This window comes from Corallococcus sp. bb12-1 (assembly GCF_026626765.1).
Classification (GTDB): Bacteria; Myxococcota; Myxococcia; order Myxococcales; family Myxococcaceae; genus Corallococcus; species Corallococcus terminator.
This window is the reverse complement of record NZ_JAPNJZ010000007.1, coordinates 1-54,377: the sequence shown is the minus strand read 5'-3', so window position 1 is coordinate 54,377 and position 54,377 is coordinate 1. Positions and strand designations below refer to the sequence as shown.

The following is a 54,377-nucleotide window of genomic DNA, read 5'->3' as shown; positions in this document are numbered from 1 at the left end:
GCGAACCCGACCACGGATGCGCGGACCGCGCGGACCAGCGAAGCCTTCGTAGTTGCGACTGATGAGGTGACCCTCGATCTGCTGCACCGTGTCCAGCGCCACGCCCACCACGATGAGAAGGGCCGTGCCACCGAACGTGAACTGAACACCCAACACGCTGCTGATGACGGTCGGAATCACGCAGATGATGGCCAGGTAGATCGCGCCACCGAACGTGAGCCGGTTGAGCACGCGCTCGATGAACTCCGCCGTCTGGCGACCCGGGCGGATGCCGGGGATGTATCCACCCTGCTTCTTGATGTTGTCCGCGACATCATCCGGCCGGAACGTGAGCGCCGTATAGAAGTAGGAGAAGAACACCACCATCAGCACGAACAGGCCGTTGTAGACCCAGAGGTTGCCTTCAATGCTGCGCTGGAAGCCCTGCAGGAAGGGGAACCAGGCCCCCAGCGTCGCTGGGAACGACAGCACCGCGCCGGCGAAGATGGGGGGAATCACACCCGAGGCATTCACCTTCATGGGGAAGTACGTCGCCTGCCCCGCGAACATCCGCCGCCCGGCCATGCGCTTGGCGTACTGGATGGGCACCCGCCGCATGCCGCGCTCCACGTACACCACCACGCCGATGATGATCAGCATGAAGAACAACAGGCCCAGCACCGCCGCGATGTTGACCACTTCCTGAGTCGTCAGGTCCAGCAGCTGCTTCGCGCCAGGGAGCACTCGGGCCACGATGCCCGCGAAGATGATGAGCGAGATGCCGTTGCCGATTCCGCGCTCGGTGATGCGCTCGCCCAACCACATGATGAAGGCCGTGCCCGCCGTGAGGCTGACGACCGTCATGAAGGTGAACCAGAGGTTGTCGTTGGGCACCACCACCTGGTTGAAGCCGCTCTGCCCCGAGTCAGAGCGCCCCAGCGAGGCCAGCCACCGCGAAATGCCCACGCCCTGCACGATGGACAGCACGATGGTTCCGTAGCGCGTGTACTGATTGATCTTCTGCCGGCCCGCGGCGCCTTCCTTCTGGAGCCGCTCCAGGCTGGGCACGACCACCGCCAGCAGCTGGATGATGATGGAGGCGCTGACGTACGGCATGATGCCCAGACCGAAGATGGACATCTGCTCCAGCGCGCCGCCGGAGAAGAGATTGAACAGCGACACCAGGCCGCCCTGTTGCTTCTGGGCGTCCATGAACGCGTTCATCGCAGAGCGGTCCACGCCCGGCGTGTTGATGAAGATGCCGATGCGATAGACGGACAGCAGCACGAGCGTGTACGCAAGCCGGCTGCGCAGCTCCGCGATGCGGAAGACATTGGCGAAGGCGTTCAGGGCCACGGGAAAGCCATCCTCTTCAAGAGGTTCTGCCAGCAACAACAAACGCCCCTCTCCGGTTCCGGAAAGGGGCGCGGAAGCCTACACAAGGCTGAAGGCGCGCACCACATCACTGTGATGCGCGCCGGTCACGCCTACGCCCGGGGCTGGCGAGGGGCCTTGACGCCCTTGCCAGAGTGGGCCTTGGCGGCCGACTCAGGCTTGTGCGCCACCAGCGGCAGCTCTTCCACGGAGCCACCGGCCTTCTCGATGTTCTCGCGAGCCGCCGCGGACACCTTGTTCACGCGCACGGTGAGCTTCTTGGCGAGCTCCCCGTGGGCCAGAACCTTCACGCCATCATAACGGCCCTTGACCAAGCCCGCCTGCTTCAGCGCGGCCTCGTCCACCGTCGTGCCAGCGTCGAACACGTGCTCCAGGTCACCCAGGTTCACCACCGCGTACACGGTGCGATTGGGCGGGTTGAAGCCGAACTTCGGAAGGCGACGCTGCAGCGGGCTCTGACCGCCTTCGAAGCCTTCGAACCGCATGTTGCCGGAGCGGGCCTTCTGGCCCTTGCCACCGCGGCCTGCCGTCTTGCCAAGGCCGCTACCCTGGCCGCGACCGACGCGCTTCTTGCGGTGCCAGGAGCCCTCGGGACGCTTCAGGTTTGTCAGGATGCTCATGATTGGATCCTCGTTCCTCAGGCCTTGGCCTTGGCGGCCAGGTGCTCCAGGGCGCGGTCCCGGGCGACAATCTTCCGGGGCTTGCGGCGCTTGGGCGCCGGGGCCTCCTGGCTGACCGTCTCCAGGGAGACCAGATGCTTCACCTTGAACACCATGCCGCGAACCGCCGGGGTGTCCTTCAACAGCCGCTCGTCACCGAACTTCTTCAGACCGAGGCCCTTGATGGTGGCCAGCATGTCCTCGGAAGAACCCGAGAAGCTCTTCGTCAGCTTAACCTTGAGCGCCATGACTAGCCCCTCGCCTCGCCCGCGAGCTTCTGGGTTTCGACGTCCTTGCCACGCAGCCGCGCGACCTGCTCCGCGCTGCGCAGCAGCTTCAGGCCCGCCACGGTGGCCTTCAGCACGTTGTGCGGATTCCGCGAACCCTGGCTCTTCGTCAGGATGTTGCGGATGCCCGCCGCCTCGAGGACCGCACGCACCGCGCCACCGGCGATGACGCCCGTACCTTCGCTGGCCGGCTTCAAGAGCACCCAGCCGGCACCGAAGTGCCCCAGGATCTCGTGCGGAATGGTGTGACCCATGCGCGGAACGCGGAACAGATTCTTCTTCGCGTTCTCGCCGCCCTTGCGGATGGCTTCGGGGACTTCGTTGGCCTTGCCCAGGCCGACGCCCACGTGTCCGTTGCCATCGCCCACCACGACGAGCGCGGCGAACGAGAAACGACGGCCACCCTTCACCACCTTGGCCACGCGGTTGATGTTCACCACGCGGTCGGTCAGGTCCAGATCGTTCGGATTGATCGGAGTTGCCACTTGAGGAATTCCTTTCTGGTACCTAGAACTTCAGGCCGGCTTCGCGCGCGGCGTCGGCCACGGCAGCGATGCGCCCATGGTAGGGGAAGCCGTTGCGGTCGAAAACCACCGCGTCGACGTTGGCGGCCTTGCACTTCTCCGCGATGAGGGAACCCACCCGCTTGGCGTCGGACTTCTTGTCGCCCTCGTCCTTGCCCTTCAGCTCCTTGGACAGGGACGAAGCATACGCCAGCGTGCGGCCGGTGGAGTCATCAACCACCTGCGCGTAGATGTGCTTGAGGCTCTTGTACACCGTAAGCCGCGGGCGCTCGGTGGTACCCGAGAGCTTCTTGCGGATGCGGTTCTTCCTCTTGAGACGCTGATCGACCTTGGACATGGCTGCTTCCTTTTCCGTCCGGCGGCGATGCGGCCTTCCGCCGCCGGATGATTCCGCCTGGCCCCAGGGCCCGGCAGGGTTGAACTATTGGCGAAGACGGCGCGACGACTACGTCGTACCGGTCTTGCCCTCCTTGCGACGGATGCGCTCCTCGGAGTACTTGATGCCCTTGCCCTTGTAGGGCTCTGGCGGACGCAGCGAGCGGATGTTGACCGCCGTGGCGCCCAGGGCTTCCTTGTCCGCCGAGCGGAGCGTCAGCCCCACCGTGGGAAGACTGTCCTCGGTACGCGAAGCCTTGTCGACTTCAGCCGTCACACCTTCCGGCAGGTTGAAGACCACCGGGTGCGAATAGCCGAGCGAGAAGTGGATGGCCTTGCCCTTCACTTCCGCGCGGAAACCGACGCCACGGATGTCCAGGCGCCTCTCAAAGCCCGTCGACACACCCTTCGCCGCATTGGCGAGGATGGTGCGCGTCAGACCGTGAAGGCTGCGGGCCTCGCGAGAATCATCCTCGCGCTGCACCGTCACCTGGCCGTCCTTCACCTCCACCTTCACCTTGGCGGGGAGCTTGACGGACAGCTTGCCCTTGGGGCCTTCGAAGTTGACCTGCTGGTTGGCGACATTGACCTTCGTCTTGTCGCCAAGCTTGATCGCCAGTTTTCCAATCCGACTCATGATTGCCTCGTGCTGGGGTCGCCTGGGGCGCGCTCCTCGCGGGGCGCTACACCCAGACTCCTGGCTAGTAGACCTTGCAGAGCAACTCGCCGCCGACCTTCTGCTTCCGGGCCTCGGTGTCCACCAGGATGCCGCGCGACGTGGAGAGGATGGAAATGCCCATGCCTCCCAGCACCTGCGGGATCTCGCGGACCGCCACGTAACGGCGCAGACCGGGCTTCGACACGCGGTGGATGCCGGTGATGGCCGGGCTGCGGTCCGGGCCGTACTTCAGCTGGACGGAGATCTCGCTCTGCGGCGCGAGCTCGTGGATGGTGAAATCACCGATGTAGCCCTCGTCCTTGAGGACCTTGATGACTTCGACCTTGAGCTTCGAGTGGGGGATGACGACCTTGTCGTGCCGCGCGCGCGAAGCATTGCGCAGGCGGGTCAGCATGTCGCCAACGGGATCATTGACCGGCATGAAACACCTTCCGAAGCGGTGTCCCCTTCAGGGCGACTCCGCGATCGCAACCACCACGCCTGCCGGGCCCATCCCGGGGGTTCGCGATGACTGCCACTGCTCTTCTGCTTCAGCGGTGCGCCACCCTACCCTCTTCAGGGCAGGGTTTGCACCACGGGTCCAGCGCCTACCAGGACGACTTGGTGACGCCGGTGATCTCGCCGCGCAGCGCACGGTGGCGCAGGCAGATACGGCACATCTTGAACTTGCGCAGGAAGGCGCGAGGACGACCGCAGAGACCACAGCGGTTGTACTGACGCACGGGGAACTTCAGCTTGCGCTTCGCCTGGGCAATCTTGGAGAGCTTGGCCATGATCGATGGGAGTCCTGAACTCGGTCCTACTGACGGAACGGCATGCCGAAGTGACGCATCAGCGCCAGTCCCTGCTCGTCGTTCGGGGCGGTGGTGACGAAGCTGATGTTGAGCCCCTTCACCTTCTCGATCTGATCGTAGTTGATTTCCGGGAAGATGATCTGCTCGCGCACTCCGAGCGTGTAGTTGCCCTTCCCGTCGAAGGCCTTCGGGGACACGCCCTTGAAGTCACGCACGCGCGGCAGCGCGACGGAGATCAAGCGGTCCATGAACTCGAACATACGGTCGCCACGCAGCGTAACCGCAGCACCGATGGCCTGGCCCTGGCGCAGCTTGAAGTTCGCGATGGACTTGCGCGCGCGCGTCACGACCGGCTTCTGACCGGTGATGGCGGCAAGCTGGTCCACCGCCGACTCCAGGATCTTGTTGTTGGCAAGCGCCTCGCCCAGACCCATGTTGACGACGATCTTCTCCAGCCGCGGCACTTCCATGGGGTTGTTGAGCCCCAGCTCCTTCATCAGCGACGGAACGCCTTCCTTGCGGAAGCGGTCCTTCAGACGCGCCGAGCGGGCCTTCAGACCCTCCTCGATGTTCGCGGCGAAGCCGACCTTCTTGGCTTCTTCCTTGCGTCCGCGCTTCTTTTCCTTCTTTTCCTTCGGTTCGGCCTTCTTCTCGTCAGCCATTTTTTAGTCCTCTGCTTCGGAACGCCGTTCTGTACCCAGCGCGCCCGATCAGTCCTTCTTCTGGAACTTGGAAACACCTGGAGGGCTCGACAATTTCAGCCCTCCAGACGTGCACGCCCGCCTGCCCCACCGAGAGGTGGGGCAAGGGGCGCGCATACATGCCCGAACACGGACCCCTAGTCAATCAGGGCGTCACACTGCTTGCAGAACCGCTTGGAGGCTTCTCCCTCCTTGCGGATGCCGACGCGGGTCGGCTTGTCACACTTGGCGCACACCACCTGGACGTTCGAGAGCGCGATGGTACCCGGCTTCTCGATGATGCCGCCCTCGGGGCTCTGCGGCGTCTTGCGCATGTGGCGCTTGACCAGGCGCAGGCCTTCGACCGTCACGCGGCCCGCCTCCCGGTCGACCTTCAGCACCTTGCCGCGCTTCGTCGCCGGCGTCTTCTCCGAGCGCTCGGACCCGGAGATGACCTGGATCGTGTCACCGACTTTCAGCTTCTGCATGGCTTCCTCACTCTGGCTGTTCGCCGTCCGGCCTGCGTCCTCTTAGAGGACCTCGGGCGCCAGCGAGATGATCTTCATGAACTTGCGGGCACGCAGCTCACGGGCGACCGGCCCAAAGATGCGCGTCCCGATGGGCTCCAGGTCCTTGTTGATGAGGACCGCCGAGTTGCCGTCGAACTTGATGTAGCTGCCATCCGCACGACCCACCTCGCGACGGGTGCGGACGATGACGGCCTTGGCCACGTCACCCTTCTTCACCTTGGAGTTGGGCAGCGCCTCACGGATCGACACGACAATCACGTCGCCGATGGAGGCGTACTTGCGCTTGGAGCCGCCGAGAACCTTGATGCAAAACACCTTCTTGGCGCCCGAATTGTCGGCCACATCGAGCACACTCTGCATCTGAATCATGTGAAGTCTCCTCTTGCTCGAACCAGGTCGCCCGCTTCATGGCGTGCGAACCCGGTGTGGCCTACCTAGACGTTCTTGCTCTTCTCCAACACCTCGACCACGCGCCAACGCTTGTCCTTCGAAGCGGGCTTGGTCTCGGCGATGCGCACCCGATCACCCTCGTTGATGGTGATCTTCTTCGGGTAGTCGTGATCCTCGACGTGCGCCTTGTACTTCTCGCGCAGGCTCATGATCTTCCCGTACTTCGGGTGGGGAGCGCGGCGCTGGACGGTGACGACCACCGTCTTCTGCATCTTGTTGGAGGTGACGATGCCCACGCGGGTCTTGGGACGACCCCGGGTGGAGGTCTCGGCAGCGGGCGTTTCGGTCGCTTCAGCCATGTTGGTTCTCACTGTCTGTCATGCACCCGGGCCCTCTGCCCGGATGGCCGCGGGCGTCCGGGTGAGCCCGGACGCCATCACGGATGCACTGCTACAACTACCCCGCCTTCGCGGCCCGGGCCTTCTCGCCCAGGACGGTGAGGATGCGGGCCAGATCCTTGCGATGCTGCACGCCCTCTGCAGGGCTGTCCAGCGAGCCGGTCCGGCGCTTCAGTCGATCCTGGACCAGCGTGTCGCGCAGCTCCTTCGCGCGATTCTGCAGGTCGTCCGTCGACAGGTCCTTCAATTCCTTCGCAGTCGCCATCTTGTCTCCTCGGCGCGATGCGGACGCCCTCTCTGTTACGAGGAGGGAACGCCCGCCGCGGTGCGTGACTACAGCGAGAGGTCCTTGCGCTGCACGATCTTGGTGAGCAGCGGCAGCTTCGCCTGCGCCAGCTTCAGCGCCCCTCTGGCGATCTCGTTCGTCATGCCCTCCATCTCATAGAGGACGCGACCCGGCTTGACCACCGCGACGTAGTACTCCACGCCACCCTTGCCGGTACCCATTCGGGTTTCGGCGGGCTTCTTCGTGATGGGCTTGTCCGGGAAGATCCGGATCCAGATCTTGCCGCCGCGCTTCACGTGGCGGGTCATCGCGATACGGGCCGCCTCGATCTGTCGCGAGGTGATCCAGCCCGGCTGGAGGCTCACCAGGCCGAACTCACCATACGTGAGGTCGCTGCCCCGGTGGGCCGCGCCGCCCATGCGGCCCTTCTGCATCTTTCGGTATTTGGTTCGAGCAGGCTGAAGCATCGTCGCTGTCCTTCGTGCCTCACGGGCAGGGCGGGTCTTTCAACCCGCCCCGCGGAGGGCGTCTTACCGGTTGGTGGGCAGGGGGGCCTGGCCGCCCTTACCCGGGAGGACCTCGCCCTTGCAGATCCAGACCTTGCAGCCAATCTTGCCGTAGGTCGTCTTGGCCTCGGCGAAGCCGAAGTCGATGTCCGCACGAAGGGTATGCAGGGGCACGCGGCCCTCGCGGTACCACTCGTAGCGCGCCATTTCGGCGCCACCCAGGCGACCCGAGCAGGCGATGCGGATGCCCTTGGCCCCGAACTTCATCGCCGTCTGCAACGCCTTCTTCATGGCGCGGCGGAAGGCAATGCGGCGCTCGAGCTGCGTGGCGATGTTCTCCGCCACCAGCTGCGCGTCCGTCTCGGCCTTGCGGACCTCGACGATGTTCAGGAAGACCTCGTTCTTGGTGAACTGCTGCAGGTCCTTCTTGACGGTCTCGATACCCGCACCGCGCTTGCCGATGACGATACCCGGCCGAGCGGTGTGGACGTTGACCTTCACCTTGTTGGCGGCGCGCTCAATCTCCACCTTGGAGACGCCCGCGTGATTCAGTGACTTCTTCACGAACTCGCGGATGCGAATGTCCTCGTGGAGCCACTGGGCGTAGTTCTTGTGCTCGAACCACTTGGAGTCCCAGGTCTTGATGACGCCGAGCCGGAACCCGATCGGATGTACTTTCTGTCCCAAACTGATTCTCCTTGGTGCGTCCGGGCAGGGCCCGACGGGTCCTACTTCTTGGCGTCTGCCAACACGACGTGGACGTGGGCGGACTTCTTCTGGATGGGCGTCGCGCGCCCCATGGCGCGCGGCATGAACCGGCGCTGGGTGGCGGCCTGATCCACGGAGATGGTCTTGACGTAGAGGGTATCCACGTCGACCTGCCCCTTGGACAGATCCGTCGCGTTAGCGACGGCGCTCTTGATGAGCTTCTCCACCGGCCGAGCAGCAGCGCGCGGGGTGAACTTCAGGATGTTCAGGGCAGCCTCAACAGGCTTGCCCCGGATGAGCGCCGCGACGAGGGACAGCTTGCGCGGGCTCATGCGCAGGTGACGCAGATGTGCAGTCGACTCCATGGTCATCTCCTCAGGCTCTCAGGCGAACGAACGGGCTACTTGCCCGGGGCCTTGGCGACCTTCTTCTCCGCCGAGTGGCCACCGAAGGTACGCGTCGGGGCGAACTCGCCGAGCTTGTGGCCCACCATGTTCTCCGTGACGAACACCGGAATGAACTTCTTGCCGTTGTGCACGGCGAAGGTGTGACCCACGAACTCAGGGAGAATCGTGGAGCGCCGGGACCAGGTCTTGACGACCGCCTTCTTGTTCGCCGCGATCATCCCCTCGATCTTCTTGAGGAGGTGATCATCAACGAACGGACCCTTCTTGATCGAACGAGCCATGTTTCAAATCCTCTTACTGGCTGCGCGCGCCCTGACGGCGGCCGCTCACGATGAATTTGTCGGTGCGCTTGTTGGTGCGCGTGGTGAGGCCCTTGGTCTTCTTGCCCCACGGAGACACCGGGTGCGGATTACCCTGGCCGGACTTGCCTTCGCCACCACCGTGCGGGTGGTCAACGGGGTTCATCGCCAGACCGCGGACGGTGGGACGGATGCCCAGCCAGCGGCTCTTACCCGCCTTGCCGATGCGAATGATTTCGTGCTCGATGTTGCCCACCTGGCCCACGGTGGCTCGGCACTCGATGAGTACCTTGCGCACTGCGCCCGACGGCATGCGGACCTGGGCGTAGCGCTCTTCCTTCGCCATCAACTGGCCGGAAGTGCCCGCGGAGCGGATGACCTGGGCGCCACGGCCCGGCTTCAGCTCCACGTTGTGGATGACCGTGCCCACCGGGATGTTCTGCAGCGGGAGGCTGTTGCCAGGCCGGATGTCGGAAGAGGCGCCGGCGAAGACGGTGTCGCCCACGCTCAGGCCGACGGGGGCCAGGATGTAGCGCTTCTCGCCGTCCGCGTAGTGCAGGAGGGCGATGTTCGCGGTGCGGTTCGGGTCGTATTCGACGGCGACGACCTTGGCCGGCACGCCGTCCTTGTCCCGACGCTTGAAGTCGATGGTGCGGTAACGACGCTTGTGACCGCCACCCTGGTGACGACGGGTGATGTGCCCGTGAACGTTGCGGCCACCCGAGCGCTTCAGCGGCTCGGTGAGGGCCTTCTCGGGCGAGTCCTTGGTGATGTCCGCGAAGTCGGACACCGTCATCAGACGGCGGGCGGCGCTGGTCGGCTTGTACTTCTTGATGCCCATGGTGTGTTCCTCGTCTCAGGCTGATCTGTCGCCAGTGGCGTCAGACCGCCCCCCCCTCGAAGAGTTCGATCTTGTCACCTTCCTTGAGGGTGACGACCGCCTTCTTGAAGTTGGGGCGCTGGCCGATGCTCTTGCCCACCCGCTTCGTCTTGCCGCGCACGATGTTGGTGTTGACACCCTCGACCGTGACCTTGAACAGGGCCTGCACCGCGCGGGACACGTCGTGCTTCGTGGCCTTGCGGTCCACGATGAACGAGTACTGGCGGAACTTCTCGCGGGCCTTGTCCAGCTTCTCCGTGATGAGCGGGCCCTTGATGACGTCGTTCAGATTCATGACAGGGACCCCTCAAGCGCCTTCGCGGCCGCAGAAGTCAGGACGAGGTGCGAGTGCTTGAGCACTGACTCGAGGTTGAGACCCTCGGGCGGCAGCACGTCGAACTTCGCCAGGTTACGCACGCTGCGGTGCAGGTTGGTGTTGCCGCGCTCGTCGATGACCAGCGCGTTCTGGAGCTTCAGACGGCGGGTGAGGACCTCGAAGGCCTGCTTGGACTTCGGGGCATCCAGCTTGAAGCCGTCCAGGATGATGAGCTGCTTCTCCTTGGCGCGCAGGGACAGGACGGCGCGCAGCGCCCCCCGACGAACCTTGCGCGGCGGACGGTAGAAGTAGTCACGCGCCTTGGGGGCCATCGCCTTGCCGCCGCCCACCCAGTGGGAAGCGCGGATGGAACCCTGACGGGCCCGGCCGGTGCCCTTCTGCTTCCAGGGCTTCTTGCCGCCGCCGCTGACGAGCGAGGTGTTCTTCACCCCGACCGTACCCCGGCGCCGGTTGATCTGCTGCATCTTCGCCACCTCGTAGAACAGGTGGGCGTTCTGCTCGGCACCGAAGATATCGTCGGAGAGTTCGATCTCCGAAACCTTCTTCAAATCCAGGTCGACTACGTCAAACTTCGCCATGGCACTTTCCTCGGGGGTCAGAGTGAAACCACTCCGACGCCATCCCGCTTCCTAGGACTTGATCTCGACGTCAACGCCGGCAGACAGATCCAGCTTCATCAGCGCATCCAGCGTCTGCTGGGTCGGCTCAAGGATATCGAGCAGGCGCTTGTGCGTGCGGATCTCGAACTGCTCGCGGCTCTTCTTGTCCACGTGCGGCGACCGCAGCACGGTGAACTTGTTGATGCGCGTCGGCAGGGGGATCGGACCGGCCACCTTGGCGCCCGTGCGCTTGGCCGTCTCGACGATCTCCCCAGCACTCTGGTCCAGGAGCTTCGAGTCGTACGCCTTCAACCGGATGCGGATCTTCTGTGTCGCCATTCGAAAGAACCTCTTTGAACGACCTCTGAACCGAGAGGCGGTACGCCCGTCAACGCCTGGATTTCAGAGAACCGTTTCTTCGGAACGAAGGGGCGCGGTGTGTACCACCACACCCCGTGGGTTGCAACTGGATTCCCACCTGCTCTCCGGGAGCGCCCTGCTGGGCCTTCCGGAGAGCCTGGTGGCCTGAGTGCTACGCGATGATTTCCGCCACGACGCCCGCGCCCACCGTGCGGCCGCCCTCACGAATGGCGAACCGCAGCTCCTTGTCCATCGCCACCGGGGTGATGAGCTCCACCTCGATCGCGATGTTGTCGCCCGGCATCACCATCTCGACGTTCTCCGGCAGCTTCACCGTGCCCGTCACGTCCGTGGTGCGGAAGTAGAACTGGGGGCGGTAACCCTTGAAGAACGGGGTGTGGCGCCCACCCTCTTCCTTCGACAGCACGTAGATCTGCGCCTTGAACTTGGTGTGCGGCGTGATGGAGCCCGGCTTCGCCAGCACCTGGCCACGCTCCATGTCCTCACGCTTGAGGCCGCGGACCAGCGCGCCGATGTTGTCGCCCGCGCGGCCCTCGTCCAGCAGCTTGCGGAACATCTCCACGCCCGTCACGACCGTCTTCTGCGTCGCGCGGAGGCCCACGACTTCGACTTCCTCGCCGACCTTGATGATGCCGCGCTCGACGCGACCCGTCGCCACCGTACCACGGCCGGCGATGGAAAACACGTCTTCCACCGGCATCAGGAAGGGCTTGTCCGTCGCGCGCACCGGCGTCGGGATGTAGCTGTCCACCGCCTCCATCAGCTTCAGGATGGCCGGCTCGCCAATCTCGCTCATGTCACCCTCGAGCGCCTTGACCGCCGAGCCGGGGACGATGGGGATGCTGTCGCCGGGGAACTCGTACTTCTTGAGCAGGTCCCGGACTTCCATCTCCACGAGCTCGCGCAGCTCGGGGTCGTCCAGCAGGTCCACCTTGTTCAGGAAGACGACGATGTAGGGCACGCCGACCTGGCGCGCCAGGAGGATGTGCTCACGCGTCTGCGGCATCGGGCCATCCGCCGCGGAGACCACCAGGATGGCGCCGTCCATCTGCGCCGCGCCCGTGATCATGTTCTTCACGTAGTCCGCGTGTCCCGGACAGTCGACGTGCGCGTAGTGGCGGTTCTTCGTCTTGTACTCCACGTGCGCCGTGGAGATGGTGATGCCGCGCTCCCGCTCTTCCGGCGCCTTGTCAATCTGGTCGTACGCCATGAACGTGGCGCCACCGGACTTGGCGAGCACCTTCGTGATGGCGGCCGTCAGCGACGTCTTGCCGTGGTCCACGTGCCCAATCGTTCCGATGTTCACGTGGGGCAGGCTGCGATCGAACTTTTCCTTGGACATGAACCACTCCTCACGACGGCACCGGTGCAACCCCGGCGGTCTGGAACTTTGGGAGAACTCCCGAGCGGTGCTGCGTGTGCTTCAAAGCCGCTGGAACGTCAATACAATTCGCCCGGCGGCTTCCCCAGCGGGCGGGGCATCAACGGTTGAGCGCTGACTTGGGCGCCGCCGCGTAGTGCTTGAACTGCATGCTGTACGTCGCCCTTCCCTGGCTCTTGCTGCGCAGGTCGGTCGAGTAGCCGAACATGGCCGCCAGGGGCACCTCCGCCTGGATGGCCTGCACTCCGCCGGGCCTGGGCGTCATCCCCAGGATCTTCCCGCGCCGGCCGTTCAGGTCGCCGATGACGTCGCCCATGGACGCCTCCGGGGTGAGGACCTCCGTGGCCATGATGGGCTCCAGCAACACCGGATGGGCCGCGCGGACCGCGTCCTTGAAGGCCAGGGAGCCGGCGATCTTGAACGCCATCTCCGATGAGTCCACGTCGTGCGTGGAGCCGTCGTAGGCCTCCACCTTCACGTCCACCATGGGGTAGCCCGCCACGGGGCCGTTCTGCATGGCCTCCCGGGCGCCGTCGCGCGCGGCGGCCACGAACTCCTTGGACACGGCGCCGCCGGTGATGCTGTTGATGAACTCGAAGCCCTTGCCGGGCTCGTTGGGGGACACGCGCAGCCAGATGTGGCCGTACTGCCCCTTGCCGCCCGCCTGGCGGATGTACTTGCCCTCCGCCGTCTGCGTCGTCGTCACGGTCTCGCGGTAGGCCACCTGGGGCTTGCCGATGTTCGCGTCGACCTTGAACTCGCGCAGGAGCCGGTCGACGATGATCTCCAGGTGCAACTCGCCCATGCCGGCGATGAGCGTCTGGCCCGTTTCCTCGTTGGTGCGCACGCGGAAGGACGGGTCCTCCATCGCCAGCCGCTGCAGGGACTGGATGATCTTGTCCTGGTCGGCGGTGGACTTCGGCTCGATGGCGATGTCGATGACCGGCTCGGGGAACTCCATCCGCTCCAGCACGATCTGCTGCTTGTCGTCGCAGAGCGTGTCGCCCGTCGTCGCGAGCTTCAGGCCGACCACGGCGCAGATGTCACCGGCGTAGCACTCGGTGAGTTCGTCCTTCTTGTCCGCGCGCATCTGCACGAGCCGGCTGACGCGCTCGCGCTTGCCCTTCACGGAGTTCCACACCGCGGTGCCCGCCTCCAGCTTCCCCGAGTAGACGCGCAGGAACGTCAGCGTCTGCGAGGAGAAGGACGGGTCGTTCATGATCTTGAACGCCAGCGCGCTGAAGGGCGCATCGTCGCGCGTCTCGCGCACCGCGTCCTCACCCTTGGGCGTCTTGCCCTGGATCGGTGGGACGTCCAGCGGGCTGGGCAGGTAGTCCACCACCGCGTCCAACAGCGGCTGCACGCCCTTGTGACGGAACGCCGAGCCGCAGAACACAGGGAACAGCTTCAGGCCCACGCAGCCCTTGCGGATGGCTCGGCGGACCTCCGCCTCGGTCAGCTCCTGGCCCTCGAGGAACTTCTCCGTGAGCGCGTCGTCCTGTTCCGCCGCGGCCTCCAGCAGCTCCGCGCGCGCGGCCTCCGCCGCAGCCTGGAATTCCTCGGGAATCTCCACGATGTCGATGTGGCTGCCCTGCTCCTGCTCCTGGAAGACGAGCGCCTTCATGCGCACAAGGTCGATGACGCCCTTGAGCTTGTCCTCGGCGCCCAGCGGCAGCTGCATGCGCACGGGACGCGCACCCAGCTTCTCGCGGATGGTGCCGACGGACATCTCGAAGTCCGCGCCCACGCGGTCCATCTTGTTGATGAAGCAGATGCGGGGGACCTTGTAGCGGTCCGCCTGACGCCACACCGTCTCCGACTGCGGCTCCACACCGTTCACCGCGTCGAACACCGCGATGGCGCCATCAAGCACGCGCAGCGAGCGCTCCACCTCGATGGTGAAGTCCACGTGCCCAGGCGTGTCGATGATGTTCACGCGGTAGTTGTGGCCCTCGCGCTCCCAGAAGGCGCTGATGGCCGCGGACGTGATGGTGATGCCACGCTCGCGCTCCTGCACCATCCAGTCCGTGGTCGTGGTGCCTTCATGCACCTCGCCCATCTTGTGGATGGCGCCTGTGTAGAACAGGATCCGCTCGGTGGTGGTCGTCTTGCCGGCATCAATGTGCGCCATGATGCCGATGTTGCGGTAGCGCTCGAGGGGGAACTCGCGGGCCATGAGTCAGTTCCTTCCAGGGAGGCGGGAGGAACCGGAAGCGGCCCTCTCCACCGACCGATCGGACATCTCAGAGAACGTGCCGTGCTGACAAACAAAACCGCCCGGACGCTGGCAGCGCATCCGGGCGGCGACCGCGAAGCCCCTGACGGGACCTACCAGCGGTAATGCGCGAAGGCCTTGTTCGCCTCCGCCATCTTGTGCGTGTCTTCACGCTTCTTCACCGCGTTGCCGCGGTTGTTGGCGGCGTCCAGGATCTCGCCGGCCAGCTTCTCCTGCATGGTCTTCTCACCACGCGCCTTGGCGTAGGAGATGATCCAGCGCATGCCCAGCGCGACGCGGCGATCCTGACGGACCTCCACGGGCACCTGGTACGTGGCGCCACCGACACGACGGCTCTTGACCTCAAGCACCGGCTTGACGTTGTCCAGGGCCTTCTTGAAGGTCTTGAGGGGGTCTTCCTTCGCGCGCTCCTCCATGAGGGCGAAGGCGCCGTAGCACACGCCCTCCGCGATGGACTTCTTACCCTTGCGCATCAGGTCGTTGACGAACTTGGTGACGAGCCGGTCCTGGAACTTCGGATCCGGGAGAATCTTCCGCTTGGCGACTACGCGACGACGAGGCATCTCTTCCCTTACGCCCCACTCCCCTCATTGAGGGAAGCCAGATGGGGCTTCAAGACTTGGACTTCCAGGGACACTCCCCAGGGTGTGGGGCCAGCGTCCAACACAGCTTCAAGGACAGCGAAGGTGTTCCGCGCCAACGACGCGCGGGGGACCGACTAGCTGGGACGCTTCGCGCCGTACTTCGAACGGCTCTGCTTGCGACCGGCAACGCCCACGGAGTCCAGCGTGCCGCGGATGATGTGGTAGCGAACGCCCGGGAGGTCCTTCACGCGGCCTCCGCGGATCATCACCACCGAGTGCTCCTGGAGGTTGTGACCCACGCCGGGGATGTACGAGGTGACCTCGATCCCGTTGGTCAGACGAACGCGGGCCACCTTGCGGAGCGCGGAGTTCGGCTTCTTCGGAGTCGTGGTGTAGACGCGGGTGCACACGCCGCGCTTCTGGGGGCACTCCTTCAGGGCAGGGCTCTTGCCCTTGATGTTGAGCTTCTCGCGGCCCTTGCGGACGAGCTGGCTGATGGTCGGCACTGAAACCTCTTCTTCGATGGGAACCGCTTCCGGATACACGAAAGCGGAGCATATCTACCTACAGGCTACAGAAAGGCCCGCGAGTATAGGGAGGGGCCCCCGGGTGTCAAGCATGGCTTGCCCCTGGGCCAGAAGCGGCCAGAGGACCCCGGGTTGATTCCACCAGACACCCGAAAAACCTGGGACTGCGACAACGGCCGGACGCTCTACTCCGCGCAACCCTAGAAGTCGAGGACCATCACGATCGCGTCCTCGCCCTCGTCCGCGTAGTAGTTCGGACGGATGCCGACCGCCCGGAAGCCCAGCGAGCGGTAGAGGTTGAGCGCGGACTCGTTGCCCCGGCGCACCTCCAGGGTGGCCAGGGAGCAGCGGCGGCCCACGCCCCGGCGCAGCACCTCCTCCATCACCGTGCGCGCCACACCCCGGCGCCGGTGGACGGGGGCGGTGGCCACGTTGAGCACGTGGACCTCGTCGTGGACGATCCAGAAGATGGCCAGCCCCAGCAACTCCACGCCGCCCTCGGGCAGGGGCTCCTCCACGAGGAGGATGGTGGACCAGTCATGCTGGAGCTCGCGCCCGAGCAGCTCGTGAGACCAGGGGTTCTTGAAGGACGCCTTCTCCAGCGCCATCACCGCCGGCATGTCCTCCACGGTCATCTGCCGGATCACGAAACCCTGCGCCTTTTCGGGAGTCCCGTCCTCCCGCAGCCGTCTCATCGCCGTGCCTCCCGCGCGAAGGGCGCCACCCGCCGCACCTGCGCCGACTTGCGTACTTCAGCCAGGGCCTGGGCCGCCAGCTCCCCGTAGCGCGCCCGCACCAGCTGTTCGCGGATGGCCGTGCGCGCCGCCTGGTCGAACTCGCCGGGGTACAGGTCCCGGTGTTCGTCGTAGTGGTGACGAACCTCCGCCTCGCTCACCTGTGCCTTCAACCGGACCCGGCTGTCCAGGATTCGCTCCGCCCGGAGCCCCCGTGCCAGCACGGCCACCAGGGCGTCCTGGTCCACGTCATGCCGGGCGAGGAAGCGCCGCAGCGCCTCCTCCCCTCCCAGCCTCGTGCGGAATGCGCCCAGCCGGGCCTCCACCTCCGAGGGCTCCGCCGGGAAGGCCTGGAGCCGGTCCGCGCTCAGGACCTGGATGCGCTGGTTGATGGACAGCTCCAGGGCCCCCTGGAGCGTCTGCTCGTCCAGCGGCACGGCGGCGACCTGCACGGCCCCTCGCTGGATCAGCGCCACCCGGGCCTCCATCTCCAGCTCGCTCTGGGTCAGGACCTGCCCTTCGATGACCGCGACGACACGGTCCACCACCCTGCCCTCCCGGGCGGGGGCGTCCGGCGGCGTGGCGTGGGCCGCCGTCCCGGGCCAGAGGGGGGTCCCCAGGAGCCAGCACGCCAGCCACAGGGGGACCATTCGACGCCCGCGTGGTGCTGGCATGGCCTTCCTCATCTTCCGGCGACTGTAACCATCCCGGCCCTGTCTCGACATCCCGTGCTGGCGCTCACCGACCCACTGGTTACGTTCTTGGCTGTCGGGTACTGCACGGCGAGAACTATGGCGGACGACTACTACCAGATTCTGGGCGTGCCACGGACGGCGTCCGCGGACGAGCTCAAGAAGGCCTTCCGGAAGCTGGCGCGCCAGCACCACCCGGATGTCAACCCCGGGGACAAGGCGGCGGAGGAAAAGTTCAAGCGCATCAACAGCGCCTTCGAGGTCCTCGGCGACCCGAAAAAGCGCGCGCTCTACGACGAGTTCGGCGAGGACGCGGAGAAGATCGGCTTCGACGAGAAGAAGGCCACGGCCTACCGGCAGTACCGGGCGGCCCAGGCGGCCGGGGGCAGCGGCGGCGGGGGCATTCCCTTCAGCACCGAGGGCGTGGACCTGGGCGACCTGTTCAACGACATCTTCGGGCGGTCAGGGAGCGGCGGGCACGGCGGCGGCTTCGATGTGGGCGACCTCTTCGGACGGGGCCGGGGTGGCAGCCGGGCCACGGCGGCCGAGCGCGGCGACGACCTGACGACCAAGGTCCAGATTTCGCTCGCCGAGGCCGTCTCCGGCACCGAGCGCACGCTGTCCCTCCAGCGCCCGGGCCGCTGTAGCAAGTGCCATGGCGAGGGGCACACCGGGAAGCTCGTCAGCTGCCCCACCTGCAACGGCACGGGCCGGGCGCGACGGGGCGGGGCCATGTTCGGCGGCTCGGGCGTGTGCCCTACCTGCCATGGCAGCGGCCGGGCCCCGGAGCCCTGCTCGCAGTGCGGGGGCAGCGGCATCAAGGAGGAGACGACCCGGCTGACGGTGAAGATTCCGGCGGGCGTCCTTACGGGCTCCAAGGTGCGGCTCGCCGGTCAGGGCGCGGCGGGCGTCCATGGAGGGGCTCCTGGCGACCTCTACATCGAGACCGAGGTGGCCGAGCATCCGCTGGTGCGCCGCGAGGGCGACGACCTGTCCATGGATCTGCCGGTGACAGTGGCCGAGGCGCTCTTGGGCGGTGAGGTGCGCGTGCCCACGTTCCAGGGTGAGGTGACGTTGCGGGTGCCCCCCGGTTCGCAGTCCGGTCGGAAGATGCGGCTCAAGGGGCGCGGCGTGCCGTCGCTCCGGGGCGGAACGCCTGGCGACATGTACCTGATCCTCCAGGTGAAGGTGCCCGAGGACGTCACCGATGAGGTCCGCGCCGCCGCGGAAACACTGGCGAAGGGCTACCGGGGCGACGTGCGCCGGGAGTTGAACCTGTAGTGTGGTTGCCGCGTGGTACCTCTTGTTGCCTCTTGTCCTGGAAGGCGCCCCGTCCTACATGGCGCCTCCACCTTCCGAATCCGGAGCGGGTACGTACCTATGGGTCTCTTCGATTTCCTCACGGGCGGCTCGGGCCCCGAAAAAGCCCTCAAGCTCAAATCCAAGGTGACCCAGAAGTACGGGGAGCCTTCCACGCGGCAGAAGGCCCTCCAGCAGTTGGGGGAGATGAAGTACCCCGAGGCCGTCACGGTGCTGCTCAGCCGGTTCACCATCACCGTGGACCCGCTCACCACCGACGCGGATGAGAAGGAGCACACCTTCGAGCTCATCAAGGGCTTCGGCCAGGACGCCGTCGCCCCGGTGAGCGCCTTCCTCAAGCAGAGCGACCACGCCACCTCCTGGGCGCTGCGCGTGCTGCAGGAGCTGCTGGCCGAGGACGCGTTGATGGGCGTCATCGTCGACACGCTCCAGCACCTGTCGTCCCGCTACACGCGCGACCCGGAGAAGAAGGTCGTCCTGCTCCACCACGTCGTGGGCAAGCAGGATCCGCGCGTGGCCGCCGCCGTCCTCCCCTTCCTGGAGGACATGTCCGATGACGTGAAGATCGCCGCCATCAACCTCCTGGGGCCCCTGAAGTACGAGCCGGCGCGCGAGCCCCTGCTCCAGCTGCTCACCAACGAGGACACCGCCCGGCGCGTGCAGACCGCCGCCCTGGCCGCCCTGGCGGAGAGCGGGTTTGGCGTGCAGGGCTACCAGGAGAAGGTGCAGTCGGCCCTCGTGGAGCCCTTCAGCCTGGACAAGGACGGCCGCATCCAGCGCCGGGCCTAGGGCAGGCGGCGAACCTCCGGGCTGTCGGGCACCTGACACGGCCCCCCTCCCCGGGGGCTGGCCGACACCACGGCGGTTCCCTCCCACGCGAGACATGAAGCAGGATTCACGCGTGCCCTCGAAGAAGAAGGATCCGCAGCTCGCAGAAGTGGTGCAGCTGCGTCCCGCCGCCACTCCCGCGAAGAAGGCCCCACCGAAGCGGGCGGCGAAGCCTCCGCCTCCCGTGGATACGGACTCCGCCGCCCAGGCGCTGCTGGAGATGGGCCGGCAGCTGACTGACAACGCGGGCCCCACCGAGGCCCTGCGCGCCCAGCTCCAGACCCTCCACACGCTGCTCAAGCCGAAGGTCTGCTACGTCGCGCGCCACTTCCCGTCGCGCAACCAGCTCCACGTCGAGCACGTGCGCGGCCGGTACGACGAGCGCGTCACCGCCGCCGTCCCGGGCGAGGGCGTGGTGGGCCGCTGCTTCACCGACAAGGTCCTGCTGCGCGAGGACGACACCGTCGCCGTGCCCCTGGAGGGTCCGCAGGGCGTGACGGGCGTGCTCGTGGTCCTGGGCGCTCGGCGCAAGGCGTCCGACATCCTGATGCAGTCTCTGGCATCCCAGCTCACCGCCGCCTACGAGGTGGCCCGGCTGCGCGACGACAGCGCCCGGCGCAACAAGGACCTGCAGACGGCCATCGCGGGCCTCAAGAGCCTGGAGCAGAACCGCGAGGAGCTGCTCGGCAATGTGTCCCATGATCTGAAGAACCCGCTCACCACCATCAAGGCCTACCTGGCCATGCTGGGCCGGGAGAAGCTGGGCACCCTGACGGACGGACAGCGCCGCGCGGTGCAGATCTGCGACCGGAACTCCGACCGGCTGCTCCAGCAGGTGAACGACCTGGTGCTGATGTCCCGGCTGTCCTCCGGGAAGATGCAGCTCAACCAGCGCCCCTTCGGCCTCAAGGCCGTGGCGGAAGAGGTGGTGCGGGGGCTGGGCGCTGTCGCCGAGCACAGCCGCGTGCGGGTGGTGATACCGCCCTGTCCGGAGGTGTTTGTCCGCGGCGACCGCGAGCGCATCTCCGAGGCCATCCACAACCTCATCGAGAACGGCATCCACCACAGCGAGACCGACGACGTCGTCGAGGTCCGCGTGGCGTCTGGCGAGGGCCTGGGCACCCTCACCGTGAAGGACTCCGGCCAGGGCATGTCCGCCGAGGCGCTGGAGCATGTCTTCGACTCGTTCTACCGCGCGCAGCCTGGCATGCCGCGTCCCCCGGGCGCGGGCCTGGGCCTGCCCCTGGTCGCGAAGATCGTCGCGCTGCACGGCGGCCGCGTGGACGCCACCAGCATCCTGGGCGAGGGCAGCACGTTCGAGATGGTCCTGCCCCTGTTCGCGAGCGCCGTCAGCGCCCCGGACCTGAACCAGGCCGCTCCCAAGGCGGGCGGCATCCTCCTGGTGGAGGACGACGTGGACTGCCGCGAGGTGCTGGAGCAGGTGCTGGAGCAGGAGGGCTACCGGGTGATGGCCACGTCCGGTGCCGCCGAGGCGCGCTCCATCCTGTCCCACATCCGGCCGGCCATGGTGCTGCTGGACCTGCGGCTGTCCGGGGAGGACGGGCGCTCCGTGCTGCACTTCATCCGCACCACCGAGTCGCTGGCGGACGTGGTCGTCTACATCATCTCCGGCGCGAGCGACGTCGCGTCCCTCACCTCGGGTGAAGGGCCGGATCGCATCGATGGGTTCTTCGAGAAGCCCCTGAAGCTGCCCAAGCTGCTGGACACCGTGGCCGCCGTGGTCCGCCCCAAGAATCGCGGCCCCGCAGTGCCCTGAACAACGCCCCGGGCGTCTTCCCCACAGAAGAGGTGGCAGGAAGACGCCCCGCCTTGGGTAGTATCCGCGCGGCCCATGAGCACATCCGTCTATTCCCGCTACCGCGCCGCGTTCGCCCAGGCTCTTGCCGGGGCCCTGGGCGTCCCCGCCGCCGACATCGAAGCACAGGTCAAGCCCGCGGATCCCGCGCACGGCGACCTGAGCTTCGCCACCTTCCCCCTCGCCAAGGCGCAGAAGAAGGCGCCGCCCGCCATCGCCGCGTCGCTCGCGCAGTCGCTCCAGGTCCCCGGCCTGGAGGTGAAGGCCGTGGGCCCATACGTCAACGCGCGCTTCCTTCCCCTGCCCTTCACCCAGGAGATCATCGACAGCGTGCGTCTGGCGGGCATCGCCTACGGCAGCGACGCCGAGGAGGGCAAGGGCAGGACGGTGGTCATCGACTACTCGTCGCCCAACATCGCCAAGCCCATTGGCTTCCACCACATCCGCACCACGTTCCTGGGCCACTGCATCGCGAACCTCTACCGGGCGCTCGGCTGGCGCGTGGAGGGCGTCAACTACCTGGGAGACTGGGGCAAGCAGTTCGGCCTCGTGGCCGTGGGCTTCCAGGAGTTCGGCAAGGAGGAGCTCCGGGAGGACATGGCACACCTGGTCCAGGTGTACGTCCAGGCCAACAAGCGCGCCGGTGAAGACCCCGCCTTCGACGAGAAGGCCCGCGAGTTCTTCCGCCGCATGGAGGCCAACGAGCCGGAGGCGATGAAGCTCTGGAACCAGTTCCGCGAGACGAGCCTCAAGGGCTTCAAGCGCATCTACAAGCGCATGGGCATCGACTTCGAGCACATCGAGGGCGAGAGCCGCTACCAGGACCGCATGGACGCCGTCATCGCGCAGATCGCGAAGAAGCCCGGCGTGAAGGAGTCCCAGGGCGCCATCATCGTGGACATGCCCTACGCGGAGAACGAGCCGCCCGTCCTCCTGAAGAAGAACGACGGCAGCACGCTGTACGCCACGCGCGACCTGGCCGCCGCCGAGGACCGTCACGCGCGGTTCAACTTCGACAAGTCGCTCTACGTCGTCGCGCAGGATCAGGCGCTGCACTTCCGCCAGGTGTTCCGCACCCTCACGGAGATGGGACAGCCGTGGGCGGACAAGTGCATCCACGTGCCGTTCGGCCGCATCCACGGCATGAGCACGCGCAAGGGCCAGGTGGTGGAGCTGGATCAGGTCCTGGACGAGTCCAAGGAGCGCGTGCTCAAGCTCGTGGAGGCGAACATCGCCTCGGGCAACCTCGTGACCGATGATCCCGATGGCCTCGCGGAGCAGATCGGCCTGGGCGCCATCGTCTTCGGCGATCTGAAGCACAACCGCGCCAGCGACTACACCTTCGACTGGGACGAGGTGACCAGCCCCGAGGGGCACACCGGTCCCTATCTCCAGTACGCGCACGCGCGCAGCGCGACCGTGCTGCGCAAGGGCGGCGGTGTTCCGGCGAGCCATGATCCGGCGCTCCTGACGCTCCCCGAGGAGCAGGCCCTGGTGCGCGAGCTCATGCGCCTGCCGGACACGGTGCGCGCGGCGGCGGAGCAGTACGAGCCGAGCCTCGTAGCGCGACTGCTGCTGGACGTGGCGGCGGCGTACAGCCGCTACTACACCGCCGGCAACAAGGATCGCGAGAAGCGCATCCTCGTCGAGGACAATGACGCGCTGCGCGCGGCGCGACTGGCCCTCACGGACGCGACGCGCATCACCCTGGCGGCGGGCCTGACGCTCTTGGGCATCCCGACGCCGGAAAACATGTAGCCTGGGGGGCTGCCGTGGAAACCGCGCTGGCGCAGACCGTGACGCAAGGAGAGGCCTTGAAGGAGGAATTCGGTCCCATGTCCCGGGTGCTCGGGGCACGGTACTTCGACGGGGTGCACTTCCCCCCCGAGGCCGAGAACGAACTGCGTGCGCTCAGCGCCCGGGGCTTCGTGGTGCACGTCATGCGCACCACGGCCTGGATCAACTTCCTCTACATCGCGTGGGCCATGGTCCGCCGGGCCATGCCGCCCATCCGCGCGGTGGTGAACCTGCGACCCTGGTTCACCCGGCCCTGGCGCCAGACGGCCCAGGGTGGCGCGGTGGAGGAGCGCTTCCGCTATGCCCTGCAGCAGGGCGGCAGCGGGCTCGTGTTCCTGCGGCGCACGGCGCTCCTGCACGCCTCCGGCAAGGAGACGCGCGAGGACCCCTTCCCCGCCCTGGTGCGGCTGGCGCGCGGCGCGGACCGGCCGGTGTTCCTGGTGCCGGAGCTGTTCGTCTGGGAGAAGCGCGCCGCCAAGCTGAAGCCGGGCTGGCGCGACGTGGTGTTCGGCAGTCCGGAAGCGCCGGGCTTCGTGCACTCGATGGTGGCGTTCTTCCGCAACTACAAGCGCGCGCAGTTCCGCGTGGGAGAGCCCATCGACCTGCGCCGCTTCATCGAGGAGAACCCCCAGGCGACCGACGAGGTGCTGGCGCGCAAGGTGCGCAGCACGCTGCACGTGTACCTGTCCCGGGAGACGCGCGCGGTGTTCGGCCCGCCGCAGAAGCCCACCGACCGGCTCATCGAGGAGACGCTGCGCGACCGTCACCTGCGCAAGGTGCTGGATGAGCACGCGGCCGCCACCGGCCGCAAGCCCGCGAGCGTGCAGCGCGAGGCCAAGCGCAACCTGGAGGCCATCGCGGCCAGGCCCAACCCGTCCGTGCTGGCCCTCATCGCGCCGCTGCTGGAGTGGGTCTTCAACCGCATCTACGACGGCATCGGCGTGGACGAGGCGGGCCTGCACCGCGCGCTCAAGGCCGCGGGGCGCGCGCCCGTGGTGCTCTGCCCCAGCCACAAGAGCCACGTGGACTACCTGGTGATGAGCTGGGTGCTGTGGAACCGCGGCTACACCGCGCCGCTGGTCGCCGCGGGCGCCAACCTGTCCTTCTGGCCGCTGGGCCCGCTGTTCCGCCGCTGCGGCGCGTTCTTCCTGCGCCGCTCGTTCAAGGGCGACAAGGTCTACGCCGCGTCCTTCAAGGCGTACATCAAGAAGCTGGTGCACGACGGCATCCACCAGGAGTTCTTCCCCGAGGGCGGCCGCTCGCGCACGGGCAAGCTGCTCACGCCCAAGCTGGGCATGCTCACGTGGCAGGTGGAGGCGGTGCTGGACGGCGCGCGCAACGACCTCTACTTCGTGCCCGTCTCCATCGACTACGAGAAGGTCGTGGAGTCCGACAGCTATTCGAAGGAGCTGGCTGGCGGGGAGAAGAAGCCCGAGGACCTGAAGGCCCTGTTGAGCGCGCCCAAGGTGCTGGCGGCGCGCTACGGACGCATCCACCTGACGTTCGACGAGCCGCTGTCCCTGGTGGAGTTCATGAAGGCGCGTGGCCTGTCGCCTCAGGAGCCGGTGACGGACGAGCAGAAGAAGGGCCTGGTCCGCGCGCTGGGCAACCGGGTGATGTACGGCATCAGCAAGGTGTCCACCGTCACGCCGCACGCGCTGGTGAGCGCGTCGCTGCTGGCCCACCGCCGCCGCGGCCTCACCCAGCGCGAGCTCACGGACCGGATCAGCCTGCTGCGCCGCATCGCCGTGGAGGATGGCGCGCGGCTGTCCGCGGAGCTCGCCAACGCGCCCAGCAACCCGGAGACGCTGGGACCCATCCAGGACGCGATGCGCGAGTTCATCTCCGACGAGATGGTGCGCACGAAGGAAGCGCGCAACGAGGTCAGCTATCAGGTGGAGGACTCGCGCCGTCCGGAGATGTCCTTCTACAAGAACACGCTGATGAACCTGATGGCCGCGCGCAGCCTCGTGGCCAACGCGCTGCTCGCCGGCACGCCCGCGCCGTATGACACCGTGAAGGCCCGCGCGCTGTTCCTGTCGCGCCTCTTCAAGGTGGAGTTCATCTACCGGGTGGGCGCGACGTTCGACACCATCTTCGCCGAGTGCGTGGAGCGGCTCGTGCGCATGGGCCTGATCATCCACGAGGGCGACACGCTCAAGCAGGCCCCGGAGGCGCACGCGCAGCCGGAGCTGGAGTTCCTGGCGGACCTGCTGCGCGACTTCCTGGAGGCCTACCTGCTGGCGGCGATGACCCTGCCCGACGTGGCCGCGGGCATCGCCACCGACCGCAAGTCCTTCGTCAAGCTGGCGCTGGAGACAGGGCGCGTGGAGTACAACGCCGGGCGCATCACCGCCTCCGAGTCGCTGGCGAAGACGACGCTCGAGAACGCGGTGGAGTACCTTTTGGATCAGCGCATCCTCGTGGAAGAGGACAAGAAGCTGAGGCTGGGCGACCCTGCCTCGGCGGCCGAGCTGCCCCGGAAGAACCCGCTCGCGGACGACATCCGCGGCTACCTGCACCGGGCCTGAGCCAGGGCCCGTCGCACCCCGAAGCGAACGCGGCACCCCACCCTCCGCTTCGCGGAAGGGTCAGGAGACGACACGGTGGATGAAGGCCTGCCTTCCAGCGACCCGCAGCCGGTAGAGCCCACCGTGCCACCGCCCCTCCATCCGCCCCACCCGCTGCTCGCGGCGGCGCTGGCCTTCGGTCTGTTCATCACCCTTGGGGCCACCACCCAGTTGCTCAACCCCTCCTTCGGCGTGTGGTTCACGGAGGTGTTCATCTTCCTGGGGCTCGCGTGGGTGATGCTGCGCCGCGCGGGCTTCCGGCCCGCCGAGTACACCGGCCTCACGCCCTTCCTGGGCAAGCCCGCCCTGTTCGGCTTCCTGCTGGGCGTGGCGAACTTCTTCGCGGTGGTGGTGCCCCTCCAGTTCATGGCGCAGCGGGTGGCGCCCCCGTGGCTGCGGGAGATGTTCGACGCCTCGCGCCTGTTCGAGGGCCAGACGCCCGTGGAGCTGGCGCTGCTCCTGGGCGGCGTGTCCGTGGCCGCCCCGCTGTGTGAGGAGTTCTTCTTCCGAGGCCTCTTCCAGCGCGCGCTGACGCCGCCCGCCCCGGCCTCGCCCTGGCCCGCGTTGATCATCAGCTCGGTGGTGTTCAGCGCCTTCCACCTGGATCCGGTGGGCTTCCTCGCGCGCGCGGAGCTGGGGCTGCTCTTCGGCTGGCTGCTGCTGCGCACCGGCTCGCTGTGGCCGAGCATCGCGGCGCACGCGGCCAACAACATGGTGTCCTCGGTGCTGTTCCTCGTCGCCACGCACTCGGGGCTGGCGAAGGACACGGGGACCGATGACGTGACGGACTGGCGGGCCGTGCTGGGGCTGGCGCTCGTGGGATGGACGGCGCTGCTGGGCCTGCGCGCCGCAGCCCGGCACGTCCCTTCCGTCTGGGGACGCGGCACGCCGCCGGACGAGGAAGCGGTGCGCGCCACGAAGCCCGTGCCGCTGTTCGCCGTCCAGTTGCTGCCGTGGGTGGCGGCGGCGACGCTGTCCCTGGTGGCCCTGGCCCTGGTGGATGGAAGGGGCGTGTCGCTGAGCGTCTACGACATCCAGCATCCGGTGCCCCCGCTGGCGAAGGACGCGGACCCGGGCCTCCAGGCGGAGCGCAAGGCCCTGCAACAGCTGCGCAAGTCCGTGCGCAAGGGCGAGATGCCCATGGAGCTCTACGAAGAGGAGCGGCTCCGGCAGTCCAAGGCCCATGCGCCCGAACTCAAGGGCGAGCGTCCCTGACGTTGGCCTGCTGTGCGTGGGGTTCGCGAAGGTCCCGGAGACAAACACCGCCCCGGCGCCAGCAACTGGTGGGCTGAGCAGCCTGCGCTCCCTGTAGGTCCGACCCCGGGGGTGCTGGCCTTGCCCCACCCCTGGCCCCTATCGTCCTGCACCGCGATGCTGACCACCGACCTGCTGCATGCGTCCCTGGGTGATCCACTCCTGGACGTGATGAACTTCCTGAACGAGATCGCGATCCGCTACCCGGAGGCGATCTCCTTCGCTCCGGGCAGGCCGAACGAGAAGTTCTACGACCCCCAGCAGATCGCCACCTACCTGGAGGCCTACCAGCGTTACCTGCGCGAGGAGCGCGGCTTCAACGACGCGCGGATCACCAGCCTCCTGTTCCAGTACGGCCGGACCAATGGCCACATCGGGGAGCTGCTGGCGCGGATGCTGGAGAAGGACGAGGGCATCCGCGTCGCCCCCGAATCCATCGTCGTCACCGTGGGCTGCCAGGAGGCGACGTTCATCACCCTGCGCGCGCTGTTCTCGAAGCCCACGGACGTGCTGCTGGTAGGCATGCCCTGCTACATCGGGGTCACCGGCGCGGCGCGGCTGCTGGACATCGAGGTCGCCCCCGTGCCCGAGCGCGCGGACGGGCTCGACCTGGACGCGCTGGAGGCCAGGGTGCGGGAGCTCCGCGCACAGGGCAAGCAGCCCCGGGCGCTCTACCTCGTCGCGGACTTCGCCAACCCGTCCGGCCGGAGCCTCCCGGAGCCCGCGCGCCATCGCCTGTTGGAGCTGGCCGCGCGCGAGCAGTTCCTCATCATCGAGGACAACCCCTACGGGTTCTTCTCCCGCGAGGGCTCCCGGAAGCCCACCCTCAAGGCGCTCGACGACCGGCAGCAGGTCATCTACCTGGGCTCGTTCTCGAAGTCCGCGTTCCCCGGGCTGCGCCTGGGCTACGCCGTGGCGGATCAGCGTGTCACCGACGCGGCGGGCCAGCACCAATTGCTGGCGGACGCGTTCTCCAAGATCAAGAGCCTGCTGACGGTGAACACGTCCGCGCTCAGCCAGGCCGTCGTCGGCGGCATGCTGGTGCTCAATGAAGGCGGGCTGCTGGAGGCGAACCAGGAGGCGATCCGCTTCTACAAGACGAACATGGACGCGACGCTCCAGGCGCTCGAGCGTCACTTCCCCAAGAGCGAAGCCTGGGCGCGCGACGTGACGTGGAACGTGCCGGACGGGGGCTTCTTCCTCGTCATGAAGCTGCCCATCGAGGCGGACGAAGCGCTGCTGGAGGAGTCCGCGCGCAACTTCCACGTCCTCTGGACGCCCATGCGCTACTTCTACCTGGGCACCGGGGGAGAGCACGAGCTGCGGCTGTCCTGCAGCTACCTCACGCCCGAACGAATCGAGGAGGGGGTGGCCCGGCTGGCCCGCCACCTCCAGAAGACCATCCTGGAGCGACAGCCCGCGCCACAAGTCCGCGCGGGCTGAGCAGTCCTGACGTCAGTCCGCCTGGTACGACGTGACGTGGAACACCGGCCCCACCATCGCGGCGGTGACGGTGTCCCGTTGCACGCTGCCCTCGGCGGAGATGCGCTGACCGTCCTTCTTGATCTTCCGGTCACCGCCCGCGAGTTGGTACGTCTTGCCGTCGTCGGCCTTCAGGACCCACACCCCGCCCTCGAGGTCCTGGTACTGCACCGTGCCGGAGACCTTCATGCGTCCTCCCGCTTGAGCATCGCGCGGGCGATGACGAGGCACACCACCGTGTTGAAGCCCAGCCACGGCTTCGCCAGGAAGGTGAAGGGCATCCACGCCAGCGCCGGAGCGCCCACCCACGCCGCGTAGGCCAGGAAGCCCGCGAAGCCGAGCGCCAGGCCGCCCACCGCCGGACGGAAGCCCCGCCAAGTGATGGCTGGCAGCGAGAGCACCAGCGGAATCAGCGCGCTGTAGAACAGCGGGCTCACCGTGGCCCGACCGAAGATGATGCGCTGCCAGTCCGGGATGGGCAGCGAGGCCACGTTGACCACGTCGCCGGCCGCGCCCGAGGCGCCCGTGAACCACGTGCGCAGGAAGAAGAAGCCCACCGTGGACAGGACCAGCGGCACGAAGAACGCCGGGCGGAAGAGGATGTTGAGGAAGCCCGGACGCTCGCGGCCGCGCAGCGTCAGCAGCACCACCGCCAGCAGCGCCGCGGCCCAGGCCAGAGAAGGCCAGCGCGGCCCGCCGCCCGTGAACGCCTTCAGCGACGCGTTGGCGTTGAGGACGCCGTGGCCGTACTGCTCGGACCAGGCCTGGTCACCCGTCGCCTTCGCCCCGGCGTAGAGCGCCTGCTCCACCTCGTCCGGGTTCTTGGCGCCGGCGCCGTAGAGCATCGCGGCGACCGCGGCCACGTGCGGGGCGGCCATGCTGGTGCCCTGGTACCAGGCGTAGACGGAGCGCGACGGGTCGCGCGGGTCGATGGTGTTCTGCAGGATGCCGCCCGAGTCGCCACGGCTCTTGTCACCACCGGGTGCCGCGATGTCCAGCTCCTTGCCGTAGGACGAGTACGGAGCGAGCGAGCCGCTCGGCCCCACCGCGCTCACCGCCACCGCACCCGGGTACGCCGCGGGGAACTCCACCCGGCCATGCCCGGTGTTGCCCGCCGCGGCCACCACGGTGACGCCCTTCTTGCGCGCGTACTCCACCGCGCTGGCCATGACCTGAGAGTACAGACCACCGCCCAGCGACATGTTGATGACCTTCGCGTCGTGGTCCGCCGCGAAGCGGATGGCGTCCGCGATGTCCGCCGACGTGCCGCTGCCGAAGTGGTTCAGCACCTTGAGGGGCATCAGCGTCGCGTCGAAGGCCACGCCCGCCACGCCTTCGCCGTTGTTGGTGGCCTGCGCGATGGTGCCCGCCACGTGCGTGCCGTGGCCGTGGTCGTCGTTGGCGTGCTCGTCGTCGTTGACGAAGTCGTAGCCCTTCACGAACGACACGCCCTTCAGGTCCGGCACCTGCTTGAAGTCTTCGTGGTCCTCGTAGGCGATGCCCGTGTCGATGACCGCCACCACCACGCCCTTGCCCCGGTTGCCGTCCCAGGCCTTGGGCATGTCGATCATCCGCAGGTTCCACTGGGATTCGTACTGCGGATCATTGGGCGTGAAGCTGCTGCGCACCTGCATCAGCGGCTCGGCGGACTCCACCGCCGGGTTCTGCCGGATGCGCTGGAGCACGTCCTCCACGTCGTCCACGCCCACCGCCAGCGTGACACCCGTCCGGGGACCTTCCAGGGAGTTGAACTCCAGGTCCACACCCCACGCCTGCTCCCAGGCGTCGAACTCCGCCTTGGTGGTGCCGTCCTTGAAGTCCACCACGATGGCGCCAGACACCACGTCATCCGAGCCCCCCGCCACGGCCTGGGCCACCTCCGCCTGGGCCACCGCGTCCGGCCCGGCCGCAACCTCCGGCTCCCGCGACGCGGAAGCACACGCCGAGGCCGACAGGGCCAGCGCCGCGAGAACCACGTTCCATCGCTTCATCCGCATCGGGACACTCCTTGAACGAAGACGCCTCGAAGACCCACTACGAACGCACGGCGGGACGATTGGGTCTGTCCCACCAGTCTGTTCGCCCCCCGGCCGGCCGTGCAAGGCGTCGGGGATGAAGAAATGTGAAGAAGTCCGCAGGTTTGCACGCCTGCCCTACCCACCCGACAGCCGCTGGAGCCAGACCGCCACGGCCCGACCCACCTGGGGAAGATTGCGGTGGAACGTGGCTCCGGCATCGTCGATGACCTCTAAATCCCCCCCGGCCTCGGCGACAGCGGCGGCCAGTGCCGCCCGGGGCAGGCGGGTGTCCTCCGCCCCGACAATCACCAGCAGGGGACACGACAGTCGCACGAGCGACAGCGGATCCACCTCCGGCGCCACCAGACACAGTCCGCCCACCGCCGGATGCCGCTCCTGGAGCGCCAGCGCCACGCGCGCGCCCCCGTGCAGCGCCGCCACCGCCAGCGCGGACGTGCCCGCGTTCTCCAGCGCCACCCGCATGGCGGCCTCCGCGTCCTCCACCAGCGCCCCTCCGGTGCCCCGGACGCCCTGGCTGGCCCCCACGCCCCGGTGGTTGAAGCGCAGGGTGGGAAAGCCCGCCCGCGCCGTCGCGAAGGCCACCTCCGCCGCCAGGACGTGGTCCATGCCGCCCCCCTCCTCCGGCCGGGGCGGAAGGATGAGCAGCGGCGGCGAGCGCTGGCCCCGGTGCACCGTGCCCTCCATCACCTCTGGACCGGCCCCCACGGGGATGAGCGTGGAGCGCTCCAGGAACTGACCTTTCTGGACCATGCCGTCACCTTAATCCGCCCCTTCCGAAGCGGCCGGCCCGTCTTCGGGTCCACGTCCCCTGTGAACGAGCCGCTGCGCGCTGCGTCACACACATTCCGCGACCCCCTCGCAACTTTTGGGCGCTTGGGGTGAGAATGGATCAACGCCTCAAGCTTTCCTTCCCCCCTTCAAAGAATCCGCAGGAGCGTCAAGCCATGGGAACCATCGGGAGCGGTCGTAACAGCATCAACAACGCCACGCGCACCACGCCGACCACGCCGACGACTACCCCGGCCGCGGTCGCGAAGCCCGCTCCGGCCGTGACGGCCAAGCCGGCCAACCAGGTGAAGGACGGCTTCGACGCGCGCGCGACGAACAGCGCGGTCCGCACGGCGGCGCCCGCGAGCGTCTTCACCGCGCCGGCCGGCTCCAAGGACAAGGTGTTCGACGGCAAGCTGGTGGGCGCCGGCGGCCAGACGTTCGACGCCAGCACCCCGCTGAGCCAGGTCCCGGCCTACACGCCCAAGGACGGCGTGAAGACCGAAGGCACCCTCATCTACGTCAACGGCATGATGACGGACATGGCGGGCCAGAAGGAGACGCTGCAGGCCATCGCGGACAAGACGGGCCAGAAGACCATCGGCATCCACAACTCCACCGAGGGCTTCTTCAAGGACCTGGGCCAGTGCGTCACGGACAAGATGGACAAGGGCAAGAACCCGGCCGTGGACACGCTGGCGGACTCGCTCTACACGGAGCTGAAGGCCGGCCGTGACGTGCACCTGATGGCGCACAGCCAGGGCGGTCTCATCACCTCGCGCGCGCTCAACGACGTGGCCAAGCGGCTGCGCATCGAAGACGGGCTGTCCCCCGCGCAGGTCGAGGCGAAGCTCGGCAAGGTCTCCGTGGAGACCTTCGGCGCCGCCGCCGCGACCTACCCGAACGGCCCGAAGTACGTGCACTACGTGAACGACAAGGACCCCGTGCCGGGCCTGTTCGGTCTGGGCACCAGCGGCAAGGGCCCCCTGGACCTCATCCGCAACGCGGGCAAGGACGCGAAGATCCACTACTTCTCCGAGAAGAGCATCTTCTCCGGCGCGCACAACATCAACGACACCTACCTGAACCAGCGCGTCCCGTTCGACCAGGCGCGCCAGGGTAAGTTCTAGTCAACCGACGGTGTGATATGACTGCACGTATGACGCTCGATGAAGCCCAGCGACTGGTGCAGTCATTCACGAGGGCCCACGGAGACACGGAAGGCTCCGGGCTCAATGCGAAGGGATTTGGCGGCGCCGCCCTCGGCGAAGCGCAGATCTACTTCGAGCACTCGAAGGAGTCGGGGGCGCTGAAGTGCAGCGCCCTCATCTACCGCTTCCGCGATGCGCCCCGTCCGGGCGTCATCGACGGTTTCCGTGCCGAGGAGAAGTCCGGCACGGACACCGGCGGCGGCAAGGTCGACTACGAGACCGAGAACAAGAGCCTCTTCCTGAGCCGCACGTACGGCGTCCTGCCGGCGGAGCAGCAGTTCAAGGAAGACCTCGACCGGCTCGTGGAAGCCAGCCTCAACTGGGGCGAGGAAGTCTTCAACCGCGTCGCGGATCGCACCGTTCCCGCGAAGTGAAGCGCCCATGAGCCGCTCCCTTTCCACCGGCCTGCAGTGGCTGCTGTCCACCATCGGCATGGCGCGTCCAGCGCCGGCCGCTGGGGGCCCGATGACGCGGGATGCGGCCCGTCAGTTGGTGAAGTGGTACCTGCAGTCGCAGGGCGCGGGCATCACGGAAGGCCTCAACGAACAGGGCCTGGGCGGCATGATGAACGGCGAGGGCCAGTACGCCTTCGAGCACATCGAGTCCCCCCCTTCCCTCAAGGCCAGCGCCCTCATCTACCGGTTCCGCGAGCCGCCCAAGCCCGGCATCATCGAGGGCTTCCGGCAGCAGCAGGAAGAAGGCACGGACACCGGCGGCGGCAGCGTGGACTTCGAGTCCGGCAGCGGCAGCCTGTTCCTGAGCCGCACGTACACGGTGATGCCCGACGGCCGCGAGTTCGCCCGCGACCTGGACCGCCTGGGCAAGGCCAGCATCGTCTGGGGCAAGGACGTGTTGGACCGCGTGGCCCACAAGGTCTTCGGGACCTGAAGCCCCGCTGAAGCCTCCTGTGCGGCCCTGGGAGGCGCCCCGAAACGGGCGCCCCCCGTGGGTGGCCGGGCGGCGCGCTATACCGCCTGCATCACGTAGAACTTCAGGTACTTGCCTTCCGGGAACTGGAGGCGCACCGGATGGTCGGGCGGCTGGTAACGCTCTTCCACCAGCGCCAGGTCCACGCCGGCCTTGAAGCCCGCCTCGCGCACGGCGCCCATGAACATGTCCCCGTTCACGCGCGCGGAGCACGACGCCGTGGCCAGGAGGCCTCCGGGACGCAGCAGCGCCAGGGCCTGCCGGTTGAGCGACGCGTACCCGTCGATGGCGGCCTCCACCGCGCGCTGGCTCTTCGCGAAGGCGGGCGGGTCCAGGATGATGAGGTCGAACGTGCGGCCCTCCTCCTTGAACGACTGGATGAGGGCGAAGACGTCCGCCGCGAGGAAGTCGTGCTTCTCCGCCGGCAGCCCGTTGCGCGTGAAGTTCTCGCGCGCCAGGGCGATGGCCTCCGGGTCCTGATCCACGGAGAAGACGCTCTTGGCGCCGCCCAGAGCCGCGTTCACGGAGAAGCCTCCGCTGAAGCAGAAGCAGTTGAGCACGTCCCTGCCCTGCCCCAGGCGCCGGATGAGGTGGCGGTTCTCCCGCTGATCCAGGAAGAAGCCCGTCTTCTGTCCGCGCCACGCGTCCACCATGAACACGGCGCCGCGCTCGCGGATGGGGATGAGCTCCGGCGCTTCCTCGCCCCAGAGCATGCGCCCGGTGCCGCGCCCGTCGTCCTCTTCCACGTCGTCGCGGCCCACCTCGTCGCGGCCGATGATGCCCTTCAAGCCCGGCACGCCCGCCTTCAGCGCCTCCACGATGAGGGGCCGGTAGGGGGTGAGCCCCGCCGAGTACAGCTTCATCACCGCCCAGCCCGCGTACAGGTCCACCACCACGCCGGGCAGGCCGTCGCCCTCGCCGTGGATGAGGCGGTAGCTGTCGGTGTCCTTCAGGTCGATGAGCGACGTGCGCGCGGCCAGCGAGCGCTGCACGCGCTGGGTGATGAAGCGCGAGTCCACCGTCTCGCGCGAGTCGCGCGTGAGCACGCGCACCGCGATGGCCGAGTGCGGATCATAGTACCCGCGCGCGACGAACTTCCCGTTCTCCGTCAGGTCCACCACGCTGCCAGCGGGGATCCGCGGCGGGTGCTCCAGCGCCTTGCGGAACACCCACGGGTGGCCCGCGCGCAGGTGACGCCCCAGGCCCCGGGCCAGCTCCAGCTTCACGACATTCACGTTGAGACTCCTCGACTGCGGGACGGCCGGCGGCGGGCGAGGAGGGCGCGTGCCAGCTCCTCGAATCCCCGCCCCTCGGGCGCCCGGGTAATGAAGGCCGGGGGCGCGTCGATGCGATCCAGCACCGCGCGCACGTTGGCCACGCCCACGCCCAGCTTGAACGCCTGGAACATCGGAGCGTCGTTGAAAGAATCCCCCGCGTAGACGTACCGACCGTCCGCGGGCTCCAGCTTCTCGCCCCACGCCACGCGCGCGAAGCGGCGGGACGCGGAGAGCTTGTCGAACCGACCCAACCAGCAGTTGACGTGCACCGACGAGCGCACCGCCGTCACGCCCCGCGCCCGCAGCAGCGTTTCGATGGCGGACGCTCCCGCGTCTCCCAGCCGGGCCTCCTCGTTGTAGTCCACCGCCAGGTCCACTTCCGTGTAGCGGCTGTCCACCGACAGGCGCGCCCCGGGCACCTGGGCCAGCACGCGGTGCACCTCCTCCTCCAGGCGCTTGCGGTTCGCCTCACGCTGGCCAGGAGGCTCCAGGTACACCTTGCGCAGCTCGCCCTTCTTCCCCTTGAGGAAGAACAGCCCACCGTTCTCGACGATGACGCCATCCACCGGAAGCTGGCGGGCCCACGCCTCGCCCCACCCCGCCGGACGTCCGCTCACCAGCACCACGCGCAGGCCAGAGCCGGACAGCTGTTCGAGCGCACGGATCGTCTGGCTGCGCAGCTTGTGGCCGGTCGTCAGCGTGCCATCCACGTCCGTGAAGATGCCCTGCACCTGGGACAGGTCCGCCTGTCGCAAGGGGCGCGGCTCCACCTTCTTCGCCAAGCCCTTCGCCGTGCCGGCCTTCACATCACGTCCAGTTGCGCGAGCTGTCCCTGGAAGGACTCGATGGTGGAGAGCAGTTCGGGCCCGGTGAGCGTGGCGAGCTTCAGCTTGCGCGCCTTGCGCAGGAACGCGTCCATCGTCGCATCGCGGCCGTAGAGCGCCTGGGCGCTGACCGCGGCCTCCGCGAGCGCCTTGGCCGACGCGACCGGATCCTTCTTCGACTGCATCAGGGCGCGCTCCAGGCGCACGCCGCACGCGGCCCACACCTCACGGTCGTGGAGGATGAGCAACTGCCGCTGGTTCACCGCGGACAGGCTTCGCACCAGCGCATCCAGGGCTTCCGCGACCGTCAGCAGCTCCCGCTGGTCCGGCGCGGTCTGGATGGCGAGCGCCCCCACCTCCGCGCGGGCCTCGACGATCTTCCGTTTGTCCTGCGCGCGCAGGTTCCGGTACGCGGCGGTGCGGCCGAAGGCGTCCATCTCCGTCTGGAGCTGCTGCGCGTTCCACAGCACCTCCTCCGGCTTCGCGTCGCGCACCTTGCCCAGCCGCGCCGCCACGATGCGCGACAGGTCGGAGGTGATGGCCCGCACCGTGACGGCCGCCTTCACCTCCGCCTCGTAGCCCGGGACGACCTGGGCGCGGGACACCTCGCCGAAGGCGCTCGCGGACTCGAAGACGAGCTGGCTCATCTGCTCGCGGTAGTCGGCGCGGAAACGTTGGATTTCGGCCAACAGCTGCCAGCGGTCGCTCACCACGGACGGGTTGCGCATCGCTTCGCCCAGTTGGGTGATGCTCTGGGCAAGCTTCCCCATGCCCGCCTGGAGCATGCCAGGCACGTCGGCGGGGCCCGGGCGGGCCGGGGGTGGCCCCCCCTGCGGGGTGCCGGGGAACTGCTCCCGGATGACGTTGAGCAGCGCGTTGACGTCCATCACCGTGTCGCGGATGACGGGCGCCATCTCCTCCCACAACGACAGGTCGGGGCTGGCGTCGACGACGGGCGTCTCGTACTTCACCAGGTCCAGGTCACTCAGCCGCGAGATGGCATGGGCCGCGGCGAGATACACCGCTCGCAGCCGCGCGGAAAAGGCGCGGTCGGGCAGTGACTGGAGGATTTCTTCGAGCCTCGGGGTGAGGGAGGCCGGCGGGGGACTCTCGGCGGCAGCGGACACGTTGCCCCCACTCTATCCCTCGACATCGCGTCCGGGGAGTTCTAGCAAGCGTCCCGGGCCAGAAGGACGGCCGGGGAGCCGACTCAAGATGATCCAGGTCTGTCTGTGGGAGGACGGCAAGGCGGTTTCGGGCGGGGAGGAGCTGCTCGACCGGCCGGGCCTCAAGTGGATCGACGTCCTGGAGCCGGACGCGGAGGTCATGGGGCAACTGGCCGAGCGCTTCCAGCTCCACCGGCTCGCGGTGGAGGACTGCCTGCACCTGGACCAGCGGCCCAAGCTGGAAGAGTACCCACACCACCAGTTCATCGTGCTCCAGGGCTTCAGCTGCAACGGCAAGGACGTCACCGAGCTGACGCTGCACGAACAGCACTACTTCCTGGCGAACGACTGGCTCATCAGCGTGCACCAGCTGCGGCTGCCCGGCCACGACGCCATCATCCGGCGCGTGAAGGACGACCCCGCGGGCACGCTGGGCCGAGGGGTGGACGTCATCCTCTACCTGCTCGCGGACTCGCTCGTGGACGCGCAGTTCCCCATCATGGACGACTTCGGCGACGCGCTGGACGACCTGGAGGACGCCATCTTCGCGGAGCCGGAGCCGGAGCACCTGCAGCGCATCTTCCAGCTCAAGCGCGCCCTGGTGACGCTGCGCCGGGTGCTGTCCCCCCAGCGGGACGTGGTGGGCATGCTGTCGCGCCGGGGCATCCCGCAGATTCAAGAGAAGACGACGCTGTACTTCCGCGATGTGTACGACCATCTGGTGCGGCTGTACGAGCAGATCGACTCTGGCCGCGACGTGGTGGGCAACGTGATGGACGGCTACCTGTCCATGGTGGCCAACCGCACCAACGACATCAGCAAGCAGCTCACCATCTTCGCCACCCTCTTCCTGCCCCTGTCCTTCATCGTCGGCTTCTTCGGGCAGAACTTCGACGAACTGTCCGGCAAGGGTTGGTACTACGCCATGTGGGCCACCATGGTGGGCTTCCCGCTGGGGCTCATCGGCTGGTTCAAGTACAAGAAGTGGCTCTGAACGCCGCACCCCTCACGCGGTTGCCTGGGAGGACGCATGCTGACGGTCGCCGTGGATGGAATCCCGCTCCACTACCGGGACGTGGGCCAGGGGTTGCCGGTGTTGCTGCTGCACGCCTTCCCACTGGACGGCTCCGCGTTCGACCGGCAGGTGGCGGCGCTGTCCGGGCGCTACCGCTTCCTCGTCCCCGACCTGCGCGGCTTCGGTCAGAGCCGGCTGGGTGAGGGGCCCACGGAGATGCGCCGGCTGGCGCAGGACGGCCTCGCGCTGCTGGACGCGTTGAACATCGACTCGGCGGTGGTGGGCGGCGTCTCCATGGGTGGCTACGCGGCCATGGCGCTCTTGCGCGAGGACGCGGGCCGGGTGCGCGGGCTGGTGCTGGTGGACACGCAGTGCACCGCGGATGACGACGCCGGCCGGGAGAAGCGCGAAGCCACCGCCCAGCAGGCCCTGGCCCAGGGCGCGCCGTCCGTCATCCAGGGGCTGGTGCCCAAGCTCGTGCACGCGGGGCCGGACTCTCCGGTGGGCCGAGAGGTGACGGCGATGGGCCTCTCCGCGTCCCCCCAGGCGCTCGCCGCCGCCCAGCGGGGCATGGCGCTCCGGCCGGACAGCAAGGACATCCTGGCGCGCTTCGCAGGGCCCACGCTGGTGGTGGTGGGCGAGCACGACACCGTCACGCCCCTGCCCAAGGCGAAGCAGATGGTGGACCTGGTGCAGGGGGCACGGCTGGAAGTCATTCCTAACGCCGCGCACCTGCCCAACCAGGAGCAGCCGGAAGCCTTCAACGCGGTGCTGGATGCGTTCCTCGCATCGCTGTCCTGACCGCCATCTCCCTCCGTCGTCCCGAAACAGGAAGTGCGCGATGAAGAAGTCCCCGGAACCCATGTACTTGCCGGACGTCGAGTCCCACGAGTCCGACGGCCACTACGGACGGATGATCGCCATGGCGCGGTCCTCTGGCTTCGCGCCGCCGCAGATCTGGCACCTGTTCGCCTACAAGCCGCGCATGACGGATGCGCTGTCCGCGTTCACCCACGAGGTGATGCGGGGGCCTTCGCCGCTGTCGGCGGGCCTGAGGGAGCTCATCGCCGCGTACACGTCGCGGCGCAACGCCTGCGTGTTTTGACTGGGTTCTCACGCCGCGGTCGCGGCGGAATTGCTGGGCAGCACGGAGCGCGTCCAGGCAGTGCTGGACGATGTGGCGACGGCCCCCATCCCGGAGGCCGAGAGGGCGTTGTTCGCCTTCGTGGACCAACTCAATGACGCGCCCGGAGACGTGCGCCGCGAGGACGTGGAGCGACTGAAGGCAGCCGGTTGGTCGGACGAGGCCGTCTACGACGCGGTGTCCGTCTGCGCGCTCTTCAACTTCTACAACCGCTGGATTGACGGCACTGGCGTCCAGGGCATGTCGCCAGAGCTGTACACGAAGTCCGCGAAGCGGATGGCGGTGGGCGGCTACCTGCCCGGCCCGCCCGTCCCAAGCGCCCCGCCCTCCTCCAACGGCGAAGGCGAACCGGAGCGCTGAGACCCGCGCCGTGTCCGGAAGGAATGCTCCTTCCGGGCATGGCCGCAGGGAGACACCTCAGGGCGCGCAGACAACCGTATCGTCTTGCACGGTGCACGACGAACAGTCCTGCGTCTTCTTCAGGATGCCACCCTCGCATAGCAGCAGCGCCGCGCCGTTCGGGCTGCACACGCCCTTGCCCTCGGCGTCCTGTGCGCACGCGTCGTTCTCGATGTTGAGGGACGTGTCGCACCGCACGCTGTCCGACAGCTCGCGGCAGCCCAGCGGCCCGCGGCAGGCCAGCGAGCGCCACGTCCCGCCCCGGCACTCCAGCGCCTGCGCGTCGTCCAGGCACACGTAGTCCCCGCCGTCACACGAGTCACCCGAGCCCGGCCCGCCACAGCCGGAAAGGAGGAGGAAGCCGAAGGACAAGAGCGCGAGAGAAAGACGGTTCATGGGTGCCGGCGACTCTTCGCGAGCGGTTTTTCCCTGTCAACCACCGCCGAGCGTCTCGCGAAAGTAACGTCGGAAGTTGCCACCCATCACACGTTCCACCCAGGACTCCGGGTGTCGTCGCAACAGCGCCTCGGTGAGCCGGGGCAGATCCGTCACGTCCCGCATCCCCTTCGGCAGCGCCACCATGCCGTCGTAGTCGGAACCCACGCCTACACCCTCCTCCCCCATGACCTCCACCGCGTGCTCCACGTGGCGGACCACGTCATCCATCGTGTCCCCGCCCAGGTACACCGGCGCCAGGATGATGCCCACCACACCGCCGCGCTGGGCAATGGTGCGCAGCGCCGCGTCGGACAGGTTGCGCCAGCCGCCCCCCGCCGCGCGCACGCCGGTGTGCGAACAGAAGTAGCGCACGGTGGGGTGCGCGAAGAGGTCCGTGAGCGTCTGCTCGGACGCGTGCGCCACGTCCACGCTCAGACCCAGGTGGGCCATCTGCTCCATCACCTGATGGCCCAGCGGCGTCAGCCCCCGGTTGCCCATCATCGGAAACGAGGAGCCGCCCAGGTCGTTGTTGGACAGGTGCGTGAGCCCCATGAAGCGCACCCCGCGCCGGTGCAGCTCCGCCAGTCGCTCCACCTTGCCTTCGATGGCATGGCCTCCCTCCACGCCCAGCACCGCCGACAGCCGCCCGTGCGCGAGGTTGTCCTCCAGCCCCGCCCCGGTGGTGGCGACGCGCACCGAGTCCCCGGAGCGGGCGCAGAAGGCATCCAGCTTTTCAATCTGCCAGAGGGCGCGCAGCCATTCGCCACCACGCGCCTCGCGGGGCCACTTGCGCCACGCGGCGAACAGCGGGAAGCCGCCAATGAAGGGGAAGCCCCGGGTCACCAGCGTGAAGCACTGCAACTTCACCCCCGCCTCGCGAAGGCGGGGAAAGTCCACGTGCCCTTCCGTTGACCGCTCGCACAGGTCGCGGTTCCACATCAGCGAATCCGCATGACCGTCCGCGATGCACCAGCGCTGATGCAATTCCTTCACGTCACCCATGCCAGCAGTCTTCGCCACCGCCTCCCGTGATGACAAGCGTCTGGCCCCCGGGTTCGTGCTTCAGCACCAGTCCAGGCCACCGCCATCGTCGTCGTCGGACCAGGCCTCATCCTCCAGCGGGAGGCCAGCCTCCGCGTCCCCGGCTGGCCCCACGAGTGCATCCGTCCGCACCTCCGCCACCTCGCGAAGCGCTTCGGGAGGACCATAGGGCCGCCCCGCCGCGCCCATCAGCTCCCGGAGCGCGTCCCGCAACTCCGCCCCCGTCTGGAAGCGCGCGTCGCGTTCGCGCCGGAGCACCCGCTGGAGCACCGCCCGCATGCCTTCCGACAACCCCCGCGTCGCATGCTCCACGTGCACGGGCGACAGGCACGCCATGCGCGCGGCCATCAGCGGCGCGGGCAGCCAACTGGGTGTCTCCGCGCACAGCCCCTGCGCGCCGGGCAGGGGTTGAGCCTGTTGCGCCGCGCGCTCCACGTCCTCCAGGTCCAGCAGGTGCAACCCGGTGAGCAGCTCCAGGAGCACCATTCCCAGGGAGAACAGGTCCGCCCGTCCATCCAGGGACTGGCCCTCCAGGGCCTCCGGCGACGCATAGGCCACATCCCCGCGCACGAGCCCCGGCTCCGTCACCACGCGCCCCGGCAACCGCGACCACGCGAGCGCGAAATCCGAAAGCCGCACCCGCCCGTGCACGTCGACGCGCACCGAGCGGGGACTCACGTCGCGGTGCACGACGCCCACCGGAAGACCCCGGGCATCCTCCAGCGCGTGGGCATGGTGGAGCGCGTCCGCCACCTCCGCGCCCACGTACGCGACGAACGCCTCCGAGAACGGCCGCCGCCGCAGCGCCGCGAAGCTGGACAGCGTCTCCAGGCACGGGCCGTCCACGTATTCCATGACGAGGTGGGGCGCGCCGTCGTGCACCCGCACCAGGTACACCGGGGCGATGGCCGGGTGGCTCAGCCGCATGAGCAACTTCACCTCTTCGCGCAGCCGCGCCCGCCCCACGTCGTCCCCGACGTCGCGCAGGCGCTTGATGAGCACCAGGCTCCCCGGCGTGCGCGCGTAGTGCCGGCGGGCGAGCAACAGCTCCCCTCCGGCGCGCGACCCCAGGTAGCGCACCAGCTCATAGGACGTGGCCCCGGTGGAGAAGAGGATGAAGGGCCGGGACGCGGACTGCACGGGGGGATGGGTGGCCATCGTGGATGACGCTCCTTCGGGAGGCGCTTCCCGGGGGCGGGAAGGCATGAGGAAGACCTCACGCCCGCGTCCTACCACCCGGGTCAGACATTCCCGTCCCACCCCACCGGGTGTATCCCCGACTAAAAAGGAAACGGCCCCCGCGATGAAGCGGGGGCCGTCGCCTTCAAGTCCATTTCAGGCCTGCGCGCTGACGCGTGCGAGGCGCGAAACTACTTGTCCATCTTCTTCACGGCCGCCACCAGCGTCACGTCGCGGGCGACCATGTCCTTGCCGTCCATCACGTACGAAGCACGCACCTGCGAGCCTTCCTTGATGTCGTCCATCTTCACCGCGCGGCTGCCGTTGTCCAACAGCGCCGTCTTGTCGTTGGTCTTGATCTTCAGCTCGCGGTTGTTGCTGTCCACCACCGTCAGCGTGTCACCCGACTTCGACAGCACGCGACCATTGATGGTCGTGGCGGCGGCGGTCGCGCCGACCATGCCCGAACCGCCCGTGGCCAGGTCGTCGTTCAGGTCCTCATTGCGGTTGGCCTGGGCCTCCGCGAGGTCCTTCTCCTCGTCGCGCACGTCCTCATTGGCGGCGGCGATCTTCTCGTTGGCGTCCTGGCGCGCCTCCGCGATGTCCTCGTTGCTGTCGCGCTGCGCGGCGCCGATCTCCTCGTTGGCGTCCTGCCGCGCCGCGGCCAGCTCCTGGCCCTCGTCCTGACGCGCTTCCGCCGTCTCCTGCGCCGCTTCCTGACGGGCCTCGGCGACGTCCTCGCGCTGCTCCTGGACGTCGTCCTTCTTGCAGCCCGCGACCATCGTCAGCCCCGCCACCGCAGTAACCGCAATCATGAGCTTCCGCATGTGACTTCCCCCTGTGTGGTGTGTTCTGGAAGCCGGAGGATTTGTTCCCCGGCGTTGGGCAGAAACTGGTCGCTCCCCCCGTACCTGCACAGGGGTTGTCAGCAACGGATCCAGGACACAGGGGGCCCTTTCCGATGAAAAAGGCCCTGGTCGCCTGCCTGCTGGGGAGGCGGAACAAACTCAGCGGAGCGCGAAAAATCCGTCTGGGCGCGCTGTAACAGGGCTGTTTCGTGAAGGAGGCTGTGCGTTGACAGGGCAGAACCGCCCTTGTACTGGCACCGACAGGTCCCCGCGAGCAGCACGGGCGGGTCGCAAGGAGTCGTGACGCCGTGACGGTGTGGGTCAACGGAGAAGCGAGAGAGCTGCCGGAGGGTGGCACCCTTACGTCCCTGCTGACGCTGCTGGGGTTGAGCAGCGGGCCGGGGGTGGCGGTGGAGGTGAACGCGGAGGTGGTGCGCCGCGCCCGTCACCCCGAGCACCGGCTCCAGGATGGGGACCGGGTGGAGATCGTCACCTTCGTGGGTGGCGGGTGAGTGCAGGCCTGAAAGAGGACACGGTCATGAGCGGTATCGCGGACAAGCCCTTCACGCTGGCGGGAGTGACGTTCACCTCGCGGCTCATCGTCGGGACAGGGAAGTACCCCAGCCACGAGGTGATGAAGCAGTGCCACGACGCCTCCGGCGCGGAGCTCGTCACGGTGGCGGTGCGGCGCCTGGACCTGAAGGCCACGGGCGAGGCGTCGCTGATGAACTGGATCGACCGCAACAAGCTGCGCCTCCTGCCCAACACGGCGCTCTGCTACACGGCGGACGACGCGGTGCGCACCTGCCGGCTCGCTGAAGAGCTGGGCATGAGCAAGTGGGTGAAGCTGGAGGTCCTGGGGGATGAGAAGACGCTCTACCCGGACGTGGAGGAGACGCTGAAGGCGGCGCGCATCCTGGTGAAGGAGGGCTTCACGGTGCTGCCCTACACCAGCGACGACCCCATCACGGCGCGCAAGCTGGAGGACGCGGGCTGCGCGGCGGTGATGCCGCTGGCGGCGCCCATCGGCAGCGGGCTGGGCATCCGCAACCCGCACAACCTGCGCCTCATCCGCGAGGTGGTGAAGGTGCCCGTCATCGTGGACGCGGGCGTGGGCACCGCGTCCGACGCGGCCATCGCGATGGAGCTGGGCGTGGACGCGCTGCTCATGAACACCGCCATCGCGGGCGCGAAGGACCCCGTTCGCATGGCCGTGGCGATGAAGAAAGCGGTGGAGGCCGGCCGCGACGCGTACCTGGCCGGACGCATTCCGCGCAAGGCGTACGGCTCCGCGTCCAGCCCCATCGAAGGGCTCGTCGAGTAGTGCCTTCCCTGCCCCGCCTCGTCGTCATCACCGACTGGCGCCTTCCCCGCACGCGGCTGTTGTCCGCGCTGGAGCGGGCGCTGGAGGCGGGGCCCGACGTCGCCGTGCAGCACCGTCACCCGGAGGCTTCGGGCCGCCTGTTCCTGGAGGAGGCCCGGCTCGTGGCGGACGTGTGCCGGCCCCGGGGGCGGGTGTTGTTCGTCAACGGCAGGCTGGATGTCGCGTTGCTCGTGGGCGCGCACCTGCACCTGCCCGCTTCCGGTCCTTCCCCGCGCGACGTGCGCCCGCACCTGCCCGACGGGCGGATCATCAGCGTGGCGGTGCATGACGCGCAGGAGGCGGAAGCGGCGACGGGGGCGGACTTTGCGTTGGTGAGTCCGGTGTTCGCGCCGGGCTCCAAGCCGGGAGACACGCGGACCCCACTGGGGCCGGAGGGTTTCCAGACGCTCGCGGACCGGCTGCCCTGCCCCGCCCTGGCCCTGGGAGGGATGACGCCCGAGCGCGCGAGGACCGTGCCCAAGGCCTGGGGCGTCGCGGTCATCTCCGCGGTGCTGGAGGCAGACGATCCGCGCGAGGCGGCCCGGGCGCTGCTGGACGCGTGCGGGGATGCTCACAGCGGGGGGGAATGACGCCCCCCCGGAGAGAGGCGAGGTGGCCCGAACGCGCGGCTCCGCATGCACGGCCCCATCCGGTGGAGGCGCGCTATGCTGCGCGGCCGTGAATCCCTCCGCGACTTCCGCTGAACTGCGCCCGCTCGCCATCGGGGAACTCATCGACCGTGCCGCGACGTTCTGGCGCGCGCACCTGAAGACCCTGTTCGTGCTGTGTCTGGGGTTCGACCTGGTCAACTACATCGCGGTCAAGGTCTTCACCTTCGCGATGACGCGCGTGGTGGGCGTGCTGCCCGGATTGCAGGGGGCCCAGGCGGGGGCGAATCCGGCGGAGACCCTGACCCAATCGGGCATCGCGATGGGGATGATGGGCGTGCTGTATGTGTTCCTCATCTGGAACTTCTGGGTCGCCACCACGGCGGCGGCTCGATACGTGGTGCCCTCGTACCTGGGAGACCCGGTGCGCCCCATGGACGGACTGCGCCGGGCGTTCTCCCGGTTGGGCACCCTGACGACGACGTACCTGCTGTCGCTCGGATGGTCCCTGGGCGTGACGGTGCTGCTGTGCCTGCCGGGCTCCATCGTCATGGGACTGGCCGTGGTCGCGGTCGTCACGGGCAAGGGCTCGGGAGGAAACACGGCGCTGAGCGTGGCGCTGATCATCATCGGCGCCATCCTGCTGGGACTGGGCGGACTGGCCGCGGTGCTCTGGTACTTCCTGCGCTTCATGTTGCTGCCGCCCGTGCTGGCGATGGAGGACGTGGGGGCGTGGACCGCCTTCAAGCGCTCCGGGGCGTTGCTCTCCGGCCGCGTGGAGCCGGGCTTCATGGGGCGCGGGACGGTGCGGGCCATGGTGTTGTCCACGGTGGTGGGCGGCATCCTCGTGGCGGTGAGCCTGGTGTCGGGACTCCCCGCGTGGATCGTGCGGCTGACCTATGGCGGCAACCTGCTGGACCCCGCCTCGCAGGCCGCCATCCCCCAGGCGCTGCTGGTGCCCGCGGAGTTGTTGCAGGTGGTGGGACAGTCGTTCTTCACGCCGCTAAGCTTCGTCGTGTCGGCGTTCTTCTACGTGGACATGCGCGTGCGTCGCGAGGGCCTGGATCTGGAGCGCCGGCTCGCGACCCCGGAACCGACGACGCAGTCCCACTGAAGGCCAGCTCCCCGTGCCCTCCCTGCCCCTGCTCCTGGTGTTGTCCGCCCTGCCCTGCGCCGACCGCGACGCTGTCGCGCAGCGGCTCGAGGAGACGGCGCGCGCGCGGCCCCAGGAACTCAACGCGGAGGTGAATCGACTGGTGGAGCAGTTGGAGGGCGTGCCGCTTCCGCCCGGAACTTCCGGCCAGACACCGCAAGACCGGGCCCACCAGCTCACGGTGTATCTGGACGCGGTGTGCAAGCTGGAGACGGGCCAACAGTCCGGCGCCCCCGAGGTCGCGAGCAATCCGGAGCGGCTGCGCGCCATCCTCGATCGGCCGGAGTTCGCGAGGGCACGACAACGCAACAGTGACGTGGTGACGCGCCTGCTGCGGGAACTGGAGACCTGGCTGGAAGGACTCTTCGAGTCCAGAGGAGCGCAAGGCTTCGCCGTGGCCACGCGCGCGGTGATGCTGGGCGTGGCGCTGGCGGTGGTCCTGTTCGGCGTGCTGCGCGTGCGCTGGCGCAGGAACCGGAAGGTCGTCCTCGCGGCGGGGACGCAAGGTGAAGCACCGCCCCTGGAGCTCGACACGCCCGGAGAACACCTGGGCCGGGCACGCACCGCGCTGGAGACGCAGGACTCGCGCGAAGCCATCCGTGAAGGGCTCCTGGGCCTGCTGTCCACGCTGGAGCAGCGCAAGCTGGCAAGGCCGGACCGGGTGAAGACGAACCGCGAGCTGGCCGCGGAGCTGCCCACGCGTGGAGCACCGGCGCGGGTGACGGGTGAGGTGGAGCGACTGGTGGGCTGGTACGACCAGGCCTTCTATTCACTGGAGCCCGTCCCGCCCGACGAGGCCGCGCGCTTCGTGGAGTCCGTGGAGCAACTGCACGGCTCGCTCGCGGAGGGCAGGCCGTGAAGAACGCACGCGTCGCGGCGGCCCTGGGTCTGCTGATCGCGGTGGCGCTGGCGGTGGGACTCGCCTCGCGCCAGGCCGCACCGGACTCCCCCGTGCCGTCCATCACGAATCCCGGCCCCCTGGGACTCAAGGGCCTCTTCGTGTACCTGCGCGAGGGCGGCCGAGACGTCAGCACCCAGGAAGCCTCCCTGGAGTCGATTCCCGCCGGCACGCGCACGCTGGTCATCGCCGCGCCGCAGGCCCAACCGGTGACGAAGGAGGAGGTCGCCGCGCTGGAGCGCTTCGTCCAGGACGGCGGCACGCTCGTGTACCTTTCACCGCATACGCTGGGTAAGCAGCAGCCGGGGCTGGAGGAGTGGCTGGGATTGGTGTCGGGCCCTCTGCCGGGCACGAATCACCAGGGCCTCGACTCGGAATGGGTGGATCCCGCGGGTGTCACCGTGGATGTCTGGCTTCCGGCGGGCGCGCTGCGGGGCCTGTCATCGCTGCGCGTGTCGCGCGACCGGAGCCTGCGCATGGACCGAGAGGACGCGGTGCCCCTCGCGGGCCGGGCCGGGGCCAGCGTCGTGTGGCGTTGGGCCCACGGCAAGGGCGAGGTCTACGTGGTCGCGGGCGCGGACCTCGCGGAGAACCGGCGGCTGGAGCTGCTCGACAACCTGCGCTTCTGGGATGCGCTCGCCGCACGCGGTCCCTTGCGCTTCGATGAGTTCCACCACGCGGCAGTCGCCCGCCCTCCCCTGTCCCACGGCCTCTGGGTGTTCATCGCGCAGGCGCTCGCTGTGGGGCTCGTGTACGTCGTCTCACGGGGCACGCGCTTCGGTGCCCCCCGCCCCGTGCGGGTGGAGCGCCACCGTTCTTCGCGCGAGTACGTGCGCTCGCTCGGGTGGCTCATGCGTCGCGCCAGGGTGGAAGCAGAGCTGCTGCCAGAGCTCGACAGCACCTTGCGACGGTTGATGCAGGAACGTCTGGGCATCGCCCCGTCCCTGCCGGACGCGGAGGCCGCGCGGCTTCTGGAGGAGACCTGCGGCGTGCCCGCGCGCGAATACCTGGACGCGAAGGAAGACCTTGTCCGCACCCGCGAGCGCACTCCCGTGAAGCCCGCTGACTACGCCCGGCTCGCGCGCCGCTACGCGAACCTGGAGCGCCGGGTGACGGGCCGCTCGCCTAACAAAGACACGCGCTCACTACAAAAGACGTGACGTTCCCAAAAAAGAAAAACCCACCAAGATCTGCAAGCGAAAGGCTTTGCCGCACTGGAGTTCAGCATGGCTGCAATCCAAATCCAACTCGGGATGCAAGGCGGAAAGCCCCGCCTTAGCAATATCTTCCAAAAACACGAAATTACGATCGGCCGTGCGCCCGAGAATGATGTCATTCTCAAGCAAACAAACGTCTCAAAAGTTCACTGTCGCGCCATTTACTCCAATGGCGTAATAATGATCAACGACGTGGGCTCAACCAATGGGACGCGTATCAACGGGACCTTCGTCACCGGATGGATGCCAGTCCGCGCGTCTGACGAAGTATTGGTCGGGAACTATGTCCTCAGCTTTTCTGTTGTTGCTCAAGAAGAGCCCAAGTCATCTCCACGAGAGAAAAGCAACAACAAGGAAAGCGCCAGCCAGTCTGAAGGAGAGCAGAAAGGCCGCAAGGAGCGGCCGAAGACTCCTCCTCAAGACAAGAAGGGTAACAAGTCGGAGCAAGGCTCAGCACAGGCAAAAAATGAGCGACGTCAAACCCGCGAGCAGAAGAGTCAAAACGCTTCTTCAAAGCCAAACGTCACAGATCCTTCTTCCAAGAAAAGCCCTTGGGACGTACTGGGCGTGGCCAAGGGTACATCCAAGGCAGAAGCGCGAAAGGCGTATCTCCAGATGATCGCGCTCTACCACCCCGATAAGGTCGACGCGCTAGGACCCAAGCTCAAAGAGCTTGCGCTCATCATGACACGGGAACTCAACGACGCGTGGGTTGCCATTGAGAGCGGTCGAGCTTGAAATCTGACGCCCCGCAATGACGAAGGCGCGGTGCCCGGAACCCGCCGGACCCGCGCCCTCTTGTCGCCCGGTACCTGACCGGACCTACAGCTTCTTGCCCGCCGCGAGCATCGCCTCACCCACGTGCTGGCGGATCTCCGCGACGCGGGCCTCCCAGCTCTCGTGGAAGATCTTCTCCGCGCGCTCGCGGTTCGGACCCGGCTTGTCCGCCAGCGCCGCGTTCACCTTCTCCACGTAGTCCGCCGGCGTGGTGGCGATGCGGCACAGGCCCACCTTGCGCACTTCCGGCAGGTCCGACGACACCACCGGCAGGCCGGACGCCAGGTACTCACGCACCTTCAGCGGATTGGAGTTGAGCGTCAGCTCGTTGATGACGAACGGGTTGAGCGCCACGTCGAAGGCCTTGTTGTAGCCCGGCAGTTGCGCGTACGGCTTGCGCCCCAGCATGTGGATGTTCGGCTGCGCGCGCAGCTTGGAGTCGTCGCAGTCCGGCGTCGTCTTGCCCACGATGACCACCGACCCCTCCGGGTGCGCCTTTGCGCAGGCCACGATGGCGTCCTGATCGATCCAGTCCGCCACCAGGCCGAAGAAGCCGATGATGGGCTTGGGCAGCTTCGCGATGTCCTCCGGCACCTGCGTCTCCGCGTCGCACGCCTTCACGAAGTGCGAGAAGTCCGTGCCGTGGCGCACCAGCACCGTGCGCTTGTTCAGCTTCTTCTTGTTCTCATACAGGCGCTCCGCGGACGTGATGCACATGTCCGCGCGGCGCAGCAGCCGCTCCTCCAGCTCCGCGATGTGCTTGCCATTCGTGTCGCTGAACGCGGAGAACTCATCCACGCAGTGGTACACGACGAAGTCCTCGCCCAGCGTGCCGGACACCGGCGCGGACGCGGGCAGGAAGCTCCAAGAGATGGGCCGCTCGAACTTGAGCTGCTTCATCGCGCGCAGCACCTGCAACCGCAGCAGGTGGCGGTTCGCCTTGCGCACCGTCTCCGAGCCGTAGAACGGAATCGCCAGCGGGGCCAGCACGTGCAGGTTGGGCTCCACCTCGCGGATGCCCTCGCTGAATGACTTCAGCTTCCGGATGATCCGGTTCGCGTCGTGCGCGTTCACCTTGGGCGCGCGGTTGCCAATGCTGTTCACCCACAGCACGCGGTTGTCCCGCGAGAGGATCCGCATGATGTGGACCTTCGACAGTGGATCCCCATCCCAGTCGTTGGAGAACACCACCAGGTCACGCCCGCGCAGGGCCCGCTTCGACAGATCCATCTCGTCACTACGGCGCATCGTCTTCTCCTGAAGTCAGAATCCAGATTGCGAAACCATGAAGCGCTCCCGTTGCCGGAAGCCCCACCACCTGCCCCATCACGCCGCGTTCACCGTTCCTGCACCTGCCATGCCGGACGGCAGCAGTTCCGCGTACACGTCCAGCAATACCGGCCCCACGTCCGGGGCCATCACCTTCGCCGGGCCCGCCTTCAGCGCGTCGCGCACCGCCTGCGCCAGCGCGTGCTCGTCCCCGGCCTTGAACACCCGCGTCCCCTCGGGGCGCACGCACACGTCGCTCGCCACGCAGGGCACTCCCAGCGCAAGCGCCTCGCGCACGGAGAGCGAGTCCCCGTCGTGCGTCGTGGGCCGGATGAAGGCATCGCTCTGGGACAAGAGCCCCAGCGCCTTCGCATGCTCCATTTCGCCCAGGTCCTCCAGCAGTCCCGCGACGCCCAATTCCCGCGCGTCGCGGATGAACTCCTCGGAGCGCGTGCCCGGACCGAACAGCGCCAGGCCCACGTTCGGATGCGTCTCCGCGAGCAGCTTCAGCGCGCGGAACATCTGCTTGCGCCCGTACACGGGCGAAGGATGGTGGGCCATCGTCAGCAGCGGCTGCCGGCGCGCCCTAGCGGCCTCCACTTCCGCCGTCACCGGCCCGGGCTGCACCTGCGAACCACAGAAGGCCGGATGCACCAGGACCTTCTCGGCCGGCACGCCGCACGCGATGACCGCGTCGCGCACCGCTGGAGACACGGCCACCACCCGCGCATACCCCGCGAGCGCCGTGCGGGCGAACACCCGCCGGGCCTGCGACTCAGCCAGGTAGTCTGGAATCAACCCCGAGTGCAGCGTGATGACGCGCGGCGAACGGGGCCCGGGCATGGTGCCCACCAGCGCCGCCAGCAGCCACGCCTTCGGGTTGTTGCCACTGGTGTGCAGGTGGGTGACCCAACCCGCGGAGGTGAATCCCGCGAGCCGCAGGCCGAACGCGGCGGCGCCTTGAACGGGGAGGACGTCCGGAGCCGGCCGGCCACCCTTCCCGATATCGAGCACCTTCGTTTCGACCCCACGGCCGCGAAGAAATTGATGGAGTTGTCGGACGTGGATGGACACGCCGCCATAGGGCGGCGGGTAGTCTCCGACGAGCAGCACGCGCATGGGCAAGTCCCCTCTTCTTCCGGACCGCGAGCCCTAGCGGGACGACGCCTGGGAGGGAGGGCGGGGAACCTGGGTGAGCTTCGGTGCCGGACGCCGGGGCAGCAGGCCCATCTCACGCTGGTAGGTGGTCAGCGGATCCGCGTCCTGGCGGATCACCTTGGCGGGCACGCCCGCCACCACCGCGCCCGCGGGCACGTCCTTCACCACCACCGCGTTGGCGCCAATCACCGCGAAGTCGCCCACGTGGATGTTGCCCAGCACCTTGGCCCCGGCGCCGATGCGCACGTAGTCGCCAATCACCGGCGCGCCTTCCAGGCCAGAGCGACCGCCAATGGTCACCTGCTGGGAGATGAGCACGTGACGGCCCACCTTCGCGGACTTGTGGATGACCACGCCGATGCCGCCGTAGCCCAACTGCGTCCCCTCGCCCAGCTCGGCGTCCTCGGGGATGTACGAGCTGTGGAGGTAGTAGATGGCCTTGCGAAGCACGGCCGGCAGCAGCGGAACACCACGCATCCGAAGCCCGTGCGCCATCCGGTACAACGTCATCGCATCGAATCCCATCACGCCTCTCCTCGCCCGCCCGTACTCCGTGACGCTGCGGAAACTAAGTACCCACGTGGGGAGAGGGAAGTCCTCCCCACGCGTCTGATTCCCGACGACGTTCACACCGCCCGGCGGGGCCGGAGGGACTGCAACGCGCTCAACGGGCGAACGCCTTGCGCATACAGGCCCACCACGTAGCCCACGACGAAGAGAATCCCAGCCACCGCGAGGGGCAGCACGCGCCACAGGAAGCCCGTGGGCAGGCTCACCCACGCGTCGTGCGCGCCAGTGCGCAACAGGAAGATGCTCCCGCCCGCGATGCCCGCCGCCAGCGTCGCCTGTCCCAGCTCCCGCCACGGAATCACATCCATCAGGCCCAGCTTCCGCTCGGGGGTGGACAGCGCCGCGGGCACCCGGGACAGCAGCATCCCCTTGCCCACCACCTCCGCCAGCGCCCACGAACCGATGCCGCCCATCATCCCGAAGTGCTTCACGCCAAACCACAGGAGCGGCACCGTCACCACCGCCTTCACCAGGTACGAGGCGAAGATGGCGCGCGTCTGGCCCCGGGCCCGGAGCGTCCCGTCCATGGGCAGGATGGCGAGCACCACGCCCAGCACGCTCACCCGGAAGATGGGGACCGCCTCCAGGAACTTCTGGCCGAACATCGCCCCCACGAACTCCGGCGCCGCCGCGAAGAGGAACGCCGCGAAGGGCAGGAACACATACGCCAGCTTCCCGGCCGCCTCACGGAAGGCCTCCACCCCTTCCTCCAGCCGCCCTTCCCGCTCCAGCTCGCCCAGGCGCACCATCAGCACCTCGCTCGTGGGCGTGTAGAGCAGGTCCACCACCGGCAACTGGAAGCAGCCCACCCGGTAGAGCGCATACACCGCCGGGGCCACCACGCCCGCGACCGCGTACAGGTGCGCGTTCTGTTGCGGAATGGCCAGACACATGGCCGCGCCAAAAGGCGCCGAATACAGGAGCTGCTCGCGGAACAGCTTGCGGTCCACCAGGGGACCCTTGGACCCGCGCAGCGACACCATCCACGTCGCCGCGTAGCGAAGCCCCGCGAACCCAGCCACCGCGATCATCATCCCGTGCAGGGACAGGCCCAACAGCGGCGGCACCACCATCACCAGCGCGCGCACCGCGTCGGACACCAGGTACACCACCGCGGACGCCTTCGTCCTGCCCTGGCTGGTGAGGGAAATCTCCAGCGGGTAGCTGCCCAGGAAGAACGCCGTGTAGATGGCGAGCGACGCGCGGTACTCCATCAGCGCCGGGTTGTTGAAGTAGGCCGCCACGTGGCCCAGGAAGGCCCACACCAGCGCCGCCGCCACGAGCCCCGCCCCCGACACGAACAGCAAAGCGTGGCCCAGGTAGGGCCGCTTCGCCTCCGTGCGGGGCAGGAAGTAGTAGAGGCTCTGCGCCACGCCGAAGGGCAGCACGTAGGAGAGCGTCGTGGCGATGAGGAACAGCTGGTAGTACGTGCCGTACTCTTCCAGGCGCAGCACCCGGGCGAGCACGAGCGGAATTGACAACGTCAGCCCGGCGGTGAAAAGCCGGGCCAACACCAACGGGCCGGCGCGCCCCAGGAACGACGGGGTCGCGACCGGCTTGGGTGACGCACTCACTGGATCTCCTCCGGCTGCGCCGCCTCCGGGGCCAGGGCCACGTCCGACGCCACCACCACCTGGGGTCCGCCCACCACCGCGGCAACCCTCGGGTCCGTCACCAGCACCGGCTCTGTCACCTGCACGACTTCCACCGGCGTCACCTTGGTCAGCGTTGACGCGGGCAGGACAGTGTCCTGGATGATGACGTTGCTGCCCGGGATGCTCCCGATGAGCGGCGCGAGCGAGTGCGGCCGGCGACCCAGCACCGGGCGGCTCATGCCCAGCACGCCAAAACAGTCGTCGAACTGGCACACCGTCAGCGCGGACGAGTAGTCCCCCATCATGCCCAGGCTGAAGTTCTCCCACATCACCTTGCGCTTGAGGGTGAACGGGTCGCCCCCCACGCGGTTGGGCAAATCCTCCGTGGTGACACCGGAACGGAAGCCGTTCTGGCTCAGCACCCGGATGATCTCATCCGAATACCAGCCGTTGCAGTACGCGAAGTCCTTCACCTGGACGCCCACCTCGCGCTCGATGGTGCGCTTGGACTCCAGGATTTCGTGCTCCACCACCGGCGTGGGCTCCTGCGTCAGCACCGTGTGGCCCAGCGTGTGCGCGCCGAACTCGAAGCCGTCGCGCGCCATGGTGCGCACCTCGTCCCAGCTCATCACGTCGCCCTGCTCGGGGACCAGGTCCGCTCCGCCGCCCAACTGCTTCTCCAGCGCGTCGATGATGCCGGTGAGGACCCGCGTGGGGTGCTCGCCGATGAAGTCGTCCAGCGCCGCGGACACCGTCTTGTGGCCGGTGAGGATGGGCCCCAGCAGCTCCACGGACGGACCGGGCATCGCTTCGAAGTCGGGGTGGAAGCGGCGCTCCTGCACGCGGCGCAGCAGGTGGAAGAGCCGGTCGTGGTTGAAGCGCTTGTCCGTGTCGATGAACGCCGTGGGCAGGTAGGTGATGGCCGGCACGCCCATCTGCTTGAGCACCGGGTACGCGTACCGGTAGACGTCGCGGTAGCCGTCGTCGAACGTCACCACGCACAGGTCCTTCTTCGCCGTGCGCCGGCCCGCCATCACATCCACCGCGTCGCCCAGGCTCGCCAGCTCGTAGCCCGCCGCGTGCGCTTCCTCCAGGTGACGCCGGAAGGTCTCCTGGGAGATCAGCAGGCCCGGGATGGAGCGCTGAAGCTCCCCGGTGAAATCACTCACCACCCGGTGG

63 protein-coding genes (1 of these 63 running past the window's edge) are annotated in these 54,377 nt (G+C 67.9%); 21 read left to right on the top strand and 42 right to left on the bottom strand.

Annotated features, from left to right (window positions below):
* From secY to OV208_RS10865, 27 genes are all read right to left on the bottom strand, one after another.
* Positions 1–1,335: the 5' portion of a preprotein translocase subunit SecY gene (secY, locus tag OV208_RS10995; protein WP_267573775.1), read on the bottom strand. The gene continues 12 nt to the left of window position 1, outside the view; 1,335 of the gene's 1,347 nt are visible here — the first part of the coding sequence; the start codon lies at positions 1,333–1,335; its stop codon lies beyond the left edge, outside the window.
* Between the two features lie 131 nt (positions 1,336–1,466).
* Complete coding sequence (rplO, locus tag OV208_RS10990; protein WP_267573774.1) at positions 1,467–1,994, bottom strand: 50S ribosomal protein L15; 528 nt, start codon at positions 1,992–1,994, stop codon at positions 1,467–1,469.
* A gap of 17 nt (positions 1,995–2,011) precedes the next feature.
* Complete coding sequence (gene rpmD, locus OV208_RS10985; protein ID WP_120543258.1) at positions 2,012–2,281, bottom strand: 50S ribosomal protein L30; 270 nt, start codon at positions 2,279–2,281, stop codon at positions 2,012–2,014.
* 2 nt (positions 2,282–2,283) lie between these two features.
* Positions 2,284–2,805, bottom strand: a complete 522-nt coding sequence (gene rpsE, locus OV208_RS10980) for a 30S ribosomal protein S5 (protein ID WP_014395877.1) — start codon at positions 2,803–2,805, stop codon at positions 2,284–2,286.
* A 22-nt stretch (positions 2,806–2,827) separates the two neighbouring features.
* A complete protein-coding gene (gene rplR, locus OV208_RS10975; protein WP_120532359.1) occupies positions 2,828–3,181 on the bottom strand; it encodes a 50S ribosomal protein L18 in 354 nt (117 codons plus the stop codon).
* Between the two features lie 108 nt (positions 3,182–3,289).
* A complete protein-coding gene (gene rplF, locus OV208_RS10970; protein WP_120543257.1) occupies positions 3,290–3,856 on the bottom strand; it encodes a 50S ribosomal protein L6 in 567 nt (188 codons plus the stop codon).
* A 64-nt stretch (positions 3,857–3,920) separates the two neighbouring features.
* Complete coding sequence (rpsH, locus tag OV208_RS10965; protein WP_120543256.1) at positions 3,921–4,319, bottom strand: 30S ribosomal protein S8; 399 nt, start codon at positions 4,317–4,319, stop codon at positions 3,921–3,923.
* 166 nt (positions 4,320–4,485) lie between these two features.
* On the bottom strand, positions 4,486–4,671 hold the full coding sequence (locus OV208_RS10960) for a type Z 30S ribosomal protein S14 (protein ID WP_014395873.1): 186 nt from the start codon (positions 4,669–4,671) through the stop codon (positions 4,486–4,488).
* A 26-nt stretch (positions 4,672–4,697) separates the two neighbouring features.
* Complete coding sequence (gene rplE / locus OV208_RS10955; protein ID WP_267573770.1) at positions 4,698–5,354, bottom strand: 50S ribosomal protein L5; 657 nt, start codon at positions 5,352–5,354, stop codon at positions 4,698–4,700.
* Between the two features lie 176 nt (positions 5,355–5,530).
* Positions 5,531–5,860 carry a 50S ribosomal protein L24 gene (rplX, locus tag OV208_RS10950; protein WP_120532363.1) on the bottom strand — a complete coding sequence of 110 codons (330 nt, stop codon included), beginning with the start codon at positions 5,858–5,860 and terminating at the stop codon, positions 5,531–5,533.
* A gap of 42 nt (positions 5,861–5,902) precedes the next feature.
* Positions 5,903–6,271 carry a 50S ribosomal protein L14 gene (gene rplN / locus OV208_RS10945; protein WP_014395870.1) on the bottom strand — a complete coding sequence of 123 codons (369 nt, stop codon included), beginning with the start codon at positions 6,269–6,271 and terminating at the stop codon, positions 5,903–5,905.
* A gap of 65 nt (positions 6,272–6,336) precedes the next feature.
* A complete protein-coding gene (rpsQ, locus tag OV208_RS10940; protein WP_120532364.1) occupies positions 6,337–6,651 on the bottom strand; it encodes a 30S ribosomal protein S17 in 315 nt (104 codons plus the stop codon).
* A 97-nt stretch (positions 6,652–6,748) separates the two neighbouring features.
* Positions 6,749–6,955: a 50S ribosomal protein L29 gene (gene rpmC / locus OV208_RS10935; RefSeq protein ID WP_120612992.1), complete on the bottom strand. Its 207-nt coding sequence runs from the start codon at positions 6,953–6,955 to the stop codon at positions 6,749–6,751.
* A 68-nt stretch (positions 6,956–7,023) separates the two neighbouring features.
* On the bottom strand, positions 7,024–7,443 hold the full coding sequence (gene rplP / locus OV208_RS10930; RefSeq protein WP_120543255.1) for a 50S ribosomal protein L16: 420 nt from the start codon (positions 7,441–7,443) through the stop codon (positions 7,024–7,026).
* A gap of 63 nt (positions 7,444–7,506) precedes the next feature.
* On the bottom strand, positions 7,507–8,169 hold the full coding sequence (rpsC, locus tag OV208_RS10925; RefSeq protein WP_120532367.1) for a 30S ribosomal protein S3: 663 nt from the start codon (positions 8,167–8,169) through the stop codon (positions 7,507–7,509).
* Between the two features lie 41 nt (positions 8,170–8,210).
* Complete coding sequence (gene rplV / locus OV208_RS10920; protein WP_120532368.1) at positions 8,211–8,555, bottom strand: 50S ribosomal protein L22; 345 nt, start codon at positions 8,553–8,555, stop codon at positions 8,211–8,213.
* Between the two features lie 35 nt (positions 8,556–8,590).
* Entirely contained in the window at positions 8,591–8,878 is a 288-nt protein-coding gene (rpsS, locus tag OV208_RS10915; protein ID WP_014395864.1) for a 30S ribosomal protein S19, read from the bottom strand.
* Positions 8,879–8,891: 13 nt separating this feature from the next.
* Entirely contained in the window at positions 8,892–9,737 is an 846-nt protein-coding gene (gene rplB / locus OV208_RS10910) for a 50S ribosomal protein L2 (RefSeq protein WP_120532369.1), read from the bottom strand.
* Positions 9,738–9,777: 40 nt separating this feature from the next.
* A complete protein-coding gene (locus tag OV208_RS10905) occupies positions 9,778–10,071 on the bottom strand; it encodes a 50S ribosomal protein L23 (protein WP_120532370.1) in 294 nt (97 codons plus the stop codon).
* Positions 10,068–10,691, bottom strand: a complete 624-nt coding sequence (rplD, locus tag OV208_RS10900) for a 50S ribosomal protein L4 (RefSeq protein ID WP_120543254.1) — start codon at positions 10,689–10,691, stop codon at positions 10,068–10,070. Before rplD ends, OV208_RS10905 begins: the two co-directional genes overlap by 4 nt.
* A 51-nt stretch (positions 10,692–10,742) precedes the next feature.
* Positions 10,743–11,051: a 30S ribosomal protein S10 gene (gene rpsJ / locus OV208_RS10895; protein WP_002633608.1), complete on the bottom strand. Its 309-nt coding sequence runs from the start codon at positions 11,049–11,051 to the stop codon at positions 10,743–10,745.
* A gap of 193 nt (positions 11,052–11,244) precedes the next feature.
* Positions 11,245–12,435 (bottom strand): elongation factor Tu, encoded by a 1,191-nt coding sequence (tuf, locus tag OV208_RS10890; protein ID WP_267573766.1) that lies wholly within the window; start codon positions 12,433–12,435, stop codon positions 11,245–11,247.
* Between the two features lie 139 nt (positions 12,436–12,574).
* Positions 12,575–14,650: an elongation factor G gene (fusA, locus tag OV208_RS10885; protein ID WP_267573764.1), complete on the bottom strand. Its 2,076-nt coding sequence runs from the start codon at positions 14,648–14,650 to the stop codon at positions 12,575–12,577.
* A gap of 152 nt (positions 14,651–14,802) precedes the next feature.
* The gene (gene rpsG / locus OV208_RS10880) at positions 14,803–15,273 is read right to left on the bottom strand and encodes a 30S ribosomal protein S7 (RefSeq protein WP_120541788.1); all 471 of its coding nucleotides are present in this window, start codon (positions 15,271–15,273) and stop codon (positions 14,803–14,805) included.
* Between the two features lie 155 nt (positions 15,274–15,428).
* Positions 15,429–15,800 carry a 30S ribosomal protein S12 gene (gene rpsL / locus OV208_RS10875; protein ID WP_014395857.1) on the bottom strand — a complete coding sequence of 124 codons (372 nt, stop codon included), beginning with the start codon at positions 15,798–15,800 and terminating at the stop codon, positions 15,429–15,431.
* A gap of 221 nt (positions 15,801–16,021) precedes the next feature.
* On the bottom strand, positions 16,022–16,516 hold the full coding sequence (rimI, locus tag OV208_RS10870) for a ribosomal protein S18-alanine N-acetyltransferase (protein WP_267573763.1): 495 nt from the start codon (positions 16,514–16,516) through the stop codon (positions 16,022–16,024).
* Positions 16,513–17,229 carry a hypothetical protein gene (locus tag OV208_RS10865; RefSeq protein WP_420715007.1) on the bottom strand — a complete coding sequence of 239 codons (717 nt, stop codon included), beginning with the start codon at positions 17,227–17,229 and terminating at the stop codon, positions 16,513–16,515. Before OV208_RS10865 ends, rimI begins: the two co-directional genes overlap by 4 nt.
* Positions 17,230–17,346: 117 nt before the next feature.
* On the opposite strand from OV208_RS10865, the gene OV208_RS10860 reads away from it, so the two are divergent.
* The 7 genes from OV208_RS10860 (at position 17,347) to OV208_RS10830 (ending at position 28,275) form a co-directional block, all read left to right on the top strand.
* Positions 17,347–18,528, top strand: a complete 1,182-nt coding sequence (locus tag OV208_RS10860; protein ID WP_267574277.1) for a DnaJ C-terminal domain-containing protein — start codon at positions 17,347–17,349, stop codon at positions 18,526–18,528.
* Between the two features lie 99 nt (positions 18,529–18,627).
* Positions 18,628–19,356, top strand: a complete 729-nt coding sequence (locus tag OV208_RS10855; RefSeq protein ID WP_267573761.1) for a HEAT repeat domain-containing protein — start codon at positions 18,628–18,630, stop codon at positions 19,354–19,356.
* A gap of 112 nt (positions 19,357–19,468) precedes the next feature.
* The gene (locus OV208_RS10850) at positions 19,469–21,172 is read left to right on the top strand and encodes a hybrid sensor histidine kinase/response regulator (RefSeq protein WP_267573760.1); all 1,704 of its coding nucleotides are present in this window, start codon (positions 19,469–19,471) and stop codon (positions 21,170–21,172) included.
* A 75-nt stretch (positions 21,173–21,247) separates the two neighbouring features.
* On the top strand, positions 21,248–22,969 hold the full coding sequence (gene argS, locus OV208_RS10845; protein WP_267573759.1) for an arginine--tRNA ligase: 1,722 nt from the start codon (positions 21,248–21,250) through the stop codon (positions 22,967–22,969).
* A 14-nt stretch (positions 22,970–22,983) separates the two neighbouring features.
* The gene (locus OV208_RS10840; RefSeq protein ID WP_267573758.1) at positions 22,984–25,539 is read left to right on the top strand and encodes a 1-acyl-sn-glycerol-3-phosphate acyltransferase; all 2,556 of its coding nucleotides are present in this window, start codon (positions 22,984–22,986) and stop codon (positions 25,537–25,539) included.
* A gap of 75 nt (positions 25,540–25,614) precedes the next feature.
* Positions 25,615–26,793 carry a type II CAAX endopeptidase family protein gene (locus tag OV208_RS10835; RefSeq protein ID WP_267573757.1) on the top strand — a complete coding sequence of 393 codons (1,179 nt, stop codon included), beginning with the start codon at positions 25,615–25,617 and terminating at the stop codon, positions 26,791–26,793.
* Positions 26,794–26,949: 156 nt separating this feature from the next.
* Positions 26,950–28,275, top strand: coding sequence for a PLP-dependent aminotransferase family protein (locus OV208_RS10830; RefSeq protein ID WP_267573756.1), 1,326 nt, complete (start codon positions 26,950–26,952; stop codon positions 28,273–28,275).
* Positions 28,276–28,287: 12 nt separating this feature from the next.
* Here the strand turns inward: OV208_RS10830 and OV208_RS10825 are convergent, their stop codons facing one another.
* From OV208_RS10825 to OV208_RS10815, 3 genes are all read right to left on the bottom strand, one after another.
* Positions 28,288–28,503, bottom strand: a complete 216-nt coding sequence (locus tag OV208_RS10825) for a DUF5818 domain-containing protein (RefSeq protein ID WP_120541780.1) — start codon at positions 28,501–28,503, stop codon at positions 28,288–28,290.
* Positions 28,500–30,311: a S8 family serine peptidase gene (locus tag OV208_RS10820; protein WP_267573755.1), complete on the bottom strand. Its 1,812-nt coding sequence runs from the start codon at positions 30,309–30,311 to the stop codon at positions 28,500–28,502. The genes OV208_RS10825 and OV208_RS10820 overlap by 4 nt, the downstream gene beginning before the upstream one ends.
* A 156-nt stretch (positions 30,312–30,467) precedes the next feature.
* Positions 30,468–31,103, bottom strand: a complete 636-nt coding sequence (locus OV208_RS10815; protein WP_267573754.1) for a serine aminopeptidase domain-containing protein — start codon at positions 31,101–31,103, stop codon at positions 30,468–30,470.
* Positions 31,104–31,297: 194 nt separating this feature from the next.
* Here OV208_RS10815 and OV208_RS10810 point away from each other — a divergent pair, with 194 nt between their 5' ends.
* The 3 genes from OV208_RS10810 to OV208_RS10800 are packed head-to-tail and all read left to right on the top strand — an operon-like array spanning position 31,298 to position 33,220.
* Entirely contained in the window at positions 31,298–32,251 is a 954-nt protein-coding gene (locus OV208_RS10810; RefSeq protein WP_267573753.1) for a hypothetical protein, read from the top strand.
* Between the two features lie 29 nt (positions 32,252–32,280).
* Positions 32,281–32,706 carry a hypothetical protein gene (locus OV208_RS10805; protein ID WP_267573752.1) on the top strand — a complete coding sequence of 142 codons (426 nt, stop codon included), beginning with the start codon at positions 32,281–32,283 and terminating at the stop codon, positions 32,704–32,706.
* Positions 32,707–32,713: 7 nt separating this feature from the next.
* Positions 32,714–33,220: a hypothetical protein gene (locus tag OV208_RS10800; RefSeq protein WP_267573751.1), complete on the top strand. Its 507-nt coding sequence runs from the start codon at positions 32,714–32,716 to the stop codon at positions 33,218–33,220.
* A gap of 77 nt (positions 33,221–33,297) precedes the next feature.
* Here OV208_RS10800 and OV208_RS10795 read toward each other — a convergent pair whose 3' ends face one another.
* From OV208_RS10795 to OV208_RS10785, 3 genes are read right to left on the bottom strand one after another with little or no spacing between them, the layout of a single operon-like run.
* A complete protein-coding gene (locus OV208_RS10795) occupies positions 33,298–34,494 on the bottom strand; it encodes a class I SAM-dependent rRNA methyltransferase (protein ID WP_120537576.1) in 1,197 nt (398 codons plus the stop codon).
* Positions 34,491–35,342, bottom strand: coding sequence for an HAD-IIB family hydrolase (locus OV208_RS10790; RefSeq protein WP_267573750.1), 852 nt, complete (start codon positions 35,340–35,342; stop codon positions 34,491–34,493). The genes OV208_RS10795 and OV208_RS10790 overlap by 4 nt, the downstream gene beginning before the upstream one ends.
* Entirely contained in the window at positions 35,339–36,487 is a 1,149-nt protein-coding gene (locus tag OV208_RS10785) for a hypothetical protein (protein WP_267573749.1), read from the bottom strand. The genes OV208_RS10790 and OV208_RS10785 overlap by 4 nt, the downstream gene beginning before the upstream one ends.
* Before the next feature lie 88 nt (positions 36,488–36,575).
* Here OV208_RS10785 and OV208_RS10780 point away from each other — a divergent pair, with 88 nt between their 5' ends.
* Genes OV208_RS10780 through OV208_RS10765 form a run of 4 tightly spaced genes read left to right on the top strand, consistent with a single transcriptional unit; the run spans position 36,576 to position 39,045 of the window.
* Positions 36,576–37,520 (top strand): magnesium transporter CorA family protein, encoded by a 945-nt coding sequence (locus OV208_RS10780; RefSeq protein WP_267573748.1) that lies wholly within the window; start codon positions 36,576–36,578, stop codon positions 37,518–37,520.
* A gap of 36 nt (positions 37,521–37,556) precedes the next feature.
* Complete coding sequence (locus OV208_RS10775) at positions 37,557–38,342, top strand: alpha/beta fold hydrolase (RefSeq protein ID WP_267573747.1); 786 nt, start codon at positions 37,557–37,559, stop codon at positions 38,340–38,342.
* 40 nt (positions 38,343–38,382) lie between these two features.
* Positions 38,383–38,646, top strand: coding sequence for a peroxidase (locus OV208_RS10770; protein WP_267573746.1), 264 nt, complete (start codon positions 38,383–38,385; stop codon positions 38,644–38,646).
* A 30-nt stretch (positions 38,647–38,676) separates the two neighbouring features.
* On the top strand, positions 38,677–39,045 hold the full coding sequence (locus OV208_RS10765; protein WP_267573745.1) for a carboxymuconolactone decarboxylase family protein: 369 nt from the start codon (positions 38,677–38,679) through the stop codon (positions 39,043–39,045).
* A 57-nt stretch (positions 39,046–39,102) separates the two neighbouring features.
* Here OV208_RS10765 and OV208_RS10760 read toward each other — a convergent pair whose 3' ends face one another.
* From OV208_RS10760 to OV208_RS10745, 4 genes are all read right to left on the bottom strand, one after another.
* Entirely contained in the window at positions 39,103–39,480 is a 378-nt protein-coding gene (locus tag OV208_RS10760; protein ID WP_267573744.1) for a hypothetical protein, read from the bottom strand.
* Positions 39,481–39,516: 36 nt separating this feature from the next.
* Complete coding sequence (locus tag OV208_RS10755; protein ID WP_267573743.1) at positions 39,517–40,524, bottom strand: dipeptidase; 1,008 nt, start codon at positions 40,522–40,524, stop codon at positions 39,517–39,519.
* A gap of 60 nt (positions 40,525–40,584) precedes the next feature.
* Complete coding sequence (locus tag OV208_RS10750) at positions 40,585–41,721, bottom strand: serine/threonine-protein kinase (RefSeq protein WP_267573742.1); 1,137 nt, start codon at positions 41,719–41,721, stop codon at positions 40,585–40,587.
* A gap of 212 nt (positions 41,722–41,933) precedes the next feature.
* A complete protein-coding gene (locus tag OV208_RS10745; RefSeq protein ID WP_267573741.1) occupies positions 41,934–42,557 on the bottom strand; it encodes a hypothetical protein in 624 nt (207 codons plus the stop codon).
* A 341-nt stretch (positions 42,558–42,898) separates the two neighbouring features.
* Between OV208_RS10745 and thiS the strand changes: the two genes are divergently transcribed.
* From thiS to OV208_RS10710, 7 genes are all read left to right on the top strand, one after another.
* Positions 42,899–43,102 carry a sulfur carrier protein ThiS gene (thiS, locus tag OV208_RS10740; RefSeq protein WP_120542145.1) on the top strand — a complete coding sequence of 68 codons (204 nt, stop codon included), beginning with the start codon at positions 42,899–42,901 and terminating at the stop codon, positions 43,100–43,102.
* A gap of 26 nt (positions 43,103–43,128) precedes the next feature.
* Positions 43,129–43,914 carry a thiazole synthase gene (locus OV208_RS10735; RefSeq protein WP_120537821.1) on the top strand — a complete coding sequence of 262 codons (786 nt, stop codon included), beginning with the start codon at positions 43,129–43,131 and terminating at the stop codon, positions 43,912–43,914.
* A complete protein-coding gene (locus OV208_RS10730; RefSeq protein ID WP_267573740.1) occupies positions 43,914–44,543 on the top strand; it encodes a thiamine phosphate synthase in 630 nt (209 codons plus the stop codon). Before OV208_RS10735 ends, OV208_RS10730 begins: the two co-directional genes overlap by 1 nt.
* Positions 44,544–44,631: 88 nt before the next feature.
* Complete coding sequence (locus tag OV208_RS10725; protein WP_267573739.1) at positions 44,632–45,675, top strand: hypothetical protein; 1,044 nt, start codon at positions 44,632–44,634, stop codon at positions 45,673–45,675.
* Positions 45,676–45,688: 13 nt separating this feature from the next.
* Positions 45,689–46,573: an O-antigen ligase family protein gene (locus OV208_RS10720; RefSeq protein WP_267573738.1), complete on the top strand. Its 885-nt coding sequence runs from the start codon at positions 45,689–45,691 to the stop codon at positions 46,571–46,573.
* Positions 46,570–47,772 carry a DUF4350 domain-containing protein gene (locus OV208_RS10715; RefSeq protein ID WP_267573737.1) on the top strand — a complete coding sequence of 401 codons (1,203 nt, stop codon included), beginning with the start codon at positions 46,570–46,572 and terminating at the stop codon, positions 47,770–47,772. Before OV208_RS10720 ends, OV208_RS10715 begins: the two co-directional genes overlap by 4 nt.
* A gap of 66 nt (positions 47,773–47,838) precedes the next feature.
* Positions 47,839–48,567 (top strand): FHA domain-containing protein, encoded by a 729-nt coding sequence (locus OV208_RS10710; RefSeq protein WP_267573736.1) that lies wholly within the window; start codon positions 47,839–47,841, stop codon positions 48,565–48,567.
* Positions 48,568–48,651: 84 nt separating this feature from the next.
* Here the strand turns inward: OV208_RS10710 and exoP are convergent, their stop codons facing one another.
* The 5 genes from exoP to OV208_RS10685 form a co-directional block, all read right to left on the bottom strand.
* Positions 48,652–49,854 (bottom strand): spore coat polysaccharide biosynthesis glycosyltransferase ExoP, encoded by a 1,203-nt coding sequence (gene exoP / locus OV208_RS10705; protein WP_120542151.1) that lies wholly within the window; start codon positions 49,852–49,854, stop codon positions 48,652–48,654.
* A gap of 78 nt (positions 49,855–49,932) precedes the next feature.
* Positions 49,933–50,994: a glycosyltransferase family 4 protein gene (locus OV208_RS10700; RefSeq protein WP_267573735.1), complete on the bottom strand. Its 1,062-nt coding sequence runs from the start codon at positions 50,992–50,994 to the stop codon at positions 49,933–49,935.
* A gap of 33 nt (positions 50,995–51,027) precedes the next feature.
* On the bottom strand, positions 51,028–51,558 hold the full coding sequence (locus OV208_RS10695) for a serine O-acetyltransferase (RefSeq protein ID WP_120542153.1): 531 nt from the start codon (positions 51,556–51,558) through the stop codon (positions 51,028–51,030).
* A 101-nt stretch (positions 51,559–51,659) separates the two neighbouring features.
* Complete coding sequence (gene exoM, locus OV208_RS10690; protein ID WP_267573734.1) at positions 51,660–53,177, bottom strand: spore coat polysaccharide flippase ExoM; 1,518 nt, start codon at positions 53,175–53,177, stop codon at positions 51,660–51,662.
* A partial coding sequence (locus OV208_RS10685) for a polysaccharide deacetylase family protein (protein ID WP_267573733.1) occupies positions 53,174–54,377 on the bottom strand: 1,204 nt, incomplete at its 5' end. The genes exoM and OV208_RS10685, both read right to left, overlap by 4 nt.

What these genes read in the sequence shown, in the direction of transcription:
- rplO (WP_267573774.1), bottom strand. Translation starts at nt 1,994, where the DNA reads ATGAGCATCCTGACAAACCTGAAGCGTCCCGAGGGCTCCTGGCACCGC.
- rpmD (WP_120543258.1), bottom strand. Translation starts at nt 2,281, where the DNA reads ATGGCGCTCAAGGTTAAGCTGACGAAGAGCTTCTCGGGTTCTTCCGAG.
- rplR (WP_120532359.1), bottom strand. Translation starts at nt 3,181, where the DNA reads ATGTCCAAGGTCGATCAGCGTCTCAAGAGGAAGAACCGCATCCGCAAG.
- rplF (WP_120543257.1), bottom strand. Translation starts at nt 3,856, where the DNA reads ATGAGTCGGATTGGAAAACTGGCGATCAAGCTTGGCGACAAGACGAAG.
- rpsH (WP_120543256.1), bottom strand. Translation starts at nt 4,319, where the DNA reads ATGCCGGTCAATGATCCCGTTGGCGACATGCTGACCCGCCTGCGCAAT.
- OV208_RS10960 (WP_014395873.1), bottom strand. Translation starts at nt 4,671, where the DNA reads ATGGCCAAGCTCTCCAAGATTGCCCAGGCGAAGCGCAAGCTGAAGTTC.
- rplE (WP_267573770.1), bottom strand. Translation starts at nt 5,354, where the DNA reads ATGGCTGACGAGAAGAAGGCCGAACCGAAGGAAAAGAAGGAAAAGAAG.
- rplX (WP_120532363.1), bottom strand. Translation starts at nt 5,860, where the DNA reads ATGCAGAAGCTGAAAGTCGGTGACACGATCCAGGTCATCTCCGGGTCC.
- rplN (WP_014395870.1), bottom strand. Translation starts at nt 6,271, where the DNA reads ATGATTCAGATGCAGAGTGTGCTCGATGTGGCCGACAATTCGGGCGCC.
- rpsQ (WP_120532364.1), bottom strand. Translation starts at nt 6,651, where the DNA reads ATGGCTGAAGCGACCGAAACGCCCGCTGCCGAGACCTCCACCCGGGGT.
- rpmC (WP_120612992.1), bottom strand. Translation starts at nt 6,955, where the DNA reads ATGGCGACTGCGAAGGAATTGAAGGACCTGTCGACGGACGACCTGCAG.
- rplP (WP_120543255.1), bottom strand. Translation starts at nt 7,443, where the DNA reads ATGCTTCAGCCTGCTCGAACCAAATACCGAAAGATGCAGAAGGGCCGC.
- rplV (WP_120532368.1), bottom strand. Translation starts at nt 8,555, where the DNA reads ATGGAGTCGACTGCACATCTGCGTCACCTGCGCATGAGCCCGCGCAAG.
- rpsS (WP_014395864.1), bottom strand. Translation starts at nt 8,878, where the DNA reads ATGGCTCGTTCGATCAAGAAGGGTCCGTTCGTTGATGATCACCTCCTC.
- rplB (WP_120532369.1), bottom strand. Translation starts at nt 9,737, where the DNA reads ATGGGCATCAAGAAGTACAAGCCGACCAGCGCCGCCCGCCGTCTGATG.
- OV208_RS10905 (WP_120532370.1), bottom strand. Translation starts at nt 10,071, where the DNA reads ATGAATCTGAACGACGTCATCAAGGGCCCGCTCATCACGGAGAAGCTG.
- rplD (WP_120543254.1), bottom strand. Translation starts at nt 10,691, where the DNA reads ATGGCGAAGTTTGACGTAGTCGACCTGGATTTGAAGAAGGTTTCGGAG.
- rpsJ (WP_002633608.1), bottom strand. Translation starts at nt 11,051, where the DNA reads ATGGCGACACAGAAGATCCGCATCCGGTTGAAGGCGTACGACTCGAAG.
- tuf (WP_267573766.1), bottom strand. Translation starts at nt 12,435, where the DNA reads ATGTCCAAGGAAAAGTTCGATCGCAGCCTGCCCCACGTGAACATCGGA.
- fusA (WP_267573764.1), bottom strand. Translation starts at nt 14,650, where the DNA reads ATGGCCCGCGAGTTCCCCCTCGAGCGCTACCGCAACATCGGCATCATG.
- rpsG (WP_120541788.1), bottom strand. Translation starts at nt 15,273, where the DNA reads ATGCCTCGTCGTCGCGTAGTCGCCAAGCGGAAGATTCTCCCGGATCCG.
- rimI (WP_267573763.1), bottom strand. Translation starts at nt 16,516, where the DNA reads ATGAGACGGCTGCGGGAGGACGGGACTCCCGAAAAGGCGCAGGGTTTC.
- OV208_RS10865 (WP_420715007.1), bottom strand. Translation starts at nt 17,229, where the DNA reads ATGCCAGCACCACGCGGGCGTCGAATGGTCCCCCTGTGGCTGGCGTGC.
- OV208_RS10860 (WP_267574277.1), top strand. Translation starts at nt 17,347, where the DNA reads ATGGCGGACGACTACTACCAGATTCTGGGCGTGCCACGGACGGCGTCC.
- OV208_RS10855 (WP_267573761.1), top strand. Translation starts at nt 18,628, where the DNA reads ATGGGTCTCTTCGATTTCCTCACGGGCGGCTCGGGCCCCGAAAAAGCC.
- argS (WP_267573759.1), top strand. Translation starts at nt 21,248, where the DNA reads ATGAGCACATCCGTCTATTCCCGCTACCGCGCCGCGTTCGCCCAGGCT.
- OV208_RS10830 (WP_267573756.1), top strand. Translation starts at nt 26,950, where the DNA reads ATGCTGACCACCGACCTGCTGCATGCGTCCCTGGGTGATCCACTCCTG.
- OV208_RS10825 (WP_120541780.1), bottom strand. Translation starts at nt 28,503, where the DNA reads ATGAAGGTCTCCGGCACGGTGCAGTACCAGGACCTCGAGGGCGGGGTG.
- OV208_RS10820 (WP_267573755.1), bottom strand. Translation starts at nt 30,311, where the DNA reads ATGCGGATGAAGCGATGGAACGTGGTTCTCGCGGCGCTGGCCCTGTCG.
- OV208_RS10815 (WP_267573754.1), bottom strand. Translation starts at nt 31,103, where the DNA reads ATGGTCCAGAAAGGTCAGTTCCTGGAGCGCTCCACGCTCATCCCCGTG.
- OV208_RS10810 (WP_267573753.1), top strand. Translation starts at nt 31,298, where the DNA reads ATGGGAACCATCGGGAGCGGTCGTAACAGCATCAACAACGCCACGCGC.
- OV208_RS10805 (WP_267573752.1), top strand. Translation starts at nt 32,281, where the DNA reads ATGACGCTCGATGAAGCCCAGCGACTGGTGCAGTCATTCACGAGGGCC.
- OV208_RS10800 (WP_267573751.1), top strand. Translation starts at nt 32,714, where the DNA reads ATGAGCCGCTCCCTTTCCACCGGCCTGCAGTGGCTGCTGTCCACCATC.
- OV208_RS10780 (WP_267573748.1), top strand. Translation starts at nt 36,576, where the DNA reads ATGATCCAGGTCTGTCTGTGGGAGGACGGCAAGGCGGTTTCGGGCGGG.
- OV208_RS10775 (WP_267573747.1), top strand. Translation starts at nt 37,557, where the DNA reads ATGCTGACGGTCGCCGTGGATGGAATCCCGCTCCACTACCGGGACGTG.
- OV208_RS10770 (WP_267573746.1), top strand. Translation starts at nt 38,383, where the DNA reads ATGAAGAAGTCCCCGGAACCCATGTACTTGCCGGACGTCGAGTCCCAC.
- OV208_RS10760 (WP_267573744.1), bottom strand. Translation starts at nt 39,480, where the DNA reads ATGAACCGTCTTTCTCTCGCGCTCTTGTCCTTCGGCTTCCTCCTCCTT.
- OV208_RS10755 (WP_267573743.1), bottom strand. Translation starts at nt 40,524, where the DNA reads ATGGGTGACGTGAAGGAATTGCATCAGCGCTGGTGCATCGCGGACGGT.
- OV208_RS10750 (WP_267573742.1), bottom strand. Translation starts at nt 41,721, where the DNA reads ATGGCCACCCATCCCCCCGTGCAGTCCGCGTCCCGGCCCTTCATCCTC.
- OV208_RS10745 (WP_267573741.1), bottom strand. Translation starts at nt 42,557, where the DNA reads ATGATTGCGGTTACTGCGGTGGCGGGGCTGACGATGGTCGCGGGCTGC.
- OV208_RS10735 (WP_120537821.1), top strand. Translation starts at nt 43,129, where the DNA reads ATGAGCGGTATCGCGGACAAGCCCTTCACGCTGGCGGGAGTGACGTTC.
- OV208_RS10710 (WP_267573736.1), top strand. Translation starts at nt 47,839, where the DNA reads ATGGCTGCAATCCAAATCCAACTCGGGATGCAAGGCGGAAAGCCCCGC.
- exoP (WP_120542151.1), bottom strand. Translation starts at nt 49,854, where the DNA reads ATGCGCCGTAGTGACGAGATGGATCTGTCGAAGCGGGCCCTGCGCGGG.
- OV208_RS10700 (WP_267573735.1), bottom strand. Translation starts at nt 50,994, where the DNA reads ATGCGCGTGCTGCTCGTCGGAGACTACCCGCCGCCCTATGGCGGCGTG.
- OV208_RS10695 (WP_120542153.1), bottom strand. Translation starts at nt 51,558, where the DNA reads ATGGGATTCGATGCGATGACGTTGTACCGGATGGCGCACGGGCTTCGG.